Source organism: Xanthobacter pollutisoli (assembly GCF_040044995.1).
Taxonomy (GTDB): Bacteria; Pseudomonadota; Alphaproteobacteria; order Rhizobiales; family Xanthobacteraceae; genus Xanthobacter.
This window is the reverse complement of the sequence record NZ_JBDZDP010000008.1, coordinates 169,182-222,296: the sequence shown is the minus strand read 5'-3', so window position 1 is coordinate 222,296 and position 53,115 is coordinate 169,182. Positions and strand designations below refer to the sequence as shown.

48 protein-coding genes, 1 tRNA gene and 2 pseudogenes (1 of these 51 cut by a window edge) are annotated in these 53,115 nt (G+C 69.9%); 21 read left to right on the top strand and 30 right to left on the bottom strand.

All coding sequences use genetic code 11. The features are described from left to right. Positions 1-81 (bottom strand): transposase (locus ABLE93_RS16970; RefSeq protein ID WP_348841031.1); only part of this gene is annotated, 81 nt, incomplete at its 3' end. Positions 82-469: 388 nt separating this feature from the next. On the opposite strand from ABLE93_RS16970, the gene ABLE93_RS16965 reads away from it, so the two are divergent. Beyond that, positions 470-592 carry a hypothetical protein gene (locus ABLE93_RS16965; RefSeq protein ID WP_348841032.1) on the top strand — a complete coding sequence of 41 codons (123 nt, stop codon included), beginning with the start codon at positions 470-472 and terminating at the stop codon, positions 590-592. On the opposite strand, the pseudogene ABLE93_RS16960 reads toward ABLE93_RS16965, so the two are convergent. Further along, a pseudogene (locus ABLE93_RS16960) lies at positions 558-907 on the bottom strand (EutQ-related cupin domain-containing protein). The gene ABLE93_RS16965 and the pseudogene ABLE93_RS16960 sit on opposite strands and share 35 nt — an antisense overlap. Positions 908-1,021: 114 nt before the next feature. On the opposite strand from ABLE93_RS16960, the pseudogene ABLE93_RS16955 reads away from it, so the two are divergent. Next, positions 1,022-1,790, top strand: a pseudogene (locus ABLE93_RS16955) (ATP-binding protein). Between the two features lie 148 nt (positions 1,791-1,938). On the opposite strand, the gene ABLE93_RS16950 reads toward ABLE93_RS16955, so the two are convergent. Continuing rightward, positions 1,939-2,012, bottom strand: a tRNA-Gln gene (locus ABLE93_RS16950). Between the two features lie 217 nt (positions 2,013-2,229). On the opposite strand from ABLE93_RS16950, the gene ABLE93_RS16945 reads away from it, so the two are divergent. Beyond that, the gene (locus ABLE93_RS16945; protein ID WP_348841026.1) at positions 2,230-2,439 is read left to right on the top strand and encodes a YjiS-like domain-containing protein; all 210 of its coding nucleotides are present in this window, start codon (positions 2,230-2,232) and stop codon (positions 2,437-2,439) included. 125 nt (positions 2,440-2,564) lie between these two features. Here ABLE93_RS16945 and pbpC read toward each other — a convergent pair whose 3' ends face one another. The 15 genes from pbpC to ABLE93_RS16870 form a co-directional block, all read right to left on the bottom strand. Further along, positions 2,565-4,661, bottom strand: a complete 2,097-nt coding sequence (pbpC, locus tag ABLE93_RS16940; RefSeq protein WP_348841025.1) for a penicillin-binding protein 1C — start codon at positions 4,659-4,661, stop codon at positions 2,565-2,567. Next, positions 4,658-9,961 carry an alpha-2-macroglobulin gene (locus tag ABLE93_RS16935; RefSeq protein WP_348841024.1) on the bottom strand — a complete coding sequence of 1,768 codons (5,304 nt, stop codon included), beginning with the start codon at positions 9,959-9,961 and terminating at the stop codon, positions 4,658-4,660. Before ABLE93_RS16935 ends, pbpC begins: the two co-directional genes overlap by 4 nt. A gap of 295 nt (positions 9,962-10,256) precedes the next feature. Continuing rightward, positions 10,257-10,847, bottom strand: a complete 591-nt coding sequence (locus ABLE93_RS16930; protein WP_348841023.1) for a glycosyltransferase — start codon at positions 10,845-10,847, stop codon at positions 10,257-10,259. A 168-nt stretch (positions 10,848-11,015) separates the two neighbouring features. Beyond that, positions 11,016-11,204, bottom strand: coding sequence for a hypothetical protein (locus tag ABLE93_RS16925; RefSeq protein WP_348841022.1), 189 nt, complete (start codon positions 11,202-11,204; stop codon positions 11,016-11,018). Between the two features lie 104 nt (positions 11,205-11,308). Further along, positions 11,309-13,597, bottom strand: a complete 2,289-nt coding sequence (locus ABLE93_RS16920) for a DUF3141 domain-containing protein (RefSeq protein WP_348841021.1) — start codon at positions 13,595-13,597, stop codon at positions 11,309-11,311. A gap of 11 nt (positions 13,598-13,608) precedes the next feature. Next, a complete protein-coding gene (locus ABLE93_RS16915) occupies positions 13,609-14,808 on the bottom strand; it encodes an acetate/propionate family kinase (RefSeq protein WP_348841020.1) in 1,200 nt (399 codons plus the stop codon). Positions 14,809-14,825: 17 nt separating this feature from the next. Continuing rightward, on the bottom strand, positions 14,826-15,794 hold the full coding sequence (locus ABLE93_RS16910; RefSeq protein WP_348841019.1) for a phosphate acetyltransferase: 969 nt from the start codon (positions 15,792-15,794) through the stop codon (positions 14,826-14,828). 384 nt (positions 15,795-16,178) lie between these two features. Then, positions 16,179-16,892 (bottom strand): glutathione transferase, Atu5508 family, encoded by a 714-nt coding sequence (gst, locus tag ABLE93_RS16905; RefSeq protein ID WP_348841018.1) that lies wholly within the window; start codon positions 16,890-16,892, stop codon positions 16,179-16,181. A gap of 98 nt (positions 16,893-16,990) precedes the next feature. After that, positions 16,991-18,025, bottom strand: coding sequence for an HAD family hydrolase (locus ABLE93_RS16900; protein ID WP_348841017.1), 1,035 nt, complete (start codon positions 18,023-18,025; stop codon positions 16,991-16,993). A gap of 93 nt (positions 18,026-18,118) precedes the next feature. Beyond that, on the bottom strand, positions 18,119-19,084 hold the full coding sequence (locus ABLE93_RS16895; RefSeq protein WP_348841016.1) for a cupin domain-containing protein: 966 nt from the start codon (positions 19,082-19,084) through the stop codon (positions 18,119-18,121). Then, positions 19,081-20,328 carry a hydantoinase/carbamoylase family amidase gene (locus tag ABLE93_RS16890; RefSeq protein WP_348841015.1) on the bottom strand — a complete coding sequence of 416 codons (1,248 nt, stop codon included), beginning with the start codon at positions 20,326-20,328 and terminating at the stop codon, positions 19,081-19,083. The genes ABLE93_RS16895 and ABLE93_RS16890 overlap by 4 nt, the downstream gene beginning before the upstream one ends. A 7-nt stretch (positions 20,329-20,335) precedes the next feature. Further along, positions 20,336-21,241 carry an alpha/beta fold hydrolase gene (locus ABLE93_RS16885; protein WP_348841014.1) on the bottom strand — a complete coding sequence of 302 codons (906 nt, stop codon included), beginning with the start codon at positions 21,239-21,241 and terminating at the stop codon, positions 20,336-20,338. A gap of 10 nt (positions 21,242-21,251) precedes the next feature. Continuing rightward, positions 21,252-22,385 carry a pyridoxal phosphate-dependent aminotransferase gene (locus ABLE93_RS16880; protein WP_348841013.1) on the bottom strand — a complete coding sequence of 378 codons (1,134 nt, stop codon included), beginning with the start codon at positions 22,383-22,385 and terminating at the stop codon, positions 21,252-21,254. A 61-nt stretch (positions 22,386-22,446) separates the two neighbouring features. Further along, positions 22,447-23,226 (bottom strand): SDR family oxidoreductase, encoded by a 780-nt coding sequence (locus ABLE93_RS16875; protein WP_348841012.1) that lies wholly within the window; start codon positions 23,224-23,226, stop codon positions 22,447-22,449. Positions 23,227-23,331: 105 nt separating this feature from the next. Further along, on the bottom strand, positions 23,332-24,045 hold the full coding sequence (locus ABLE93_RS16870; protein ID WP_348841011.1) for a GntR family transcriptional regulator: 714 nt from the start codon (positions 24,043-24,045) through the stop codon (positions 23,332-23,334). 239 nt (positions 24,046-24,284) lie between these two features. Between ABLE93_RS16870 and ABLE93_RS16865 the strand changes: the two genes are divergently transcribed. The 7 genes from ABLE93_RS16865 to ABLE93_RS16835 all read left to right on the top strand — a co-directional run bounded on the left by ABLE93_RS16865 (position 24,285) and on the right by ABLE93_RS16835 (position 30,321). Further along, the gene (locus ABLE93_RS16865) at positions 24,285-25,091 is read left to right on the top strand and encodes an ABC transporter ATP-binding protein (RefSeq protein WP_348841010.1); all 807 of its coding nucleotides are present in this window, start codon (positions 24,285-24,287) and stop codon (positions 25,089-25,091) included. Further along, positions 25,091-25,900 (top strand): class II aldolase/adducin family protein, encoded by an 810-nt coding sequence (locus ABLE93_RS16860; protein ID WP_348841009.1) that lies wholly within the window; start codon positions 25,091-25,093, stop codon positions 25,898-25,900. The genes ABLE93_RS16865 and ABLE93_RS16860 overlap by 1 nt, the downstream gene beginning before the upstream one ends. Before the next feature lie 29 nt (positions 25,901-25,929). Then, positions 25,930-26,952 carry an ABC transporter substrate-binding protein gene (locus ABLE93_RS16855; protein ID WP_348841008.1) on the top strand — a complete coding sequence of 341 codons (1,023 nt, stop codon included), beginning with the start codon at positions 25,930-25,932 and terminating at the stop codon, positions 26,950-26,952. After that, a complete protein-coding gene (locus ABLE93_RS16850; RefSeq protein ID WP_348841007.1) occupies positions 26,949-27,755 on the top strand; it encodes an ABC transporter permease in 807 nt (268 codons plus the stop codon). The genes ABLE93_RS16855 and ABLE93_RS16850 overlap by 4 nt, the downstream gene beginning before the upstream one ends. Continuing rightward, positions 27,752-28,537, top strand: coding sequence for an ABC transporter permease (locus ABLE93_RS16845; RefSeq protein ID WP_348841006.1), 786 nt, complete (start codon positions 27,752-27,754; stop codon positions 28,535-28,537). The genes ABLE93_RS16850 and ABLE93_RS16845 overlap by 4 nt, the downstream gene beginning before the upstream one ends. A gap of 6 nt (positions 28,538-28,543) precedes the next feature. Further along, on the top strand, positions 28,544-29,842 hold the full coding sequence (locus tag ABLE93_RS16840; protein WP_348841005.1) for an LLM class flavin-dependent oxidoreductase: 1,299 nt from the start codon (positions 28,544-28,546) through the stop codon (positions 29,840-29,842). A gap of 74 nt (positions 29,843-29,916) precedes the next feature. Beyond that, complete coding sequence (locus tag ABLE93_RS16835; RefSeq protein ID WP_348841004.1) at positions 29,917-30,321, top strand: VanZ family protein; 405 nt, start codon at positions 29,917-29,919, stop codon at positions 30,319-30,321. An 18-nt stretch (positions 30,322-30,339) separates the two neighbouring features. On the opposite strand, the gene ABLE93_RS16830 is transcribed toward ABLE93_RS16835, so the two are convergent. The 3 genes from ABLE93_RS16830 to ABLE93_RS16820 all read right to left on the bottom strand — a co-directional run bounded on the left by ABLE93_RS16830 (position 30,340) and on the right by ABLE93_RS16820 (position 33,103). Beyond that, positions 30,340-30,894, bottom strand: a complete 555-nt coding sequence (locus tag ABLE93_RS16830; RefSeq protein ID WP_348841003.1) for a copper chaperone PCu(A)C — start codon at positions 30,892-30,894, stop codon at positions 30,340-30,342. A 124-nt stretch (positions 30,895-31,018) separates the two neighbouring features. Next, on the bottom strand, positions 31,019-31,384 hold the full coding sequence (locus tag ABLE93_RS16825) for a hypothetical protein (protein ID WP_348841002.1): 366 nt from the start codon (positions 31,382-31,384) through the stop codon (positions 31,019-31,021). Between the two features lie 219 nt (positions 31,385-31,603). Continuing rightward, a complete protein-coding gene (locus ABLE93_RS16820; protein WP_348841001.1) occupies positions 31,604-33,103 on the bottom strand; it encodes a CoA-acylating methylmalonate-semialdehyde dehydrogenase in 1,500 nt (499 codons plus the stop codon). 96 nt (positions 33,104-33,199) lie between these two features. Between ABLE93_RS16820 and ABLE93_RS16815 the strand changes: the two genes are divergently transcribed. After that, positions 33,200-34,102 (top strand): LysR family transcriptional regulator, encoded by a 903-nt coding sequence (locus tag ABLE93_RS16815; protein ID WP_348841000.1) that lies wholly within the window; start codon positions 33,200-33,202, stop codon positions 34,100-34,102. Here ABLE93_RS16815 and ABLE93_RS16810 read toward each other — a convergent pair. Continuing rightward, the gene (locus ABLE93_RS16810) at positions 34,089-34,982 is read right to left on the bottom strand and encodes a LysR family transcriptional regulator (protein ID WP_348840999.1); all 894 of its coding nucleotides are present in this window, start codon (positions 34,980-34,982) and stop codon (positions 34,089-34,091) included. The genes ABLE93_RS16815 and ABLE93_RS16810 overlap by 14 nt on opposite strands. Positions 34,983-35,170: 188 nt before the next feature. Between ABLE93_RS16810 and ABLE93_RS16805 the strand changes: the two genes are divergently transcribed. Further along, complete coding sequence (locus tag ABLE93_RS16805) at positions 35,171-36,811, top strand: GMC family oxidoreductase (RefSeq protein WP_348840998.1); 1,641 nt, start codon at positions 35,171-35,173, stop codon at positions 36,809-36,811. A gap of 67 nt (positions 36,812-36,878) precedes the next feature. On the opposite strand, the gene ABLE93_RS16800 is transcribed toward ABLE93_RS16805, so the two are convergent. Then, positions 36,879-38,423, bottom strand: coding sequence for a class I adenylate-forming enzyme family protein (locus ABLE93_RS16800; protein ID WP_348840997.1), 1,545 nt, complete (start codon positions 38,421-38,423; stop codon positions 36,879-36,881). A 275-nt stretch (positions 38,424-38,698) separates the two neighbouring features. On the opposite strand from ABLE93_RS16800, the gene ABLE93_RS16795 reads away from it, so the two are divergent. Continuing rightward, entirely contained in the window at positions 38,699-40,615 is a 1,917-nt protein-coding gene (locus ABLE93_RS16795) for a propionyl-CoA synthetase (protein WP_348840996.1), read from the top strand. Between the two features lie 63 nt (positions 40,616-40,678). On the opposite strand, the gene ABLE93_RS16790 is transcribed toward ABLE93_RS16795, so the two are convergent. Beyond that, a complete protein-coding gene (locus tag ABLE93_RS16790) occupies positions 40,679-40,999 on the bottom strand; it encodes a hypothetical protein (protein ID WP_348840995.1) in 321 nt (106 codons plus the stop codon). Positions 41,000-41,100: 101 nt separating this feature from the next. After that, a complete protein-coding gene (locus ABLE93_RS16785; protein ID WP_348840994.1) occupies positions 41,101-41,421 on the bottom strand; it encodes a hypothetical protein in 321 nt (106 codons plus the stop codon). A 337-nt stretch (positions 41,422-41,758) separates the two neighbouring features. Between ABLE93_RS16785 and ABLE93_RS16780 the strand changes: the two genes are divergently transcribed. The 3 genes from ABLE93_RS16780 (at position 41,759) to ABLE93_RS16770 (ending at position 44,235) form a co-directional block, all read left to right on the top strand. Further along, positions 41,759-42,466: an outer membrane protein gene (locus ABLE93_RS16780; RefSeq protein ID WP_348840993.1), complete on the top strand. Its 708-nt coding sequence runs from the start codon at positions 41,759-41,761 to the stop codon at positions 42,464-42,466. 140 nt (positions 42,467-42,606) lie between these two features. Beyond that, positions 42,607-43,521: an MBL fold metallo-hydrolase gene (locus tag ABLE93_RS16775; RefSeq protein ID WP_348840992.1), complete on the top strand. Its 915-nt coding sequence runs from the start codon at positions 42,607-42,609 to the stop codon at positions 43,519-43,521. Between the two features lie 12 nt (positions 43,522-43,533). Then, positions 43,534-44,235, top strand: coding sequence for an SOS response-associated peptidase (locus tag ABLE93_RS16770; RefSeq protein ID WP_348840991.1), 702 nt, complete (start codon positions 43,534-43,536; stop codon positions 44,233-44,235). A gap of 18 nt (positions 44,236-44,253) precedes the next feature. On the opposite strand, the gene ABLE93_RS16765 is transcribed toward ABLE93_RS16770, so the two are convergent. Then, complete coding sequence (locus ABLE93_RS16765) at positions 44,254-44,964, bottom strand: DUF1499 domain-containing protein (RefSeq protein ID WP_348840990.1); 711 nt, start codon at positions 44,962-44,964, stop codon at positions 44,254-44,256. A gap of 100 nt (positions 44,965-45,064) precedes the next feature. Then, positions 45,065-45,802, bottom strand: a complete 738-nt coding sequence (locus tag ABLE93_RS16760) for an HAD family hydrolase (protein WP_348840989.1) — start codon at positions 45,800-45,802, stop codon at positions 45,065-45,067. Between the two features lie 324 nt (positions 45,803-46,126). On the opposite strand from ABLE93_RS16760, the gene ABLE93_RS16755 reads away from it, so the two are divergent. Next, positions 46,127-47,569, top strand: a complete 1,443-nt coding sequence (locus ABLE93_RS16755) for an extensin family protein (protein WP_348840988.1) — start codon at positions 46,127-46,129, stop codon at positions 47,567-47,569. Between the two features lie 245 nt (positions 47,570-47,814). Here the strand turns inward: ABLE93_RS16755 and ABLE93_RS16750 are convergent, their stop codons facing one another. Beyond that, the gene (locus ABLE93_RS16750) at positions 47,815-48,417 is read right to left on the bottom strand and encodes a L,D-transpeptidase (protein WP_348840987.1); all 603 of its coding nucleotides are present in this window, start codon (positions 48,415-48,417) and stop codon (positions 47,815-47,817) included. Between the two features lie 316 nt (positions 48,418-48,733). On the opposite strand from ABLE93_RS16750, the gene ABLE93_RS16745 reads away from it, so the two are divergent. Next, complete coding sequence (locus tag ABLE93_RS16745) at positions 48,734-48,940, top strand: hypothetical protein (protein ID WP_348840986.1); 207 nt, start codon at positions 48,734-48,736, stop codon at positions 48,938-48,940. A gap of 121 nt (positions 48,941-49,061) precedes the next feature. Continuing rightward, entirely contained in the window at positions 49,062-50,036 is a 975-nt protein-coding gene (locus ABLE93_RS16740) for a magnesium transporter CorA family protein (RefSeq protein WP_348840985.1), read from the top strand. A 12-nt stretch (positions 50,037-50,048) separates the two neighbouring features. On the opposite strand, the gene ABLE93_RS16735 is transcribed toward ABLE93_RS16740, so the two are convergent. After that, complete coding sequence (locus tag ABLE93_RS16735) at positions 50,049-50,765, bottom strand: SDR family NAD(P)-dependent oxidoreductase (RefSeq protein WP_510183046.1); 717 nt, start codon at positions 50,763-50,765, stop codon at positions 50,049-50,051. Between the two features lie 213 nt (positions 50,766-50,978). Next, positions 50,979-51,620, bottom strand: a complete 642-nt coding sequence (gene pdxH / locus ABLE93_RS16730) for a pyridoxamine 5'-phosphate oxidase (RefSeq protein ID WP_348840983.1) — start codon at positions 51,618-51,620, stop codon at positions 50,979-50,981. A gap of 124 nt (positions 51,621-51,744) precedes the next feature. Here pdxH and ABLE93_RS16725 point away from each other — a divergent pair, with 124 nt between their 5' ends. After that, complete coding sequence (locus tag ABLE93_RS16725; protein WP_348840982.1) at positions 51,745-52,146, top strand: RT0821/Lpp0805 family surface protein; 402 nt, start codon at positions 51,745-51,747, stop codon at positions 52,144-52,146. Between the two features lie 127 nt (positions 52,147-52,273). Beyond that, positions 52,274-53,115: the 5' portion of a DnaJ C-terminal domain-containing protein gene (locus ABLE93_RS16720; protein ID WP_348840981.1), read on the top strand. The gene runs 106 nt beyond the window's last position; only the first 842 of its 948 coding nucleotides appear in the window; the start codon lies at positions 52,274-52,276; its stop codon lies off the right edge, out of view.

The following is a 53,115-nucleotide window of genomic DNA, read 5'->3' as shown; positions in this document are numbered from 1 at the left end:
CAGCTCAGCCACCGGGATCCCGGCCTCATGCTCCTTCAGGATCCCGATAATCTGCTCTTCTGAAAAACGGCTGCGCTTCATGTCCTGGTCCTCAAGTCGGGCCAGAACGAACTTCAAGCTGGATTAGACATGAGGGGCAACGTCAAAGACAAGCTCAACGCTACCCCCAATTCCCACTTTGGCCCGTGAGAGTTGTGAGTGCCTCCTAACAGAAGGCCTGCATCTGCCCGCTCGTAAGCCCGCCCACGTCGAGAACCACCCCAACAGGGTTTCGGCGCAGGCGGGTCTCGGTGAACACGGCGGCAACCGCGAAGCGACGTCGCACTATTGCTATTCTAGCTCGCACCGAACTTGCTCGCCGGAGCAAAGGCCTTTTCTTGAATCGCACGTCCGCGCGCGTCGTACGATCAACGCGCAATTCTGTCGCAATATCGTTGATGCGGCAAACCTCTCGTGCCGAGGAATTGACATGGTCGGTGACGATACGCTCGCGTGCTTCGTGCTGGATCCGATGGGGCGCGCCTACGGTCCGCATATCGTCGGCCGGCTAGAGCGAATTACGCATGCGCTGGTCGCCAATGGGGATGGGTGACATAAGCGGTCAACGCACCCTCCTCGTGCAAGCGAATGATGAACGCTTCACCCTTGGGCATGTATACGATATCACCCGGGCCTGCTGTTACCGTTCCAGCATCCGTAGAGACCGAGAGACGTCCCTCCAGAACGATCATCACATCGTCGACAGCCATCGTCTCGGCAAGGTTCTGGCCGGGCGCGTAGCTCCATAACCAACGGTGATCGCGCCGCCTTGGCGCTCGTCGACCAAATTGCCGACGAACACGTCCGCTTCCTGACCTGGCGAGCGCTCCAGCGATACCTCGGCAATCGAGAACTTGCGGATCTTCATTCGTCACTCTCCTTATTGAGCACGGAGGTAGCGTCCAAGCCCAGAGCGCTAGGGTGGGTGGAAGACTTTTCCGCCTGATCCAGGATGGCGCAGGCTTGACTGCGCGGCGACCTTATGTCCGCAGAGATATCAAAGAAGCAGGCCCAGTCCATCAAGTATCAAATCACCGTCGCCAAGCTTCCCCTGGCCAAGGACATCGACGACTTGGTGTTCGACGACAATCTCATCAACGAGAGGCTAGTGCGCGACCTCGCCAGCGGCAACTTCGTCACGCACCACCGCGACGATGTGCTGGTCGGCGGGACCGGACCCGGCAAGACCCATCGCCATCGCGCGTGCCGTCGTCCGACACGGCGCAAGAGGCGTCTCTTCCAACGAGGTTGACCTCGTCAACAAACGCAGACCGAGGCCCGGTCGGCCGCCAGGGCCACTGAGGACGCACCCAATGGCCGACTATCTCTTCCGCAAGGCCTTCGTCGTCCTCGACGAGCTCTGCTACGTGCCCTTCACCCAGTCCGGCGCTAGCCCCTGTTCGACCTCGTCAGCCGGCTCTACGAGCAGACGTCGGGTTATCGTGACCACGTATCTCGCCTTTGGCGAGTGGCCGAGCGTTACCGCCCCCAAGATGAACCCGCGCCCCGCGAGAGTCTCATCGACCCCTGCGACATCGTCGAGACGGGAAACGAGATCTTGCGCTCCCAGCGACGCGCTGACCTCCGCCACAATTGACCCCACTGCCGGAGCGTCACACCAACGCTCCGCCATAGGGTCAATGCTCCAGATAGGTGTTAAAATCCGGCGACAATCGGGTTCTGGTTTCCAGCCCGATGGACAGATACGGCGGGTAGCGGCCGTGTTGACGTCATCAGGGTCGACCGCCTGACCCTCTCGCTGCCAACTTCGCCCAGCTGTCTGCTTTGTCTCGGTGACGCAGGACTTAACCACAACCAGCTGGGTCGTCTCACGCTCAGCGTGCTGCCTCGTTCGCCCAGTTCAGCGGCAGGTATCGGCGAAGGGTGCGAGGGTGGGTGTGGCTGGGGGACCTGGATTCGAACCAGGATTAACGGAGTCAGAGTCCGCGGTTCTACCGTTGAACTATCCCCCAACGGACCCGTCGCGCCGCGAGTGCGGCTGAGGATGTGGCCCGGAGGCAGGTGGGCTCTATACGCAATTCACCCGACCTATTCAACAGCGTTTCGTGCCCATTCACAGCGGCATGTCGAAGCACTTGGTATACCACATACGCAATGGTGCCATGCACAATCTGCTATGTTGCGCTGCACTCGGATCACCTATCTTACGGTCATCGAATGGAGAGCAACATGACCACGATCACTGCAAACGCTACCCGCGAGACCGGCCTGTTCGGGCGCACCGGCGCTGCGGTGTCCGACTTCTTCGCCGCCATCGCCGATGCCCGCCGCATGGCGGACCGCTACGAGCGGCTGAGCCGCATGTCCGACAGCGAGCTCGCTGATCTCGGCTTCTCCCGCGAGCAGATCCCCCAGCTGGTGGTCGCTCGCGGCCGCTGAGGCCTTAAGGTTTCCTGCGCGACGGCGCCTTCGGGTGTCGTCGCCCCGCTTTCGAGTGCTTCCTCCCAGTGCCTCCCCCGCCCGCCGCAAGGCTGGCGGGATTTTTTTCGCCCGACGTCGAGCCGTCATTCCACCCGCACGGTGACGCTGTCGCTCAGCCCTTCGGAATCGATCACCGTCAGGCGGGCGAAGCCGCGGCCTTCCGGGGTCCAGAAGAGCGTCCCGCGGTCCTCCACCCGCGCCACCGGGCGCCCGTCCATCAGCAGGGTCAGCGGAAAGGTGCCCCCGTCCACCTTGAGCGCGAGAGCCTGCGCATCGGCCGCCGACACGCGCGCGCCGTCGGGCGGATAGACCACCTCCAGCACGGCGTCACGCCGGGCGCGGCCGAAGTGGCGCTGGGGCGGCGGCAGCCGAGGGTTGGCGGCGGCGAGGGCGCCGCGCGGCGCCGGGCCGAGGGCGGCAGGGGTGCGGACGATGCGGGCGAAGGCGTCGAACAGCAGCGGTGCCGCCGCCGCCCGTCCGGTCAGCTCCGCCACCGGCTGGCCGTCCGGCCGGCCCACCCACACGCCCACGGTGCGCCGCCCGTCGAAGCCCACCGCCCAGCTGTCGCGATAGCCATAGGACGTGCCGGTCTTGAAGGCGATGCGCCCGCCGAGCGCGTTCTGCGGGGCGGGCGTGCCCAGCAGGCACTGGCCGACGTACCAGGCCGCCACCTCGTCCACCAGCCGGGCGCGCCGGGGCGCGGCGACGGCGCCGCCCTCGCGGCGGAACACCGGCGCGCGGGCTTCCCCGCCGCGGGCCAGCGCGGCATAGAGCGCGGTGAGATCGACGAGGCGCACGCCGACGCCCCCGAGCCCCATGGGCAGGGCCGGTGCGGCGCCGGCGGGCAGCTCCAGCCGTCCGCCCGCCTGCTGCAAGCGGCTCGCGAGGCGCTGCGGCCCCACTGCCTCCAGCAGCCGTACCGCCGGCACGTTCAGTGACAGCTGCAGCGCCTTGCGCACCGAGAGGGTGCCCTGGAAGCTGCGATCGAAATTCTCAGGCCGCCACGCGCCGAAGCGGGCGGGGCGATCCTCGATCAATGTCTCGGGATGGGCGATGCCGTCCTCGAAGGCCAGGGCATAGATGAAGGGCTTCAGCGTCGAGCCCGGCGAGCGCACGGCGCGGGCAAGATCCACCGCCCCGGCCCGCTCGCGGTCGAAATAGTCCGGCGCCGCCACATAGGCGCGCACCTCGGCGCTCTCATTGTCCATCACCACGATGGCCGCGGACAATCCCCGTCCCAGCGCACGGGTGCGCTCGCGTACCAGATCCTCCAGCCGCTCCTGCAGCGGCGCGTCGAGGGCGGAGAGGTGGCGGGCGAGGTCCGGCCGCTCCGCCGCCATCTCCTCCGCCAGATGCGGCGCGAGCTGCGGCATGGGCCGGCGGACGGTGGGCACCGCCTCCTGCTTGGCGATGCGCACCTCGTCGGCGGCGAGCACCCCCTGCGCCAGCAGGCGGTCGAGCACGCGGTCGCGCGCCGCCTTCGCCCGCGCCGGCGCGCGGTCGGGGCGGCGCGCCTCCGGAGATTGCGGAAGCGCCACCAGCAACGCCGCCTCGCCGAGGGTCAGGCGGCGCGGCTCCTTGCCGAACCAGGTGAGGGCGGCGGCGCGGACCCCCTCGATGTTGCCGCCATAGGGCGCCAGCGTGAGATAGAGGCCGAGGATCTCGGCCTTGGAAAGCCGCGCCTCCAGCTCGATGGCGCGCCGCATCTGGGCCATCTTGGCGCCCAGCGTGCGGGCACGGGGCGGCAGGGTGAGGCGGGCCACCTGCATGGTCAGGGTAGAGCCGCCGGACACCACGCGCAGTGTCCCGGCCGCCTGTGCCGCGGCGCGCAGCAGCGCCAGCGGATCGACCCCGCCATGCTGCGCGAAGCGCCGGTCCTCATAGCCAAGGATCATCGCCAGCAGCCGCGGGTCCACGTCCTCCACCCGCGCGGCGAGGCGCCAGCGGCCATCGGGCAGCGCGAAGGGCCGCAACAGCCGGCCCTCCCGGTCCACCACCTCGGCCGAGACCTTCGGCTCCGGGGCGGGCGGCGCATGGGCGCGGATTTGGGCGAGGCCCAGGATACCGGCGCCGGCCAGCAGCGCCAGGGCGAGCACCAGGGCGCCCGCCGCCAGTGCGAGGCGGCGGGGAAGACGGGAGACGCCGGGCGGGTTGGCGCCCGATGGCCCGGTCGCGTTCATCGGGCGGGCGCCACCTCCATGGTGCCGGCGGCGGTGCGGGCGAAGCGGTCGGGCCGGTACATGTCCTCCACCAGCGCGGGCGGGTGGGCGTAGCGGCCGGGGGAGACGGCGCGCACCGTGTAGGCGACGACGAACGGCCCGTCGCCCTCCTCGCGGGTGACGGAGGCGACGAAGCGGTCGTCACGGAATTCCACGTGCCCCGCCTCGCTCGTCTCGTCGAGCCAGGCAAAGCCGCCGTCGCCGCCCTCGATGAGGTTGGGATTTTCGATCTCGAAGCCGGCGGGCAGGAAGTCCACCAGCAGCACGTCGGCGAGCGCGCTCTGCGCCTCGGCGAAGGTGAGCACCACCGCGAAACGCTGGTTCTGCACCGCCTTGGTCGGGTCCGCCGGCTTGCCGTCCAGGGTGAAATACTTGCGCTCCAGGGTGAATCCCTTGGCCACGGCGGGCTCGGGCGCCTCGGGCGCGCCGTGCACCCCCAGCACCACCTTCACCGGCTCGGTGCCGGCGTTGCGCAGCATCATCGGGCCGCGGTCGAGATCGGCGCGGCTCAACTTGCGGCCGAACGGGCCGCGGCTCAAGGCGCCGTCCACCTCCAGCACCATGCCCGCCGCGCTGGCCGCGAGGGAACGGGCGGCGAGGAGCAGCCAGGCATTCTCCTGGGTGGAGGTGCGCTCGGTGCGCAGGCGCGCCGCATCCACTCGCGCCAGCGCCGCGTCGGCGAGGCGGTCGAGCCCGGCCTCGCGGGCGAGCACGGTGAGCGCCGCCGCGTCGCGCAGAACCGAGCCGAAATCGGCCCGGCCCACCGGCGGGGCGGAGGCGGCGGTGGGGATGCCCTCCAGCGCCACGTTGAACGCCCGTTCCGCCCGGCTGCGGTCGCCCAGCAGGGCGAGGGCGGCCCCCACCTGTCCCCGCGCCAGCGGGCTGGTCAGCTCCTTGAGTCGGGTGTCGGCGAGATAGCGCAGGTCGCCCAGCGGCGCGCGACCGTTGCGGGCGAGCACGTACAGGGCGTAGGCGAGGCCCTCGCTGGCCGATCGCATGTCGGCGCCGGCGAGGTTCACCACGTTGCGGAGGCGGTCGAGGGCGAGGCTGAAGGCCTGCTCCGGCACCGCAAAGCCCTTCTCCTTCGCGCGGGTGAGGAAGTCCACCACATAGGCGTCGAGCCAGGTATCCGAGCCGCCCGCCGACCACAGGCCGAAGGAGCCGTCCGAGCCCTGCCGCGCGAACACCCGCACGATGGCATCGCGGATGCGCTGCTCGGCCTCCGGGTCGGTGGCGCGGCCGACGAGGACGGACAGCTCGTTGTAGGAGAGCAGGGGCAGCGCGCGGCTGGTGATCTGCTCGGTGCAGCCGTAGGGATAGCGGTCGAGGGCGGCGAGCAGCGCCGGCACGTCGATGGTGCTCGCGGGGGAGACGCTCACCGCCACGCTGCCGGTACCGGCCACGAGGTCGGCGAGAAGGTCGCGCGAGACGGTGATGCTCTCGCCCGGGGCGAGGTTGCGCACCGTGCGGCGCTCGATGTCGGGATAGGCCGGGCGCACCTGCATCTGGAAGCTGCGGGTGATGTCGAGCCCCTGCCCGGTAAGCCGCGCGGTGAGCGTGGCCGGGCCGACGCCCCGTCCCTCCAGCACCACGCGCACGCTCTGGCGCTGCTTCTGCGCCAGCGTCAGCGACGGCGGCGCGCCGCTCACCATGGCGGCGCCCGTGGCGCTCACGTCGAGACGATAGTCGCCGGCCGCACCTTCCACATTGGTGAGGTCAAGGGTGAGGCTGGAGCGGTCGCCCGCGGCGAGGAAGCGCGGCAGGGTGGCGAGCATCACCACCTTGTCGCGCACCACCACGTCGGCGGAGGCGTGGCCGAGCTTGGTGCGGGTCCAGGCCATGGCCATGACCCGCAGCGTGCCGTCGAATGCCGGCACGGGGAAGGAGACCGCGGCGGTGCCGTCGGCGCCCACCTCCACGAGGCCCGAGAACAGCGCCACCGGCGGGCCCTGGGGCGGGCTCGCCATCATCGCGTCCTCGCCGCCGTCACCACCGGAGCGCAGGCGCCCGGCCTGGCCCTGCATGCCGTCGATGAGGGCGCCGTAGAAATCGCGGATGTCGGCGGCAAGCCGCCTCTGGCCGAACACGACGGCGTCGGGCGCCGGCGGCTTGTAGCCGGTGAGGTTCAGGATGCCCACGTCCACCGCCGCCACCGTCACATAGGCCTTCTCGCCGGCGGCGAGCCCGCCGACGCGCACCGGCACGGTGAGGGTGGTGTTGGGCCGCATCTCGGCCGGGGGGGAGAGCGCCACGTCGAGGGTGCGCGCCGCCTTGTCCACCGAGAACCAGGCGAGCCCCACGGCGCGGCCGGCCATGCGGCTCGCGGCGACGTCCAGGGGGCGGTGCAGGAAGGCCACCACATAGGCTCCGGGACCCCAGCCCTCGGCCACCTTGAAGCTGACCTTGCTGGCGCCGGGTTCCACCTTGAGCATCTTCTGCTCGCGCACGCCGTCATTCACCACCAGCACGGTGGCGGTGCCGGCGGTGCGGGCGGTGATGGTGGCCTCCAGCGTGTCGCCGGCGGCATAGGCCGGCCGGTCGAGGGTCAATTCCAGCCGGTCCGGCGTGTCGGCATTGCCCTCGCCGCCGTAGCCGGCCTCGAAGGCGACCGTGGTGAGGGGCAGGCCGTCGCCACTGATGTCGAGGCGGTAGCGGCCGTATTCGGTGGGCACCGTCAGGCGGGCGGGACCGTCCGCCGTGGCGTCGAGGCGGCCCTCGCCCACGCGGGTGACGATCTTCACCGGCTCGTAATCCCACGAGCCGCTCACCCGGTACCACTGATAGCGGGTCTCGATGCGCGACAGCTTCCAGCTCAGGCCGGGTGCGGCAAGGAGCTTGTCGTCGGTGCCCGCCACCACCACGTCGAAGCCCGCGGTCTCGCCCTCGCGCACCCGTTCGGTGAACAGGGGCTTCACGCCGATCTGGCTGCCGGCCGGCGCCACCGGCAATACGATGGTGCGCTGGACGGCGCGCCCTCCGGCCTCCACCAGGCGCACGAAGGCTTCCATCTCCAGCGGCCGGGCGGTGCGCGGCAGGTCGCTCGCGACAAGGCGCAGGCCGGCGCGGCCACGGGCATCCGTGGCGGGGGCGTCGGCCACCGGCTGGCGCTCCGACAGAACCTCGTCCTGGGCATCGCCGAAGCGATAGCCGGCAAAGCCGGGGCGCTCGGCGGCGGCGCGCAGCTCGGTCTCCGCCTCCACGTCGAGGCCCGAGGCGGGCGCGCCGAACAGGAAGCGCCCGTCCACCAGCACCTCGACCGGCCGGTTGCGCGGCAGGCGGGTTTCGCGGGCGGTGAGGTCGAACTCCACCCGGTCGGGCACGTAGTCCTCCACCAGGAAGGTGGTCTCGCCCACCGCCGGGGCCTTGGGATCGGTCAGCGCCTTCACCCGCCAGGTGCCGGTCATGGCGCCCGTGAGCAGGGGAAGGTCGACGGTGCGCCCGCCTGCCCCCTGGTCCTGCACCACCACGCGGCGGTCGGCGACGCCGTCCGGCCGCACCAGCTGGAGGGTCAGAGGCACGCCTTCGGCGGCATTGCCGAGCGGGTCACGCAGCAGGACGGTGAGGTGCACGGTCTCGCCGGAGCGGTAGACGCCGCGTTCGGTGGCGAGGAAAGCATCCAGCGCTTCGGGCGCGTCACGGCCGGCCACGCCCCGGTCGGTGAGGTCGAAGCCGCTCTCCTTGAGCGAGAGGAAGGCGTAGTCGCCGTTCTCCGCGCGCGCCGTCACCACCTCCGGGCCGAGGCCGGCCGGGCCGCGGGAGAGGCCGGCATCGAAGCGGGCATAGCCCGAGGCATCGGTCTTAACCATGCCCAGCACCTCGTTGGACCGGGCGACGAGCCGCACCTCGGCCCCGGCCACCGGCTCGGCGCTGCCGAGGGACCGCACCAGCACGTGCACCCCGTCCTGCCCCGACACGGCGGTGAGGCCGAGGTCGGAGACGATGAACCACTGGGTGGCGGCGGTGGCATATTCGTCCTCGTCGCCCTCCCGCGGCTGGGCGGTCATCACATAGACCCCGGCGTCGAGCCGGCCCACCGCCTCGGTGACGGGGATGGCGGTGGTGACGTCGGCGTTGAGCGGGCTGTCCACCTCCAGTTCGCCGCTGAACACCGCGATGGCGGCGCCCTCCGCGAGACGGTCCCGCACGTAGCCGTCGAGGCCCTGGCGGAACTCGCCCTGGATGGCGGTGGGCACGAGGCCCCGGTCTCCGATGCGCAGGATTTTCAGCTTCACCGCCCGCGTGTTCACCGAGGTGACGGGAATGCCCTTCTGCCCGGTGCGCGGCAGCACGTAATTGCGGCCGGAGAAATGCACCGAGGGCTGGCGGTCGCGCACATAGATGGAGAGCTCCGTGGCCTTCTTCAGCCGTTCGCCGGACACCGAGGGAATCCCGGGGCGCACGGCCAGCGTGTAACGCGCGCCGTGCTTCAGCCCTTCCACGCAGATCTGCCGCGCCTCGCCGGTGATGGCCGGCTTGTCCATGCGGCCCCCCTCCCCGCCGACCTGCACGAAGGCGGCGAAATCGGTGCCGGGCGCGAGGTCCTCGGAAAACTGCACGCAGGCGCGCGGCGCGGCGGCGTCCGATTCCACCGTGTAGTCCACGAGGCGGAAGCCATGCTCGTCCTTCAGCTTGTCGTAGAAGGTCCGGTCCGCCGCGTTGTCGCGCAGGTCGAGGGCGGTCTTCATGGTGTCGATGGCGGCCTGCCACATGTGCCGGTCGGCATAGATGCGGCCGATGAAGGCCAGAGCCTCGCCCTCCTCCGCCCGGGTGGCGGCGCGGCGGTAGGAGATGAAGGCCGCGGCCAGCGCATTGTCGATGAAGGTGGAGGCGTCCTCGTCCTCCCCCGGCTTGATGGCGGCAAGGGCGCGGGCCAGCCGCAGCCAGGTGGGGGAATCCTGAGCCTGCGCCAGAGCGAGGCTGGCGTAGAGCTCGGCGGCGGCACGGGCGTCGTTGCGCTGCATCGCCTGGGCGGCGTCACGGCGCACCTTGTCCAGAGGCTGGGTCGGCGCCGTCGCCTCGCGGCGCAGCAGGCGCTCGTAGCGGCGCGCACCGGCGATGAGGTCGGACCGCTGGAACGTCTTCTGGCTCGCCGCCCGCGGCGGCAGCGGGGTGGCGGGCGCGGGTGCGGGGAGCGGGACCGCCTGCGCGGGCTGGGGGCGCTGCTGCTGGCCGAGGGCCTGCGTGCCGGCCGCCGTGACAGCGAGCGCCAAGGCGATGGCGGCAAAGCGGCTGAGGTTCTGGAAACGACGGCGAAGGTCCATGGACCGCTCCCTCGGTGCGCTGCACCGTTGCGGGAGGCGGGACGCGCGACGCAGGACGGCCGGGATCGGCTCCACCCCGCAGATCGTTCGACCGGCCTCCTCGCGAGAAATGACCGACCGGTGCCCGCCGCTCCCGTCCAGGAACGTCGTGGCCCGACCCCGCTCCGCCATCTATGCGCAAGCCGGTGCCCGCGCCAAGGGGGGAGTTTGACCGATTGCGCGTTTTGCCGGGCGCCCGCGCCCACGTCCGTCGCAGCCGCGCGGTAGCTCCGTCCCGGCGCAACGGCCGCGCGGCTCAAGCCCCCTTTTCGGGCAGAAGCACGTGGGGCCGCAGCTGGTGGATGCGGCGGCGGCCGATGCGGGCGACCAGCCGGCGCTCAGCCTTGGGTCCCGGAGGATGGCCGCCGAGCCGCTCGTATTGCTTGCGGGATACGAGGAGGCCCTGCCCCGGCGAGGGCAGCCCGAACAGAGCGAGGCGCGCCACCGCCATGGCCTCGCCCAGGCGCGGGCGCAGCCCATAGCCATCGACGGCGAGGCGGAAGGTGCCGGCGATCCGCTCGGCCTGGCCCCGCCGCTCCACGGTCTCGACGAAGGTGATCACATCCCGCGCCCACCCCTCCTCCAGGATCGAGCAGGGTGTGAGGAACAGCAGCCAGCGGCCGCGCGATTGGGCGGCGCCCTGGCGCAGCCTCAGCCCGAGATCATGGACGCCGTGAAGAAGATGGCAGCCCGCCGCATCGGCGATGGTGGCGGTGCCGTCGGTGGAGCCGGAATCCGCCAGCGTCACATCGCGCAGCACCCCGGCCGTCACGCCCTGCACAAGCGCGGACAGCACCGGAACAAGCTGGCGCTCGGAATTGTGCGTTGCGATGACGACAGACAGCACGGGAAACGTTCTCTGGAGCGTTTCTACAGCTATACCGTCACGCGCGAGCGTCGTCGATGCGGCAGCGCAACATTCCTCCGCAAGACCTGAGTTCTCGGGAGCTCCGCCTTCAAGGCGCTCGCCCGCAGGCCGCGTCTGGCGCGCCTACGGTGGAGCCGGCCGCCGCCCCTATTTCGGGCAGGGCACTTCCTTGTAGACCGCATCGGCGAACTGCTTCACGCCCACGTTCACGCGCAAGGGCGACGTCCAGGTCTGGTAGGTGACGATGCCGCGCGTCATGGAGAGCACCTTATAGTTCTCGATGCCCTTCGTCTTGTAGCACTTGCCCGGCTGAATATCTTCTTCCCTCAAAGGCATGGCAAAAATCCCACGGCTGAAAACCGCTCCAGTATGAAAGCGGCGCCGCAGGGAATCAAGAATGCGCGCTGCACCGCACCCCGGCAGTCTGGCGCGCTCGCCGCTCACCCTGCAACCGACGAGGGGAACGCCAGAACCTGCGCGCCGCCATTGCGGGCAGATGCGGGCGGCGCATCGGCGCCCGCGAGCACGGCGCGGACCTCCCCGACCAGGGCCGACACCTCCGGCGCGACGGCGATGTGCGTCAGGAGCCGGTCCAGCAGGGTGAGGATGTGGCTGCGCTCCTGCGGCGTCTTCAGCAGCAGGGGCAAGGTCGCCAGGGCCTCGGCGCTGGCGTGCTCGACGATGATGGACTGGCGCCGGATGATGGCCTGCGCGGCGTCGGAGGGGAGCGCGAGGAGACCCACCTCCTGTCCCACAAGCTCGCGGATCTGCTTGAGCGTGGAGAGCTTGCGGGTGCCGCCGTTGCGTTTGGAGGCGAGGAGCGAGATGCGCACCGCCGCGTCGGTGAAGCCGCCCTCGCCCATGGCGGCCAGCGCCGCCGCCACCTCCGCCGGCGCCTGCTCCACCAGAGCGGGGGCGGGGGCCGTGAGGTCGGGATCGAGCATGGCGAGGGTGCCGTACAGGCGGAAGAATTCGGTCTCCACCGTGGCGTCGCGCAAGCGACGGAACAGGTCCCAGCCGGAGGTGATGGCGGTGGCGGCGAAAGCTTCGGCCGCAACGTGCGGCCCGGCCGGATCGCGCTCCGTGCGCTGGCTGCGGGCGAAATCGGCCAGCGGCGCCATCGCCCTGAGCCACGGGTTGAGGTCGGAAAGGCCCCACCGCGCCATGCGCAGCGGATGCACGGCCCGCATGGCGCGCCCCATCTCTGGCGTCACCACGGCCGACAGCAGGGGATGGACGAAGGTTTCGTAGAGGTTGGTGTTGGTCTGCGAGACGTTGGCCACCACCTCGAAGGGAATCTCGTCGCGCCGGTCGTATTTCTGCAGAGCGGCGAGGTCCTCCACCCGCCGCTCCGTGAGGGTAACGTCGTATTTCACTTCAGGACCGGAATGGTCCTCCTCGATGGTCATGCCGTAGAGGCCCGGCGGCAGCGCCTCCACATAGTCGATGAGGTCGACGATCTGGGCATGCTCGCGCCGCGCGATGGCACCGGACACGAAGATGCCGAGATGGCCGATGGACTGGTGCATGAGGCCCACCACCACCTGCCCGGCATCCTTCAGCGCCTGCGTGGTGGGGTAGAGGTCCGCCACCCAGTTGATGGCCTGCTGGGGCGGAGTGATGTTGTCGCCCAGCGAGGCGAAGACGATGATGGGCGAGCGCACGGCCTTCAGGTCGAACGTGCGTCCCGGCGCCCATTCCGCCTTGCCGGCGGCGAGCCTGTTGCCGACGAAGAGATTCTCGACGATCCACTTGATCTCGTCGCGGTTCATCAGGAAATAGCCGCCCCACCAGCGCTCGAACTCCAGGAAGCGGGCGGGCTCGGTGTCTATCTTCGAGTAGAGCGTGTAGTATTTGGTGAAATAGGTGTTGGCGGGATTGAGATACTCGAAATTGTCGACGAGATAGGCACCGTCGAACACCCCGCCCCCGAGGTCCGCCGCCAGCGAGGCCGTCCACGCGCCGCCCAGCACGCCGCCGGCATAGCGCATTGGATTTTCGGCGTCATTGCCCGCCCAGTAGGACATGGGCGCACCGTTCACCACGATGGGGCCGACCGCGTCGGGATCGAGCGCCGCCACCAGCATGGCCGCCCAGCCGCCCTGGCAATTGCCCATCACCACCGGCTTGCCGCGGGTGGGATGGCGCTCGCGCACCAGGCGCACGAACGCCGCCTCGGCCAGCGAGACGTCCGCCAGCGTCTGGCCCGGCACCGGCTCGGGGAAGAAGATGACCATGTAGACCGCGTGCCCCGCCTTGAGGGCGAAGCCGACCTCGGACTCCTTCTTGAAGCCGCCGATGCCCGGCCCGTGGCCGGCGCGCGGATCGATGATGAGGAAGGGGCGCTTGTCGGGATCGAGTTCGACGCCATCGGGCGGCAGGATGCGCACCAGCGCGTAGTTGCACGGGCGCTCGAAGGTGCGGGCGTCCGCCACCATCTCATAGTCGAAGGCGAGCAGCGGCGGCTTGCCGGCCTTTTCGTGGGCGATCCAGTTGTTGCCGCGCTGGCGCAGCGTGTCCCAGAAGATCAGCGAGCGCTGGGCGGCGTCGAAGGCATAGGAGACGCTGTCGCGCCACGCCTCCGCGGGGGTCTGCATCCGCCCCGCGGCGGCGAAGGCGACACCGGCCTCGCGCATGGCGGCACCATAGGCGGAGACCGCCTCACCGAGGCGCAGGCGGTAGATTTCGGCGACCCGGCCGTACACCTTCATCATGTCCATCGGGTCCATGATCCACCTCCTCAGTGCGCCGTTTCCGCCCCCAGCACCGCGCGCATCTCGCGCACGATGGTCCATTCCTCGTCGGTCGCAATCACATAGGCCTGCGGGCCCTCTCCGCGGGTGATGCGGGTGGCGCCGGCGCGGTTCGCCTCGGCATCGAGCTCGAAGCCGGCCCAGCGCAGGGCGCCGATCACCTCGGCCCGGGTCTCCGCGTCATTCTCGCCGATGCCGGCAGTGAAGACGAGGGCATCGATGCCGCCCAGCGCCGCCATCAGCGATCCGGTCTCTCGGGCGATGCGATAGACGAAAAGGTCGATGGCCCGGCGCGCGCCGGGATCGGCGTCGGCCGCCTCCCGCAGCACCCGCATGTCGTTGGAGAGGCCCGAGACGCCAAGCAGCCCGCATTGGGTGTAGAGAAAATGCTCCGCCTCGTCCGCGCTCATGCCCAGCTCGCGCTGGAGGTAGAAGACGACGCCCGCGTCGATGGCGCCGCTCCGCGTGCCCATCACCAGCCCGTCCAGCGCCGAGAAGCCCATGGTGGTGGCGATGGAGCGTCCGGCATCGTAGCCGCACAGGCTCGCCCCGTTGCCGAGGTGGGCCGCCACCACCCGCCCATGGGCGAGCCGTGGGTCGACCTTGGGGAATTGGCTCGCCAGATAGGCATAGGACAGGCCGTGGAAGCCGTAGCGCCGCACGCCCGCATCGGTGAGCGACTGGGGAATGGCGAACAACCGCGCCATCTCCGGCTGTGTGTGGTGGAAAGCGGTGTCGAATGCCGCCACCTGCGGCAGGCCCGGCACCCGGCGGGCGATGATGCGGATGGGCTCCAGGCTGCGCGGCTGGTGCAGCGGCGCCAGCGGGGAGAGGGTGTCGAGCTCGGCGATGATCTCCGGCGTCAGGCGCACCGCATGGGCGAAATGCGGGCCCCCATGCACCACCCGATGCCCCACGGCGGCCAGCTGGTGCCCGCCGCGGTGCGCGCCGAGCCAGTCGGACAGGTGGGCGAGCGCCTCCTCGAAGCCGAACGCCCCCTGCCCCGGCCAGCGCTCTTCCCCGGCCGGCGCGCCGTCGTGGTCCGTCACCCTGAAATGGGGATCGGTGCCGAGCCCCTCGAACAGCCCGCGATAGAGGCGGTTGGGCACGTCCGCCCCGTCGTCCAGGAACACCTGGAACTTCAGGCTCGAGGAGCCGGCATTGAGGACGAGATGCACACGCGACATGGCTGGACCTCCACCACCTAGACCTCCACAGCCTTGGCCGCCGCGCGCTGGGCTTCCGCCAGCAGGGCGGCGACGGCGCACGAGGCGAGGCGCGTGGTCTTGGTGTCGGCGCGGCTGGTGAGGATGATGGGCACGCGGGCGCCGAGCACGATGCCCGCGGCATCCGCCTCGGCGAGGAAGGTGAGACTCTTCGCCAGCATGTTGCCGGCCTCGAGGTCCGGCACCACCAGCACGTTGGCCCGCCCCGCCACCGGCGACTTGATGTGCTTGATGGCGGCGGAGCCGAGGTCGATGGCGTTGTCGAGGGCAAGCGGCCCGTCCACGATACCGCCGGTGATCTGGCCGCGATCGGCCATCTTGCACAGCGCCGCCGCCTCGATGGTGGACGGCACGCTCGGATTGACCGTCTCCATGGCCGAGAGGATCGCCACCCGCGCCTCGGGAAAGCTCAGGGCGTGGGCCAGATCGATGGCGTTCTGGACGATGTGCGCCTTGTCTTCCAGCGTGGGCGCGATGTTGATGGCCGCGTCGGTGATGATGAGCGGGTCGGGATGGCTCGGCACGTCCATGATGAAGCAGTGGCTGATGCGCCGCGCGGTGCGCAGGCCGGTGTCGCGGGCGACCACCGCGCTCATCAGTTCGTCGGTGTGCAGGCTCCCCTTCATGAGCGCGTCGGCCTCGCCGCAGCGCACCAGCGCGACCGCCTTGGCCGCCGCGTCATGGCTGTGCGCCGCCTCCACCTGCCGGAAGCCGGAAATATCGAGCCCCGTGGCCGCGGCCGCAGCGCGGATCTTGGCCGGCGGCCCCACCAGGATCGGCTCGATCAGCCCGAGCGCAGCCGCCTCGACGGCCGCGGCGAGGGAAACGTCATCGCAGGGATGGGCCACCGCCACCCGCAGCTTCGGCAGGGCCTGGGCCGCCACGATCAGCCGGTCGTATTTCGCATGCCGGCGGGGCTCGACGCGTGCGGCGGCGGAGACGGACATCGAGACTCTCCTTCTGGCGCCCGTGGCTCGACCCGCGAAGGCGTCCCGGCGCCGCGCGGTGAGGCGGGCGGGGCAAGGCTTCGGGCGGGGCGCGGACCCTCCCCTCTCTGGAACAGCACCGCTTCGGCTGCCATGAGGCAAATCAAGCCTGCGCGTTTGGCGGCTCAGCGGGGCACCGTGGGGGGATCCAGGAAAATCTTGGCCGAGAAAACCTTGGCCAGAAAAATCTTGGCGAGGAAAAGTCCGGCCGGACCGCGTGCGGGGATAAGCGGTCCGGCCGGCGCGGCCCGGGAGGTTTCGTGCAGCGCGTCATCATGGTCGGCCGGCGCGCGGTCCGCCGCATCCCCCGAATGAAGGACGGGGATTTGGAAACGCTCTGCGGTGTCAGGCGCGGTCGGCGCCGCCGATCACCTGGCGCAGCGACTTCTCGATCTGCCCCCCGCAATAGGCGTCGCCATACTGCTCGAAGGTCTTGTCCCGCAGCTTGGCGAGGGCGGGGATCTTCTGCATCCGGCGCGTCAAAGCGGCCGTGCGCGGCGCGGTGGTGTCCAGCTTGTCCTGGATCGCGGCAAAACGCTCGCCCATGGTCGACCACAGGGTGGCCGTGACGATATCGGCGACGCCGGGCTTGGCCGTGCCCAGCAGGTGGCCCTTGTCTTCCGCCAGGCCGTGACGCTCGCCCACCGCCTCGAAGATCGCCATCCACTGCTCGAGCCGCGGACCGAAGTCGCGCCAGCGCGCCTTGGTCCACATCTGCCGGCCGCCGTCGAGGGTCAATTCGTCGATGACGTCGTTGGCATCGGTGACCACCTTCACCGTCATGGCCCGCTGCACTGGATCGTCGGCGATGAGGCCGAGGCTCTCACCGAGATAAAGGGCGATGGCCGGCATCTGGGACAGGCTGACCTTGGCGGTGGTGTCGATGAGCACCGGCGGCCCCATGAAGGCGATGGGCTGGGCGCCGGGCGCCTGCTCCATGAGCCCGCCGATCTCGCCGGCGTCATGCTCGCTCCAGCTTTTGCGGGCGTAGGCCAGGATCGCGCGGATGAACTGTCCGCGGAACGGCACCGGCCAGTAATAGAGCTCATAGCGCGCCATGAAACCGCTCCGTCTTGCCGAGAAGGGGCCCTCGCAGGCCATCCGTGCCCAACGCCCGGACGGGCCGATGGTTCTCGCCGCGCCGCAGCTGGCAGCCCTTAAGGCTCGAAAGCGAAGACGCGCTTCCAGTCGGATTTCATGCTGATGACGTGCCAGCCGCGCGCCTTCGCCTCGTCATAGAGCCCCTGGGTGAAGGTGCCCACGTCCGATGCCGGCAGGCCCTGGGCCGGGCCGTAGGCCACCTCGCGGGCGCCGTCGTCGTGCAGCACCAGGGCGGCGAAGCGCAGGCCCTTGCCCGCCTTGGTGTATTCCAGCATCTGCCGGTCGCCCGTGGAATTGCCGAAGGCGGCGTAGGGGCGCTTGCCGATGACGAGGTGGATGCCCACCGGCTTGCCGCCGAACACGTCGTCGAAGAGCACGCTCGGCTGGAGGCGCAGCACCGGGCGGCCGGCGGCGTCATAGCCGAAGGCGATCGCATCGGCCGTGCCCACCACCTGCTCGGGCGGCACGCCGTAGAGCCGCTCGGCGTAGGACCGCACGAAATCCTGTCCGCCACCGGTGACGATATAGGTGCGGAATCCGTTGGCGCGCAGCAGCGCCATCACCTCCGTCATGGGGGCGTAGACCAGATCGGTCCGCAGACGGCCGAAGAGCGGATTGCGCGCGGTGGCGATCCAGGCCGCCGCATCGTCGCGGAGCGTGTCCACCGGCAGATTGTCGAGGGTGACGAACGAGATCTTGTTCATGTCGGGATAGGAGAGGGCGGCAAGCGCCGCCGGATCGCCGCCGATGGCCGTCTTGAACGGCTCCTCGTCCGCCAGAGAGGGATTGATCTGCGCCAGGGCGCGCACCCGGTCGGCGGCGAACGCCACCTCGGCATAGACCGGCTTCTCCACCCACAGGGTGCCGTCCTGGTCGAAGGTGGCGATGCGGTCGGCGGGCGGCACGAAGTCCGGACTGCCGGCAGTGGTGGTGGCGCGCACGAAGGCAAGGATGGCCGCCTTGGTCGGCCCCTCATTCCAGGACGGCAGAGGATCCGCCCCCTGCGCCAGCGCGGGCGTCGCAAGGCCGAGGGCGAACAGGGCGAGAAGGAGAAGGCTCCGGGCGATCCCGGCGCGGCGGTTTGGCTGCATGGTTTCCCCCGGCATCCGGCCCGGGCTGATCTCGGCCCCGGCGCTTTGCTCCGGGGCCATGTTGCCTGATTCGGCCGGATGCGGGAGCCGCCCTCACTCCAGAAACGAGAAGCCCATGGTGCGGGCATGATAATGCAACCCGCCGTCCTGCACGATGAGGAACAGCGCACGCGACGCGCCGCCATTGTGATGGGAGTGGGGCGCGCCGGGCGGCGTGACCAGCGTGGCCCATGGCGACCAGGGGCAGCGCGTGCCGTCCACCATGGAATGGCAGTCGTCGCCCTTCACGACCAGGGTGATGGCTGCCGAATTGTGCCGGTGCGCCCGCTGGCTCTCGCCGCCCGGCAGGGTGTTCAGCGACAGGGTGAGACTCGGCAGGATGTTGCGCGCCGCCGCCTGCGGCTCGGACGAGAAGATGAGGGCGATGCCCGAGGTCTGCCCGTTCTGCGAATGGTCGTAGATGATGTCGATCTGCCGGGCGATCTCCGCCGCGGGATAATGCACGATGCCCACCGGCCGGCGGGCGTCGTCGGGCGGAAGGGCGCCGTCCAGGGCAAGCTGCGGCTCGTTGGAGACCACCCACAGCACCATGCGCTCGGCGCCGGCGGTGATGCGGGCCGGCACGCCGGGCAGGAGGAAGACGTCGCCGTCCGCGACAGCGAGGTGCTCGCGCGCGGCGTCCACTTGTCCGGCTCCGGCGATCACGTACCAGATGGAGCCGGTCGCCCTGAGGTCGACGGTGAATGAAGCGCCGGCCTCCACCACCGCATAGCGCGCCAGCATCAGCGGCGTGGTGGCGGGAAAGGCGCAGGCCATGGCCTGCGATTGGTCGCACGGGATGAAGCCGGTGGTCGCCCCTTCCGCCAGCGCCCGTGCCGGCTCGGCGGTGAAGAGGGCGCTCGGCACGGGCGGCAGCTTGATGTTGAAGGCGTTGCCGGAATTGAAATAGCGCGCCCGCGCCTCGGCCGGGCTGGCGGGCGCTGCCGGCAGCTGGGCCGGCAGATCGGCCATGTCCGGCTTGGCGCCGGCAGGGCTGGGCGGGGGTGCGATCCGGCTCATGGGGCGTCCTTCGATGCGAGCAGCGCCGCCAGCACGTCGGTGAGCACCTGCGCGCCGGCGGCGACGTGCTCCGGCTCGGCGTGCTCGTGCTCGGCGTGGGAGACGCCGTCGCGGCAGGGAATGAAGATCATGGCGCTGGGGCACACCTTGGCGAGGTGGCGCGCATCATGGCCGGCGGCCGACAGGATGGGCATGGCCGGGATGTTGCGACGGCCGGCCGCCTCGCTGATGCGGTCCATCAGGCCGGCGTCGAAGCCGTTGGGCGGTGCATCCACAAGCGGGGTGATGGCGACCGCGCAGGGCGCCGCCTCCGCCGCGCAGATCGCCTCGAACCGCGCGCCGAGGGCATCGAGAGCGGCGCCATCGGGATGGCGCAGGTCCACCCGGAAGGTGACGCGCGCGGGCACCACGGACGGGGCATTGGGCTCCACCTGAAGGCGCCCCACGGTGAACATCACCGCATCGTCGTAGCCGCCGATCTCGGGATAGAAGCGATGCGCCATGCGGGAGAAGGCGGCAAGGGCGTCGCGCCGCTCGGCCATGGCGAGGGCGCCGGCATGGCCCGGCGCGCCCTCGATCTCGACCTCCCAGGTCTTCTTGCCCTGGATGCCGGTGACGATGCCGATGGTCTTGCCCCGCGCCTCCAGCACCGGCCCCTGCTCAATGTGCAGTTCCACATAGGCGGCGGCGGTGAAGCCGAGGGGCCGGCGCGGCACCTCGGCGAAGGCGGCGTGGAGCTGGTCCAGCGCCGCGCCCACGCTGATGCCGGCGGCATCGCGCACGGCCCGGATCTCCGCCAGCGAACGGTCGCCGGCGAAGGCTTCCGAGCCCATCATGCCGGGGGCGAAGCGGGCCCCCTCCTCGTTCATCCAGGCGACGACCACGAGGTCCCGCGTCCGCGGCGCCCCGGCGGCCTTCAGCGCCTGCGCCGCCTCCAGTGCCGCCAGCACCCCGGCCGCGCCGTCGAACTTGCCGCCGGTGGGCTGGGTGTCGAGATGGCTGCCGGCGAGCACCGGCGGCGCGGTACGGTCTTCTCCCGGCAAGGCGAGGAAGAGGTTGCCGGCGGCATCGCAGGACGGCTCCAACCCCTCCGCCTCGGCCCAGCCGATGACGAGGCCCCAGGCGTCGAGTTCGCCCTGCGTCAGGGCCTGCCGGTCCACCCCGCCCTTCGGCAAGGCGCCGATGGCCGCAAGGGCCATGAGGCGCCGCCACAGGCGGTCGGGATCGACGAGGGGGGCGCTCATCTTTGCCTCACGACGTCCGCATGATCTGGCCGGGGATGGCGCGCGGGTCGCGCTGCAGCCACTTTCCGGCCTCCACCTGGGCGATGAACTCGGCGAGCTGGGCGTTGAACAGCGCTGGCTCTTCCAGGTTCAGCGTATGGCCGGCCTTGGGGAAGACCGAGAGCCCGCAGGCGGGGATCGTCTTCTTCAGAAAGATGCCGGGCTGCAGGCAATGGTCGTCCTCATCGCCCACCATGACAAGTGTCGGCACCATCATCTGCTTCAGCCCCTCCTCCAGATCCCAGAACGAGGGCCGGCGCGCCTGGACGCCGCGCATGGTCATCGCGGCGCCCACGTCCGAATGGGCGGCGAGGCGGTCGGCGAACGTGCGCCAGCCGCGCGGATCCTTCGTCTCGAACTGCACCCGGCTCGCGCCCAGCGCATAGATCTTGGAGAATTCCTTCGCGCCGAGCTTCTCGAAATTCTCCGCCACGGCGAGGGAGACGCCGCGGAAATACTCCTCATGCTCCTTCTCGCAGCCGTAGCCGGCGCCGGCCACGGTGAGGGAGAGCGCCCGCTCGGGCGTGCGCAGGCCGAAATGGACCGTGCAGAAGCCGCCCATGGAGAGGCCTACGATGTGCGCCTTGTCGATGCCGAGACCGTCCAGCACCGCGACCGCATCGTCCGCCGCGATGGCCTGCGAATAGGCCTCCACGTCGGTGGGGATGTCGGAGGGGGCATAGCCGCGCGCCGCGTAGGTGATGCAGCGGTGGCGGCGGGCGAAGAACCGCATCTGCGGCTCCCAGCTCATGTGGTTGCCGCCGAACTCATGGATGAAGAGGATCGGCGTGCCCTGCCCCGCCTCCTCCACATGGAGCTTCACGCCGTCCTTGGCGGAGATCTTGTGGGTGGCGGTGAGGTCTTGGTAGGTCATGGCGGGATCCTCAGAACTGCGCCGGCACGTCGTTCAGCGTGCGGGCCTCGGCCACGAGCGCCGGCAGCAGCTCCACGAAGCGGTCGGCCCACGCCTCCGGCACCGAGGTGGAGACCTTGACGAAGCGGTCGCCGAAGCGGGCGGTGTGGTAGGTGCCCTGGCGGATCATCAGGTCCTTGCGGCGGGCCGCCTCCACCAGCGCCTCGGGGCGGATGCCGGCCGCCTGCGTCTCGATCACGAGGAAATTGCCGTGGGAGGGATAGACCGGCACGCTCAGGCCTTCGATGGCGAGGGCCGCGTCATGGATCTTCGCCTTGTTGGCGCGGTCGATGCGGCGGACGCTCTCCATCCACTGCGGCTTCACCTTCAGCCCCGCCTCCGCCGCCCGCTGGGCGACCACGCTGGCGCCGAGGACGGAGGTGGTGCGGGTCGAGCAGGCGTCGAGCAGCTCCGGCGCGCCCACCAGAGCGCCGATGCGCATGCCGGCAAGGCCCAGCCACTTGGAGAAGGAGAGCGAGACCAGCGCGCGATCGGGCGCCGCCAGCAGCGCGGGATAATGGCCGTCGGCGAAGTCGCGATAGGTGCAGTCGTGCACCAGCAGCGCGCCGCAATCCCGGGCGATCTCGCAGAACGCCTCGATCTCCTCGCGGGTATAGCGGATGCCCAGCGGATTGTTGGGGTCCACCAGATAGATAATGGCGGTGCGCTCATCCACGTGGGCCTTCAGCGCCTCGGGGGTGAGGCGGTAGTTCACCGCGGGATCGTAGATGGGGATCTCGATCACCTCGGCGCCCATCTGGGTGGCGAACAGGCAGGGCCACTTCCAGGTGGGATCGGTGGTGACGAAGGTGGTGCCCGGCCGGCAATGGGCACGGCAGACGAGAGCCAGCGCATTCACCCCGCCCTCGGTGACGAGGGCTTCCGCGCCCGGCGTGCCAAGATCCTCCACGATGGCGGCGCGCAGCGCCTCGAAGCCCAGCGGGGGCGCATAGGCATTGTATTCCTGCGCGCGGATCGAGGCGATCATCGCCTCCTCCACCGCCGGATGGGCGGGGATGTGGTTGGTGTTCTGCCCCATCCACATGAGGCCGGGGGTGGAGAAAAGCTTATCGAAATAGCGGTTGCGCAGCCGGGCGGAGGACATGAAGTCGGTTTCCTCGAAAGGGGGGCCGGCGCCTGCGGAAGCGGCGCCGGCGAACAGTGCGTCAGATGACCGAGCCGCGGGCCGCGATGCCGCCGTCGATGGTGACGATGGTGCCGGTGATGTAGCCGGCGCGGGGCGAGGCGAGGAAGGCGACGAGGTCCGCCACCTCCTGCGTCGAGGCGGGGCGCTTGCCGGGATATTTGTCGAACAGCTCCTCCCAGCGATCCTCGGCGCCGAGCATGTCGATGGCCTTGCGCTTCATGATCTTGATCATGCGGTCCGTCGCGACCGGGCCGGGATTGACGCCCACCACGCGCACCCCGTCGTTGAGGCTCGCGCCGCCCAGCGCCTTGGTGAAGCTCATGAGCGCGGCATTGCCGGTGGAGCCGGCGATGTAGCTCGCATCCCAGTTCTCGCCGGAATTGCCGATGACGTTGACGATGACGCCATCCTTGCCGCGCATGCGCGTGTAATAGGCGCGCGACAGGGTAATGTAGCCGAACACTTTCAGGTCGAACCCGCGCCGCCAGGCGGCGTCGTCCACCACCTCGAGGGAGCCGGCGGGGATGTCGCCGGCGTTGTTCACGAGAATGTCCACGTCGCCCACGTCGGCGACAAGCTGCTCCATGGCCGCGGTGGAGGAGAGATCCACCGCATAGATCGCGACCTTGACCCCGTGGGCCGCCTCGATCTCCGCCTTGGCGGCAGCCAGCGCCTCGCCATTGCGGGCGGCGAGATGCAGATGGCAGCCCTCGGCGGCAAGAACGCGAGCGGTTTCAAGCCCGATCCCCTTTGAAGCGCCGGTGATGAGGGCGGTCTTGTCGTGCAGGTCGAGATTCAAGTTTGCATCTCCGCTGGGGCAGGTGGCGGCAGATTGAGCCGCCAGATTGGATATACAAATTCAAGCAATATGCATACCAAGAAATACGCGAGACCGCGGCCCACGTCACCCGTAGGCCGCCAGGAAGTCCAGAAGATCGTCTCCCAGAAGGTTCACATGGTCCCGCATGGCGCGATGGGCGGCCTCGTCGTCATGCGTGCGGATGGCCGCGATCACGTCGCCATGCTCCTTTAAAGTCTTGGGAATTCGGGACGGACGGTGGGTGACCCGGCGGCGATAGGCGGCCACCTGGTTGCGCAGGCGGCGGGTCTGGTCGGCCAGGAAGCCGTTGCACGAGGCCTCATAGATCGCCTCGTGGAAGTCCTGATTCACATCGTAGAAGAGATCGACATCGCCGGAGGAGGCAACCTCTTCAAGACGCTTGTGAATTTCGTCCATCCGCCGAAGCTGGGCGGGACTTGCGCGGCGGGCGGCGAGGCGGGCGCACAGGCCCTCCAGTTCCGCCATGACCTGAAACATCTCGACGAGGATCTGCGCGGATATGGTGCGCACCACGGCGCCCTGCCGGCCACGCAGCTCCACCAGATGGCTTGCCGCGAGCAGGCGGAAGGCCTCGCGCACGGGCGTGCGGGAAACGCCGAATTGCTCTGCGATTTCCTGCTCGTCGAGCTTGGATCCCGGCTCCAGCCGGCCGGCCGAAATATCCGCTTCAAGAGACCGGCGGATCCGGTCGGCGAGCGTTTCTCCCGGCACCGTGGCGCGCCCGTTCTGGTCAGTCGGCAGGCAGGTGCTGCCTTCTTGTGCACCCATGATAGCCATTTGCATTCCTGAAATTGCAGCTCAGTATACATATGGGTCGCATCCGACCTCGCGGGAAGATGCATGAACGCTGTCCGTTCCGTCACCTTCACCAGTTGAAGCCGTCGCCGCACCCGATAGAGTGTCCAAGCAAGAAGTGTGGCATGTCGATTGCTAGCAGGGAAGCCATGACCACCCTCGTTTCGCATGCGCCATGGGGCGCTCATTATACAAGCACGATTGAAGCAGGTGCTCCGGCTTTGCCATCATCCCCCAGCGACGATGCCCAGATCCTCGACCTGCGCGGCGTCACCAAGACCTTCGGAGCGACGCGCGCCCTCGACGGCTTCACCGCGACCATAGAGAAGGGCGAGTTCGTCACCGTGGTCGGCCCGTCCGGCTGCGGCAAGAGCACGCTTTTCAACATCGTCGCCGGCCTCGAGGAGCCGGACGCCGGCAGCGCGCTCAGATTCGAGGGCAAGAGCGTCCATGCGGCGGACCTGCTCGGCCGCGTCTCCTTCATGCCCCAGCGCGACCTGCTGCTGCCCTGGCGCACGGTGATCGACAACGCCATCCTCGCCCTGGAGGTAGAAGGCGCCCCGCGCCGGGAGGCCCGCGCGCTGGCCGAGAAGATGCTCCCCGAATTTGGCCTTGCCGGCTTCGGCCAGCAGTATCCGCACCAGCTGTCCGGCGGCATGCGCCAGCGGGTGGCGCTGATGCGCACCTTCCTGTTCAAGCGCGACCTGATGCTCCTCGACGAGCCCTTCGGCGCGCTGGACGCCCTGACCCGCACCATGATGCAGCGCTGGCTGCTGGACGTGTGGCAGAAGCACCAGCGCACCATCCTGTTCATCACCCACGATGTGGACGAGGCGCTGTTCCTGGGCGACCGGGTGGTGGTGATGAGCGCCCGTCCGGGCCGGGTCAAGCTGACCCAGAAGGTGGACCTGCCGCGCCCGCGCCCGGCGGAGATCGTCATCTCTCCCGAATTCATCCAGCTCAAGCGCACGCTGCTGGAGGCCATCGAGGAGGAAGCCATGAAATCCTTCACCTCGGAGGGCAAGTGATGGCCACTCAAGTGATGCCCACTCAAGTGATGGCCGCCGCGCTCGCGAAGATGCCTGCCGGGATGGATGCCGCCGAGTGGGAGGCGCGCGTCGCGCTCGCCGCCTGCTATCGCATGGTGGCGAAGCTCGGCCTCGACGACCTCATCTACAACCACATCTCCCTGCGCGTGCCCGGGCATGAGGGGCAGTTCTTGCTCAATCCCTACGGCCTGCTGTTCGACGAGATCACGGCGACGAGCCTGGTGAAGATCGACACCGAGGGCCGCAAGCTCGAGGACACCCCTTACGAGATCAACCTCGCCGCCTTCGTCATCCACGCCGCCATCCACAAGACCTCCCACGATGCCGCCTGCGTGCTGCACACCCATTCGGATGCCAGCGTCGCCGTCTCGGGGCAGGAGGAGGGGCTGCTGCCACTCAGCCAGTTCGCCATGCGCTTCTACCGGCGCCAGGCGTTCCACGACTATGAAGGCGTCGCCATCGACATGGACGAGCAGGCGCGCCTCGTCTCCGACCTCGGCCCCCACAAGGTGATGCTGATGCGCAACCACGGCATCCTCACCGTGGGCCGCACGCCGGGCGAGGCCTTCATGCTGCTCTATTATTTCGAGCGGGCGGCGCGCATCCAGCTCGCCATGCAGGCGGCCTGCGCCTCCGGCGTGAAGCTGGTGATGCCGCCCCACGAGGTGTGCGAGAAGGCGGCCCGCCAGTTCTGGGAGATGCAGGGCGACATCCTCGTCCCCGGCGAGCGCGAATGGCCGGCCCTGATGCGCCAGCTCGATCGCGCCGATCCCTCCTACCGCACCTGAACGACAAGCCTTCCAGCGGAGACCAAGACATGATCCCTCGCCGAACCTTCCTTTCCAGCCTTGCGGCCGGCGCCGCGCTCCTCTCCACCGCCGTCGGCGCCCTGCCGGCGCTCGCGGCTGACCCGGTGCCCGCCACGCTGCGCCTCAAGTGGCTGCCGCAGGCCCAGTTCGCCGGCTTCTACGTCGCGGTGGCCAAGGGCTACTACAAGGCGGAGGGCATCGACCTCACCATCAATCCGGGCGGCCCCAACATCCTGGCGGAAAACCTCGTCGCCACCGGCGCCGACACCTTCGGCCTCTCGGGCGGCCTCGACAGCGTGTTCGCCGCCCGCGACAAGGGCCTGCCGGTGGTGTGCGTGGGCATCGCCCACCAGCTCACCCCCTTCGTCTTCGTGGTGCGCACGGACGGCCCCATCAAGTCCATCCAGGACTTCAAGGGCAAGAAGGTGACGACCTGGTTCACCGGCGCCAACCATGTGCTGAAGGCGATGCTCACCAAGGCGGGCGTGGACCCGGCGCTGGTGGACATCCAGCCCCAGCAGGTCAGCGTGACGCCCTTCGTGGACGGGCAGATCGATGTGGTCACCGCCACCCGCTACAACGAGTACTACACGATCAAGACCCGCATGGGCGAAGAGAAGCTCCGCACCTTCGTGGCCGAGGATTCCGGCGTCACCTTCCCGCGTGACACGCTGATCGTCTCCGAGACCACCGCCAAGGAGAAGCCGGAGATGGTGAAGGGCTTCCTGCGCGCCACCATCAAGGGCTGGCAGGATGCCTTCAAGGATCCCAAGGGCGCCATCGACACGGTGATGAAGGTCGCCCCGACCCTTGATCGCGCCCATCAGGAATTCATGCTCACCGAGGTCCAGAAGCTGATGACCGCTGGCAAGGTGAAGGAGGACGGCCTGTTCTGGATCGACATGGACGCGGTGAAGATCACCCAGCAGCTCTTCCTCGACGCCAAGGTCATCGCCAAGCCCGTCGACCTCGACGCCACCTTCAACCGCTCCTTCCTCGAGGCGATCCCCGTGGCGGAACGCCGTCCGTGAGCGCAACCGCGTTCCAGTCCCCGGCCGCACGGCCGGGGACCTCCTCTTTCGTGCGGCCGCTGCTGCGTGGCGTGCGCTCCCTCGCCATCCTCCTCGCCGTGCTGCTGGCGGCCGAAGGGCTCATCGTGCTGTTCGGCGTGAAGCCGTGGTACGTGCCGCGCCCGAGCCTCGTGCTCAACGCCATCCTCGCGACGCCCGAGCCCTACGTGCAGGGCTTCCTGCGCACCCTCGCCGAAACCCTCATGGGCTTCGTCTCCGGCGCGCTCTTCGGCATCGCCATCGCCATCGTGTTCTTCCGGGCGCGGGTGCTGCGCGAACTGATCTTTCCGGTCTTCGTGGTGTCCCAGACCATTCCCGTCATCGCCTTCGGCGCCCTGGTGGTGCTGTGGTTCGGCAACACGCTCCTCGCCAAGGCGGCCATCTCCTTCTACCTCACCTTCTTCCCGGTCACGGTGAACGCCCTGCTGGGCCTTGAGAGCGTGGACACGCGACAGGAAGCGCTGATGCGCTCCTTCGGCGCGAGCCGCTTCCAGCTGCTCACCCGGCTGCAGCTGCCGGCGGCGTTGCCGCAGATCTTCGTGGCGTTGCGTCTCGCATCGGCCCTGTCGCTGGTGGGCGCCATCGTCGGCGAGTGGTTCGGCGACACGGTGGGCCTCGGCGTGCTTCTGCTGCAGGGCATGTACAACGAGAACGTGGTGGGCATCTGGGCGGCGATCGCCATGTGCGCGCTCTTGGGCACCGGCTTCTACGCCGTGGTCGCCGCCGCCGAGCGCGCCCTGGTGTTCTGGGGGGCCGAGCAATGAACCAGACCGTCGCTCCGGCCCGCTCCGGGCGTTTCGCCGCCGGCTTTTCCCGCGCCACCCTGCGCGGCGCGCTCGGCATGGTTCTGCTGGTCGCCCTGTGGGAGGGCCTTGCCCGCGGCCTCGCCCTGCCGGCCTATACGCTGCCGTCGGTCAGCGCCATCCTCTCCAGCATCTTCGAGCATCGCCAGTCGCTGTTGGCGGCCGGCGCCTACACCTTCGCCGAGGCGCTGATGGGCTATGCCATCGGTGCGCTGGTGGGCGTGGGGCTGGCCGTGGTCATCACCCTCGTGCCGGTGACGCGCAACGCCATCGTGCCGGTGGCGACCTCCATCAATTCGGTGCCGGTGGTGGCCTGGTCGCCGCTGATCCTGCTGTGGTTCGGCATCGGCATGCCGTCCAAGGTCGTGATGGTGGCGCTCGCCGTCTCCTTCACCGTCTTCCTGTCGGCGCTGGCCGGCCTCGACCGGGTGGACCGGCGCTCGGTGGACCTCATGCGCTCCTTCGGGGCGGGACGGCTCGCCATCCTGTTCCGCCTCCGGCTTCCCACCGCGCTGCCGCTGATCGCGGCGGGTCTGCGGGTCTCCACCGTGCGCGCCATCATCGTGGCCATCGTCACCGAGATGCTCGGCGCCTATGACGGCCTCGGCTGGGTGATCTACCAGGCGGTGCTCCAGGTGGATTTCGTGCGGGTCTGGTCGGCCATCTTCGTCGCCTCCGCCGCGAGCCTCGCCTTCTTCGGCCTGGTCGGCTTCGCCGAGCGGCGGCTGGTGTTCTGGAAGTAGAGAATCATGACCCGCAAGATGCATTTCGGCCTGTTCCTGCTGGGAACGGGAAGCCACATCGCCGGCTGGCGCACGCCGGGCGCCATCGACACCTTCCAGGACATCGCCAGGGTGAAGGAGATCGCGGCCATCGCCGAGCGCGGTCTGTTCGACCTCATCTTCATGGGCGACAACCTCAACGCCGACCCGGCCGCCCACCCCTCCTACACCGCGCGGCTCGAACCGCTGACGCTGCTTTCCGCCATCGCGGGAGCGACGACGCACATCGGCCTCGGCGGCACCGTCTCCACCACCTATTCCGATCCCTATACCGTCGCCCGCGCCTTCGCCTCGCTGGATCATATCTCGGGCGGGCGCGCCGTGTGGAACGCGGTCACCACCGCCGCCCCGGCGGCCGCGGCAAACTTCGGCACCGTCCACCCGGACCATTCCAAGCGCTACGAGATCGCCGGCGAGTTCCTCGACGTGGTGAAGGGCCTGTGGGACTGCTGGGCGGACGACGCCATCGTCGCCGACCGCAAGAGCGGCCTCTATATCGACCCCGCCAAGGTGAAGCCGCTCGACCATGACGGCCCGTTCTTCAAGGTGAAGGGGCCGCTCAACATCTCCCGCGCGCCGCAGGGCCACCCCATCATCTCGCAGGCCGGCGGCTCCGAGTCGGGCCAGATGCTCGCCGCGCGCACCGCCGACATCGTCTTCGCCGTGGTGCAGGACCTCGCCGAGGCGCAGGCCGGCTACAAGGCGCTCAAGGACCGCCTGCCCGCCTTCGGGCGCCGGCCGCAGGATGTCACCGTGCTGCCCGGCGTGATGCCGGTGGTGGGACGCACGGCGAAGGAGGCGCGCGAGAAGCTCGCCGACCTCATGCAGTTCGTCGATGCAAAGAACGCCCTCGGCATGCTCTCCGAGCGCTTCGGCACCGACATGAGCCGCTACGACCTCGACGGGCCCATCCCCGACCTGCCGGAGGCCGACACCTACAAGTCGTTCACCGGCGTCATGCTGGCCAAGGCGAAGCGCGAGGGCGGCACGCTGCGCGACGTCTACAACATGGTGGCGGCCGCCCGCGGCCACTGGGTGCTGGTGGGCTCGGCGGAGGAGGTCGCGGACACGCTTCAGCTCTGGTTCGAGAGCGGCGCTGCGGACGGCTTCAACGTGATGCCGCCCTATTTCCCCGGCGCCTTCGACGATTTCGTCGATCTGGTCATCCCCATCCTCCAGACGCGCGGCCTGTTCCGCACCGCCTATGAAGGCCCGACGCTGCGCGACCTGTTGGGGCTGTCCCGCCCGGCCAACCCCAACTTCTGACGCCGCACCACCGGAGCGCGCTTTCCTCCATCGGGCGGATGGGCCAAGAGGGACCCGACCGACCCAGGATGCCCATGCCCGCCAGCCCTGCCCCGCCGCCCGCCCCGAAGCCCCGCCTGCCCCTCGGCCGCTGGCTCATGGCGCTGTCCATCGGACTGTGGCTGGTCATTATCGTGCTTTCGCTGCTGCCGGGAGAGGAGCGGCCGCACACCGGCTTCTCCGGCAATGTGGAGCATTTCGTCGCCTATGCCGGCACGGCGGGCATCACCGCCCTCGGCTTCGCCGGGCCGGCGGTGTCCGCCATCGTGCTCGGCTTTTCCGCCGCGTCGGGGCTTTTCGAGATCGCGCAGCTGTTCATCCCCGGCCGCACGTCGGGGCTCGACAACTGGTTCGCCAGCACGCTCGGCGCCCTGGCCGGCGCCCTCGCCGCACGCCGGGTGGCGGCGCCGCTTCTCGCCTTGTGGTTCGCCCGGCGCTAGGCGCCGGGGCCCGCGCCCTTAGTGGGTCACCGGGTGGTGCATCTTGTCGCCGGCGGTGGCGCCGACGGATTCCACCTGGAACTGCACCGGCACTTTCCCCGCCTTGGCGAAGGTGAGGGTGGCGTCCACCATCATGCCTTCCTTCAGCGGCTGCTTGAGGCCGAAGAACATGAGGTGGAACGACGCCGGCTTCAGCACCAGCGCGTCGCCGGGGGGAATGGGAAGCCCCTCCTTCAGCGGCTGCATGCGCATCACGCCATTGGTCACGGTCATCTCGTGCAGCTCGACGCGGGTGGCGAAGGGGGCACTGGCGGACACCAGGCGGTCGGGCGCGGCGCCGGCGTTCTGGATCACCATGTAGCCCGCCGCCACGTCGGCGCCGAGGGGCGTCGCCCGCGCCCAGGGGTGGTCGATCAGCAGGTCGCCGACCTTGTATTCGTGCGCCAGCAGCCGCTGCGCCGAGAGCAGCAGGAGGCACAGAGCGAACAGCGTGGCGGCGAGCACCTCCTCGCGATAGAGGCGGGCGAGGATGCGGCGGGGGCGGATCGGGCGAGCGGGACGGGATCTGAGCATCTTCTTCTCCTTGCGCCTCTGGCCGTCGGCGGCTTGAGGCCGGACGGACGGGGCGATTTCCTGCGGTCTGTGGCCGCTCATGTCACGGAATGGATCGCCCGGCGGATCATGGCGATCAATGCCGTCAGCCGAGAGGCGATGCCCGGGCCCGGGGACCCGGCCGGTGCTCCCCCGCCCTTCCCGCTTCCAATGTGATGGCATGGTGCGCCGGCTGCGCGCGCAGCGCCGGCGGTGCGTAGCGGACATCGGGCGGTGGCGCGGCGGCCGCGAGGGCGCAGGCGTGCCGGCAGGAATCGGGAAAGTCCGGGGCATGGCCGCCCGGGTCGGCGGCGGCGTCCGTGGCGGCGCCCGCAGCGGGCAGGCAGAGGTCGGACGGCACCGACGCGGCGAGAGCAGCGCTCGCCAGCGCGGACAGCATCAACTGCGCCACCAGCACATAGGCCAGCAGGATCGAAACCGTCAGCCGAGAGGCGGAGCGGGCGGCAACCATGATGGACGCCCCAGTCAGCGCAACCGCGCGCGGTGGAGATAGTGCCACCGCGCGCCCGCGCCGCAAGGGCCGGGCGATGCGGCAAGAGGCAGCGCCGGGGCCGTACGGAGAGGCGGATCTTCGTCCGTCCTCGCCCGTCCCGGCGCCTCTTCAGCCCCCTTCCCGCACCGTTTCGCAGCCTGGACCGGCGCCGCCCCCGCGCGGCGCCGGTCCAGGATCTCACTTCATGGTGGGCATCACGAAGTCGGCACCCGCGCGGATGCCGGTGGGCCAGCGGGTGGTGATGGTCTTCAGCCGCGTGTAGAAGCGCACGCCCTCCGGCCCATGCATGTGATGGTCGCCGAACAGCGAGGCCTTCCAGCCGCCGAAGGAGTGGAACGCCATGGGCACCGGGATCGGCACGTTGATGCCCACCATGCCCACCTTGATGCGGTGCGCGAACTCGCGGGCGGCATCGCCGTCGCGGGTGAAGATGGCGGTGCCGTTGCCGAACTCGTGGGTGTTGATGAGATCGGCGGCGGTGTCGTAGCTGTCGGCGCGCACCACGGAGAGGACGGGTCCGAAGATCTCCTCCTTGTAGATGCGCATGTCCGGCGTCACGTGATCGAACAGGGTGCCGCCGATGAAATAGCCGTCCTCATAGCCCTGAAGCTTGAGGCCGCGGCCGTCCACCACCAGCTTGGCGCCTTCCGCGACGCCCTCGTCGACGTAGCCCGACACCTTGTCGAGGTGCTGCTTGGTCACGAGCGGGCCCATCTCCGCCTCCGGATCGGTGCCGGGGCCGACCTTGAGCGCGCGCACCCGCGGCTCGAGCTTCGCCATCAGCGCCTCGGCGGTGGCTTCGCCCACCGGCACGGCGACGGAGATCGCCATGCAGCGCTCGCCGGCCGAGCCGTAGGCGGCGCCCATGAGGGCGTCCACGGCCTGGTCCATGTCCGCGTCGGGCATGACGATCATGTGGTTCTTGGCGCCGCCCAGCGCCTGGCAGCGCTTTCCGGTACGCGCAGCGGTCTCATAGATGTAGCGGGCGATGGGGGTGGAGCCGACGAAGCTGATGGCCTGGATGTCCGGGTCGTTCAGCAGCGCGTCCACTGCGGTCTTGTCGCCGTGGATGACGGTGAACACGCCGTCCGGCAGGCCGGCTTCCTTCAGCCACTGGGCGAGCAGCAGCGAGGCGGAGGGATCGCGCTCGGACGGCTTCAGGATGAAGCAGTTGCCGCAGGCGAGCGCCACCGGGAACATCCACATGGGCACCATGGCCGGGAAGTTGAACGGCGTGATGCCGGCGACGACGCCGAGCGGCTGGCGCACCGCGTGGCTGTCGATGCGGGTACCTACATCCTCGGTGATCTCGCCCTTCAGCAGCTGGGGGGCGGCGGTGGCGAACTCGACCACTTCCATGCCGCGCTGCACCTCGCCCTTGGCGTCGGAGAACACCTTGCCGTGCTCGGCGCTCACCACCTCGGCGATCTCGTCCACCCGCTCTTCCAGGATGCGCAGGAAGGCGTTGAGGATGCGCGCGCGGCGCAGCGGCGTGGTGGCGGCCCAGCCGGGGGCGGCCTTGCTGGCGATCTCCACCGCCGCGCGCACCTCGGCGGCGGAGGCAAGCGGAACCTCGCCGGTCTGGGCGCCGGTGGCGGGATTATAGACTGGAGCGGTGCGGCCGCTGGTGCCGGCGACGAGCTTGCCGCCGATGAAATGAGAAATCTCGTTGGGCATGATGCGCCTCCCGTTGGTGTTGTCTCCGTGATGGCGCTTCAAATGGTGCGCAGCAATGCTATTGTCCGAGCATCTGTTGTGCGGAAATTATAGCTCGTGGACCTCGCCCTCGATTGGGATCACCTGCGCGTCTTCCTCGCCGTGGCCCGCCATGGCCAGCTGCTGGCGGCGGCGCGGCAGCTCTCCCTCAACCACGCCACCATCGCCCGCCGGCTCGACGCGTTGGAGGCCTCCCTCGGCAGTCCCCTGTTCGACCGCCGTCCCACCGGCTGCGTCCTCACCCAGGCGGGCGAGCGGCTGCTGCCGGCGGCGGAGCGGGTGGAGGCGGAGATGCTGGGCATCGCCGAGCGCTTCCGAAAGGAAGAAGCGGAGGTGTCCGGCACCGTGCGCATCGGCGCGCCGGACGGGCTCGGTAACTATTTCCTCGCCGCGGAGCTGGGGCGCCTCGCCCTGCTCCATCCCCATCTGGTGGTGGAGCTGGTGCCGCTGCCGCGCACCTTCTCCCTCTCCCGGCGCGAGGCGGACCTCGCCATCGTGCTCGACCGGCCCACCGAAGGCCGGCTCACCGTGGCGCGCCTCACCGATTACACGCTGGGGGCCTATGCCGCGGCGAGCTACATCGCCGCCCATGGCGCGCCGGAGAGCGCGGCGGACCTTGCCGGCCGGCGGGTGGTGACGGGGGTGGAAGACCTCGCCTATGCCTCGGCGCTGGATTATTCCGGCGTGCTGGAGAAGCACGGCGGCCAGCCCTTCCGCTGCGCCAGCGTCACCGGCCAGATGGAAGCGGTGCGCGCGGGCGCCGGCATCGGCGTCCTGCACGATTTCGCCGCCGCTTATTATGGGGATGCGCTGGTGCGCATCCTGCCGCGCATCGCCTTCCGGCGGAGCTATTTCCTGCTCGCCCATCCCGACACGGTGGAGGTACGCCGCATCGCCACCGTCCGCGCCTTCCTCGCCCGCCGCTTCCGCGAGGAGCGCGCCCGCTTCATCTGCGAATGAACCGGCCACGGTCCGCCCGCACGGCGGCGGTGATGGCATCGAGCACCGCCCGCACGCGGGCGAGATGGCTGAGATCGTCGTGCACGGACAGCCAATAGCTGCGGGTCAGGCGCACGTCCTCCTCCAGCAGCGCCACTAGCGTGTCCTGCGACGCGGCGAGGAAGGCGGGGAGCACGCCCAGCGCCGCCCCGCTCAGCACCGCATTCACCTGGGCGATGACGCTGGTGGAACGGATCACCGGCTTCAGCTCCACCCCCGGCCCGAGCTGGGAGAAATCGAGGGCCCGGGTGAAGAGGAGCTCGGGAATATAGCCGGCCAGCACGTGGTCCCTCAGCGCGTCCACCGCCTGCGGCCGGCCGCGCCGGCTGAAATAGGCTTCGGTGCCATAGAGCATCAGGGAATAGTCGGTGAGCTTCCGCACCCGCACCTGCCCGGCGATGGGCCGATCCAGCGTGATGGCAATGTCCACCTCCCGGCTCGCCAGCGAATAGGAGCGCGGCAGGGCCACCAGCTCCGTCTCCAGCCTCGGATTGTCGGCGGAGAGCGCGGCGAGCCGCGCCGCCAGATAGCCCACCCCCAGCCCCTCCGGCGCGCCCACGCGCACCCGCCCGGTGGGCTGGCGCTCGCCCTCGCCGAGGCCGGTGATCTTGCGCAGCACGAGGGATTCCATCTCCTCCGCCGCCTGCGCCAGCTTCTGCCCCTCTTCGGTGATGAGGGTGCGCCGCCCGGCACGGGTCACGAGGGGGGCGCCCACCTCCCGCTCCAGCCGCGCGACGCGCCGGCCCACCGTGGTATCGTCCAGCCCCAGAGCGCGCCCGGCGCCCGCCATGCGCCCGGTGCGCGCCAGCTGGAGGAAGATGCGCAGGTCGTCCCAATCCATGGCAAAGCGATGTCCCTGATCGCGCTGAGGGCATTCCTGCAAATTTGCAGGACAGATCGGAGATTATCGTCCTTGCATGCAGAAATCCAAGCTGGGATGACCGCACAACAGGCCGAACGGCCACACTGAGCACGCGGGCGATCCGCCGGTCGCATTCCGGCCCGGTCGCGCGCGTGAGGGAGGAAGCGATGGAGCGGCTCGAAGGGGATTACGACTACATCGTCGTCGGCGCCGGCACGGCCGGCTGCATCGTCGCCAACCGCCTGTCGGCGGACCCGCGCAACCGCGTGCTGCTGCTGGAAGCGGGCGGGCGGGACAACTGGATCTGGTTCCACATCCCCGTCGGCTATCTCTTCGCCATCGGCAATCCGCGCGCCGACTGGATGTTCAAGACCGATCCCGAGCCGGGCCTGAACGGCCGCGCGCTCAACTATCCCCGCGGCAAGGTCATCGGCGGCTGCTCCGCCATCAACGCCATGATCTCCATGCGCGGGCAGGCGGCGGACTATGACCACTGGCGCCAGCTGGGTCTGGCCGGCTGGGGCTGGGACGACGTGCTGCCGGCCTTCAAGGCGCTGGAAGACCATTTCCTCGGCGCGAGCGACCTCCACGGGGCGGGCGGCGGCTGGCGCATCGAGGCGCCGCGCATCGCCTGGGACGTGCTCAACGCGGTGGCCGACGCCGCCGGCGAACTGGGCATCCGCCGGGTGCCGGACTTCAACACCGGCGACAACGAGGGCGTCGGCTATTTCCACGTGAACCAGAAAGCCGGCCGCCGCTGGTCGTCCGCCCGCGGCTTCCTCAAACCCGCCCTCTCCCGCCCGAACCTCAGGCTGGAGACGGACGTTTTGGCGGACCGCCTCCTCATCGAGAACGGCCGCGCCGTGGGCGTGCGCTACCGCCAGAACGGGCGCTGGATCGAGGCGCGCACCCGCGGCGAGGTGATCCTCACCGCCGGCTCCATCGGCTCGGTTCAGATCCTCCACCGCTCCGGCGTCGGCCCCGGCGACTGGCTCGCCGAGCGCGGGGTCGCGACAGTGCTGGACCGGCAGGGGGTGGGTCGGAACCTGCAGGACCACCTCCAGCTGCGCGCCATCTACAAGGTCGCCGGCATCCGCACCCTGAACGAAACCTACTATTCCCTGCCCCGCCGCGCCCTGATGGGGGTGGACTATGCCCTGCGCCGGCGCGGCCCGCTCACCATGGCGCCCTCCCAGCTCGGCATCTTCACCCGGTCCGATCCGCACCAGGAGCGGGCCAACATCCAGTTCCATGTGCAGCCGCTCTCGCTCGACAAGTTCGGCGAGCCGCTGCACCGCTTCCCGGCCATCACCGTGGCGGCCTGCAACCTGCGCCCGACCTCGCGGGGCATCGTGCGCATCACCGGTGCCGACCCCGAGGCCGCGCCGCAGATCGCGCCGCATTACCTCACCACCGAGGAGGACCGGCAGGTGGCGGCCGACGCCATCCGCGTCACCCGCCGCCTGATGCGCCAGAAGGCGCTCGCCCCCTACCGGCCGGAGGAATATCTGCCCGGCCCGTCCGTGGGCGACGACGACGCATCGCTCGCCAAGGCGGCGGGCGACATCGGCACCACCATCTTCCACCCCGTCGGCACGGCGAAGATGGGCCGCGTGGACGATCCCATGGCGGTGGTGGACGAGCGCCTGCGCTTCATCGGCCTCGGCGGCCTGCGCGTGATCGACGCCTCCGTCATGCCCACCATCACCTCGGGCAACACAAATACGCCCACGGCGATGATCGCGGAAAAGGGCGCCCGCCTCGCGATCGAGGACGCACGGGCCGGAGCCACTTCGGCAGCGGCCTGAGGGGCGCGTCGCTTCCCCTCATCTCCCGGACAGGCCCGGGCGATGTCGGCCCGGCGCGATGCGCGCCCTACGCCTGCCGCAGGGCGCGGCGCATGATCTTGCCGGAGCCGGTGCGGGGCAGTTCGTCCAGGAAGACATAGGCGCGGGGCCGCTTGTATTCGGCGAGATGCGCGGCGGCGAAAGCCGCGAGCGCCGCCGCGTCCGCCAGGGCCCCGGCCTGCATCACCACGAAGGCGGTCACGACCGAGACCTCGCCCGATTGCGTCTCCGCCACCGCCACCTCGGCGACGTCCGGATGGGCGGCAAGCGCGCGTTCCACCTCTTCCGGCGCCACGCGATAGCCGAACGCGTTCATCTGGTCGTCGGCCCGGCCTTCGTACCAGAGATAGCCGTCCGCATCGAAGCGGGCGAGGTCGCCGGTGACGAACCAGTCGCCACGCTGCGCCGCCTTGGTCTCCGCCGGCAGGCCCCAATAGCCCAGCATCAGGCCGGGATCGGAGCGATGCACGGCGAGAACGCCGGTCTCCCCCGTCGGCAGGGGCCATTCGGCATCGGGCACGCCGGCTTCCGGCGGCAGCACCGCCACGCGCCGGCCCGCCTGCGGCTTGCCGGGGCTGCCCGGGCGCGTCGGCACGCGCGGGCTGGAGGAGACGTAGGTGGAGATCTCGCTCATTCCCAACGCCTCGTAGAGCGGCCGGCCGGTGGCCTCCACCCATTCGGCGTGAAGCGCCGCCTTCAGCGCCTCGCCGGCGGTGAGGCCGTGGCGCAAGGCGGGGAAGCGGTCCTGAGTCACGCGGCCGTACTTCAGGATGCGCCGGTAGAGGCCGGGCACCGCCGCGAACACCGTGGCGCCCGATGCCTCCAGAAGGTTCGGCCACGCCTCCGGCGGCCGCTCGCCCAGATGCACGATGCTGGTGGCGCCCGCCGCCCACGGGTCCATGAGGCCGACCCCGAGCGTGTAGGTCCAGTTGAACGCCCCGGCGTGGAACAGCAGGTCCTCCCCGGTCAGATCGTGCCAGCCGTCCCGCATGGGGCGCCGGCCGAGCGCCGCCCGCTGGGCGTGGGCGACGCCCTTGGGCCGCCCGCTGGTGCCCGAGGTGTAGACGAGGAAGGCGAGATCATCCGCCGTCGTCTCGGCGAAGTCGGCGGCCGAGGCCGCGGCGAGCCGCTCCATGCCCGCCGCGTCGATCGCCTCCACGCCGTCCCGTGCCGCGGGCATGACGCCGGAGCCGTCACCGACCACCAGCGCCGCCCCCGAATCGTCGAGGATCATCTCCACCTCGCGGGCGGTGAGCATGGTGGAGGTAGGGATCGGGGCGAGGCCGGCGGCGATGGCGCCGAAGAACATCAGCGGAAACTGCGAGGTGTTCCCCACCCGCAGCAGCACCCGCGCGCCCGGCGGCAGGCCAAAGGCGGCAAGCCCGCCGGCGACCCGCAGCACCGCCTCGCGCAGCGCGCCGTAGCTCCAGGTCTCGACGATCCGCCCCGCCGGCCCCTCGGCCACGAGCAGCGCCGGCTTGGCGGGATCGGCAGCGGCCGCCGTGAGGCAATAGCGGGCAAGATTGAAGGGCCGCGGCGCGGGGACAAGGCGGTCGGATGGGGCGTCGCTCATGGCGCGATCATGGCCCGCGCGGACCCATGCGCGCCAGTGCTTCCGATGGCGCCGTCAGCGCCGTCCGAAGCCGGGGGCGCATCGCACATGCGGCCGCGCCGTCGCGCCGACTTGACTGGACCTTGGCGCGCCGCGCGGCGACCCTGCCCGCCGGATGCCGGCCCGACCCGACACCCGGCCCGCGCCCGACAAATGTCTTACGCAAATGTGCGAGCTTGCGCCGTAAATTGGCTCCCGGCACACCGAAGCCAAGAAAAGCCATGAGGGAGACGTCCATGTCCGATGGGGGCAAGAGCCGCTATGCGCAGGCCTATGCCAGCTGGAGAGCCGACCCGTCCGCCTTCTGGGGGGAGGCCGCCGGCGGGCTGGACTGGTCGAAGGCGCCCACAAAGGTCTTCGATGCCGAGGCCGGCGTCTATGGCCGCTGGTTTCCCGACGCGGTCGGCAACATCTGCCACAACGCCCTCGACCGCCACGTGGCGTCGGGCCGGGGCGATCAGGCGGCGCTGATCTATGACAGCCCCGTCACCGGCGCCAAGCGCACCCTGACCTATGCCCAGATGCTGAAGGAGACGGCGACGCTGGCCGCCGTGCTCCGGGACATGGGCGTCGCCAAGGGCGACCGCGTTCTCATCTACATGCCCATGGTGCCGGAGGCGATCTGCGCCATGCTGGCGTGCGCCCGCATCGGCGCCATCCATTCCGTGGTGTTCGGCGGCTTCGCGGCGAAGGAGCTGGCGACCCGCATCGAGGACGCCGAGCCCAAGGTCATCCTCGCCGCCTCCTGCGGCGTGGAGCCGAACCGGGTGGTGCCCTACAAGCCTTTGCTCGATCTCGCCATCTCCATGTCGGCGGTGAAGCCCGAAGCCTGCCTCGTGCTGCAGCGGCCCGAGGGGCCCGGTGCCCTCGTGGAGGGCCGCGACCGCGACTGGGCGCAGGCGGTGGACGACGCCGTGGCGGCGGGCAAGACGGCCGAGTGCGTGGACGTTCTCGCCACCGATCCGCTCTACATCCTCTACACCTCCGGCACCACGGGGAAGCCCAAGGGCGTCGTGCGCGACACCGGCGGCTACATGGTGGCGCTCGACTGGAGCATGAAGAACCTCTACGGCATCGCGCCCGGCGAGGTGTTCTGGACAGCCTCGGACATCGGCTGGGTGGTGGGGCATTCCTACATCGTCTACGCCCCGCTGATCCGCGGCGCGACCACCCTCGTCTATGAGGGGAAGCCGGTGGGCACGCCCGATGCGGGCGCCTTCTGGCGCGTCATCGAGGAGCACAAGGTGGTGGCGCTGTTCACCGCCCCCACCGCCCTGCGCGCCATCAAGAAGGAGGACCCCGAGGGCACCCTGAAGCAGGGCCGCGACCTCTCGCGCTTCCGCACCCTGTTCCTGGCCGGCGAGCGGGCCGACCCCGACACGGTGGTGTGGGCGCAGCAGCAGCTGAAGGTTCCGGTGGTGGACCATTGGTGGCAGACCGAGACCGGCTGGGCCATCGCCGCCAATCCGGTGGGGCTCGGCCTCCTGCCGGTGAAGCTCGGCTCGCCCACGGTGCCCATGCCCGGTTATGACGTGCAGATCGTCGACGAGGCGGCCCGCCCGGTGGCGGCGGGCACCATGGGCTCCATCGTGGTCAAGCTGCCCCTGCCTCCGGGCTGCCTGCCCACCCTGTGGCAGCAGGACGAGCGCTTCGCGGAGAGCTACCTCGCCGAGTTCCCCGGCTACTACAAGACCGCCGACGCCGGCTTTCTCGACGATGACGGCTATGTCTTCGTCATGGGCCGCACCGACGACATCATCAACGTGGCCGGCCACCGCCTCTCCACCGGCGGCATGGAGGAAGTCCTGGCCTCCCACCCGGACGTGGCGGAATGCGCCGTCATCGGCGTCAAGGACCAGCTGAAGGGCGAGGTGCCCTGCGGCTTCGTGGTGCTGAAGGCCGGCGAGCGCCGCGCGCCCGACGTGATCGAGAAGGAATTGGTGGGGCTGGTGCGCGACCGCATCGGGCCCGTGGCCGCCTTCAAGCTGGCGGTGACGGTCAATCGCCTGCCCAAGACACGCTCGGGCAAGATCTTGCGCGGCACCATGAAGAAGATCGCCGATCACGATCCCTGGACCATCCCGGCCACCATCGACGACCCGGTGGTGCTGGAGGAGATCGAGGACGTGCTGAAGGAACGCGGCATCGCCTGACGCTACGTCATGAACGATGAAGAGAAGGCCGGGCCCGCGCCCGGCCTTCTGCGTTTCAGGGCCTCAGGGGACGCGGCCGCCGCCGCGCGAGGGGTCGAAGCAGGTGTAGCCGATGAAGCACTGCGGGTTGTCCCGCGTAGGCACCCATTCCGGCTTGGTGTCCTGCTCGTAGTAGCAGAACCTGCGGTCGCGGACGTAGCGGTCGTAGAGCGTGCGCGAGGTGGCGAGCACCGCCACCCCCCGCGCCTGGATGAGGCCCGCCGCCTCGGCGCAGGTGAGCGACAGGCTGGAGGTCTGCGCCACGGCGGCGCCGCTGGTGCAGAGCAGCCCGGCGAGCACCGCTGCTGCAAAGGCTGGGGCGGAAGCCGTGAAAATCCTCGGCATTCTGAAGTTCCTCTTCGTGTGCGCTCCGGCGCGCATGCCCCGCGGGGTTGAGCTGGGGTCCGCGCCGGGCAGGTGCAAGGGGCGCCTTTGGACCGCCGGCGTCATCGCTCGCCGAAATTGTCCCGCGTCGGCACGAAGCAGGTGTAGCCGATGAAGCACTGGGGATTGTCCCTCGTCTTCACCCATTCGGGCTTCAGCTGCTCCGCCCCGGAGCAGAACGCCAGCGAGCTCACGTAGCGGTCGTAGATGTTGGGCCCGGTGCCGATGACGACGCCGCCTTGCTGCGCCACCAGGCTCGCGGTCTGACGGCACGTCATGGCGAGGCTGTCGGGGCGCGCCGAGGCCGCTCCGGTGGATGCGGTGACCAGCGCGAGGGCGAGCGCGGCCGGGGCGGCGCGGCGCGGGAATCGGTAAAGTTGCATTTCACCCTCCTCGGGGACGAATCCCCCGCTTGACACGCTGCGCCCCGGCGGCTGAACGGCAGCTGAAGAGCCTTGTTTTAACGTCGTATTTACCTCTCCGGCACCGCTGGACGCGGCGCCTGGCGGGTCCCGCCCGAAAAACCGGCTATGTGGCGGTAGCATGCTGGGAAATGGGCCATTGGTTGTGGCGATTTGGGGTAAGTGTGGCAAGAATGTTACGGCATTCGGACGTGACCCCTGCTAGATAGAACCCACTGGACGAACGACTCGTACCTGGCGTCTGCGTTTCGAACGAATTCGCCCATCGCGTTAAGTTACCCAAGCAAGGGGGTTGGTCATGAAGCGGTTCCTTCTCGCCACTGTCGCGCTGGCGGCGCTCTCGGCTCCGGCCGCGGCTGCTGACCTGGCGACGAAGTATCCTGTCAAGGCTGTTGCGGTTCCGGTGTTCTCCTGGACCGGTTTCTACATCGGCGCCAACGTCGGCTACGGCGGTGACAAGTTCACCTACGACGCCAACTTCCTCGGCGGCCCCGCTCTCGCCTCTGCCAGCATCACCTCGTCCGGCTTCTTCGTCGGCGGCCAGATCGGCTACAACTATCAGTTCGCCAACAACGTCGTGCTCGGCATCGAGACCGACCTGCAGTGGTCGGACATCTCCGGCACCGTCGACGCTTCGATCGTCGGTCTCCCGGTCCTGAGCGTCGGCTCCTCGATCGACTACTTCGGCACGATCCGCGCCCGCCTTGGCTACGCGATCGACCGGTTCCTGCCCTACATCACCGGTGGTGTGGCGTACGGCAAGACCGCGACCGACGTGAGCTTCCTCGGTGTTCCGCTGTTCTCCGACTCCGCCACCTCCTGGGGCTGGACCATCGGCGCCGGCGGCGAGTTCGCCATCACCAACAACTGGACGTTCAAGGCCGAATACCTCTACGTCGACCTGGGCAACAGCGACGTGGAAGCCACCGTCGTGGCCCCCGGCCTCGTGATCGGCAACGACTCCAAGTTCCACACCTTCAAGGCGGGTGTGAACTACAAGTTCTGATCGAAGCCTCGCTTCATCGGGAAGAAGCCCGCTGCCTTGGCAGCGGGCTTTTTCTTTGCCCGAACGCCACCGTGCCTACCCCTCCGAACGGGTCGGCGAAGGCGTTGTTACCGCCCGCGAAGCTGGTCTAACCTGCGCCCATGACCGACGACATCGCCTTCGACCGCAAGTTCGACGTGCCGGCCGGCCGCGTCGACCGGGTGACGCCCCGCGTCCGCCGTATCGTGGCACCGAACCCCTCGCCCTTCACCTTCACCGGCACCTGCAGCTACATCATCGGCGAAGGCCGCGTCGCCATCCTTGACCCCGGGCCGGACGACCCGGCCCACGTGGCGGCGCTGCTCGACGCCGTGCGCGGGGAGGAGGTCACCCACATCGTCGTCACCCACACCCATCGCGATCATTCCCCCGCAGCGGCTGCGGTGAAGGCGGCCACTGGCGCCCCAACTGTGGCTGAAGGGCCACACCGCGCCGCCCGCCCGCTCGCCATCGGCGAGGTCAATCCCCTCGACGCGAGCGCCGACACCGACTTCCGCCCCGACATCCGCATGGCCGATGGCGAGACACTCGCCGGCGATGGCTGGACCCTGTCGGCCATCGCCACGCCCGGGCACACCGCCAATCATTTCGCCTTCGCCTTGGCGGAGGATGGGCTGATCTTCTCCGGCGACCATGTCATGGCCTGGGCCACCTCCATCGTGGCGCCGCCCGACGGCTCCATGGGCGACTACATCCATTCGCTGGAGCGCCTCGCGGCGCGGCCCGAGACCGTCTACCTGCCGGGGCACGGCGGCCCGGTGCGGGATGCGCCGGCCTTCGTCGCCGACTACCTCGCCCACCGCTTGGCGCGGGAAGCGGCCATCCTGCGGGCGCTCGACCGGGAGGTGGAGACGGTGCCGGATCTGGTGCGCGGCATCTATATCGGCCTCGATCCGCGCCTCGTCGGCGCCGCATCCCTCACCGTGCTTGCCCATCTGGAACATCTGGTGGCGAGCGGGCGCGTCGTCACCGACGGCGCAGCGGCCATCAGCGGCCGCTTCCGCCCGGCGGCCTGAGGCGCGCGTCCCGTGTGCGGCCGCTTCGTCCAGCTGACGCCGCCCGCCGCCGTCGCCGCGCTGTTCTGCATCGACGGGGCGACGGGACTGCCCAACGTGCCGCCGCGCTACAATGCGGCGCCGACGCAGGATTTGATGGTCATCCGCCGCCATCCCGACTCCGGCGCCCGTCATCTCGACCTGATGCGCTGGGGACTGGTGCCGTCCTTCGCCCCCGACATGTCGGGCGGCGCCAAGCTGATCAATGCGCGGGCCGAGACCGCGCCGTCCAAGCCGACCTTCCGCGCCGCCTGGAAGGCCCGCCGCTGCATCGTGCCGGCGGACTTCTTTTATGAGTGGAAGGCGGTGGAAGGCCGCCGCCAGCCCTTCCTCATCGCACGGGCGGACGGGCGGCCCATGGCCTTCGCCGGCCTGTGGGAGGGGTGGAGGGATCCGGCCACCGGCCTGTGGCAGCGCACCTTCACCATCCTCACCTGCGCGGCGGATCCGGCGCTGGTGCCGCTGCACGAGCGCATGCCGGTGATTCTCGGCGAGGAGGATATTGCGGCATTCCTCGAGGCCCCGGACCCGCGCGACCTGATGCGGCCGTTCCCCGGGCTGGTGCTGCGGCCCGTGTCGGCCCGTGTCAACGCCGTGCGCAACGACGATGCCGACCTCCTGGCGCCCCTGCCGCCGGCCGAGGCCGAGGCGGCGCTGGCGCAGCTTTCCGCCTGAAGTGATCGGCTCCCGAGGTCAGCGGCGGCGGCGCTCGGCGGTGAGGTCGGCCATCAGCGCCTCTATGCGCTGGGCATTGGTGCCGAGATCGTGGATGCCGTAGCGGGCCGACGAGCGCATATCCACCCGCGCGCCTTTCGACGTGGGGCGGATGCGGATGGAAACGTCGCTGCGGAAGCCCATGAGGGGCGACACCGCCACCGCCTCGATCTGCCCGTCACGCCGCGTGCCGCGGGGTGGGACGGCATCGAGGATTCGCCACTTGCGCTTCTGCACCAGCGCCAGGACCGTGTTGAACGCCTCTTCCGGCGTTGCGGTGAGGTCCACCGGCTTGATGCCCGGATAGGCGATGCGCTGGGCTGCCGCCGCCTCGGCGCCGCCAAAGACGAGGGAGTTGGCCTCCCGCGGGTGGGCGAGCGCCAGCCCCCGGAAGCGCGGCGGATCCGCAGCGTCGGTGGCGATGTCGGTGAGCTTGGGCAGCATCATCCCACGCGCCAGCACGGCAGCCGGCCCGGCCAGCACCAGCACCGCGATGGCCACCGCGGCGATGGCGCGCCCGATGCCGAGCCACCCCGTCTCCCAGGTGACGAAGAAGGCCACCGTTCCGAGGACGCCGGCGACGAGCGCGAGCACCAGCCCGGCCCCGAGGGTGGCGATGGCCGGCTGGAAGTCGAGCAGGCCGGCGCGATAGAGCAGCGCCGCCAGCGCCACCACCGGAAGGGAGAACAAGGCTAGCCGGAAGCTCCACCGCGCGAGCGGCGAAAAGCGTTCCTCGGAATAAAGCCGCCGTCTGATCATCGTCTCGAACCGCTCGCGGGCGCCTGCCCCGTTAGACCGCGTTTTCCCCGGTGAGGGAAGAGGCCCGCCCGCCGGCGAGGGCTGCGGGGAGGTCTTCCACGCTGTCCACCACGAGGTCGGAACCGGCGATGAGGTCGTCCACCGGCGCCGGGCCGCTGCGCACCAGGATGAAGCGGGCCCCGGCGCCATGGGCGGCGGCCATGTCGTGGGCGCTGTCGCCGATCACCGCCATGGTCCGCGGCGCGAGGCCGAACCGCTCGGCGAACGCCGTGACCATGCCCGGCCCGGGCTTGGACCCGAAGCCGGAATCATAGCCGTGGATGGCGGCGAGGAGCGGCAGCAGCCCCAGCGCGCCGGCCTGCTGGCGGGCGTTCTCCTCGGCGTCGTTGGTGACGATCCCCAGGAGGAAGCCGGCGGATTTCAGCTGCTCCAGCGCATGCCTCGGGTGGCCGATGGGGGTGAGGTTCATGAGGCCCTCGGCGGCAAACAGCCGGTCGATCTCACTGAGGAACGCTGCATCCGCGGGGCGGCCGAGGGCGTGGGCCCAGAGCGGCCCGTAATGGGCGGAGGAGCCCGATACGAGGGGCGACGAGGGCAGGAAGCGCTCCTCCTCGGCGATGTAGTGGCTGACGGCCTCCAGCCGCGCCACCCCATGGGGGTCGTCGCCCGCCAGGGCGCGCATGACCGCGCCGGCCGCCCGGCCCCAGGTGCGGTCGAAATGCACCAGCGTGCCGTCCTTGTCGAAGAGCAGAGCGGTGAGGTCGTGCATGGCGGCTCGGTGGGAGAGGAAGGGGCAGCGAAGCGGCTTTGCCGCGCGCGGGCCCGCCGATCCGGGGACCCGATGGCCCGGCGGCTGCGGCGGGTTCACTAGAGCATTTCCGGGGGGCAGCGGAAATCGCAAATGCGGCCGGATGGCCCGCCGCGGCGTTGGATCGAGTGAAGTGCTGTCCGCCCGGCCCAAAAACGCTTTAGGATCATGCCCATGATTACCAAGCAACGATCCGCGCCGCGGCGCCCTGGTCCTGCCGCCGTCCCCGGGGTGGGGCCCCTTCTCTCGTTGCCGGGCGGTGTAAGGCTGCTGAGCTGGGCCCTGATGCTCGCCTCAGGCTCGGCGCTGGCCGCGCCCGCCCCGCTGCCGCCACAGAAGCCGAAGGCCATGCAGGCGCTCGCCGCGACCCGCATGGCGCCCTTGCGCAGCGCGCCGTTGCCGCCGCGCCGGCCGGCCGAGCTCGACGGGCAGGAGGAGACCGAAGAGGCGACCCAGCCGGAGACGGAGCGTGCGGAAGAGGCTACAGGATCGCCGGACCGCCCCTCCCATGAGCCCGCGGCGCCGCGTCCCCGCCTCGCGGCGCGCACCCCTCTGCCCGAGGCGGTGGAGCGCGCCGCTCCCCCGCCGACGCCGCCGGAGCGGCCCGATCCGGCCGCGACCGCGCCGCCAGCCCCGGGGCCGGCCGAGATGCCGGCCGCCTGCGCCGCCCTCATGGGCGAGGGGGTGATGGCCGCGAGCCTGGAGCCGGGCATTGCGGCCACCGGCGCGTGCGGCCTACCCCAGCCGGTGCGGCTGACCGGTGTGCGGCTGGAGAGCGGGCGGATGGTGGCGCTCAAGCCGGCGGCGGTGTTTCGCTGCGAGGTGGCGGTGGCCTTCACCGCGTGGCTGCGGGAGACGCTGGCGCCCGCGGTCGCCGAGCTTGGCTCGGAAATGAGCGCGGTGCGCATCGCCGCGTCCTATGACTGCCGGCCCCGCAACCGGGTCGCGGGCGCTAAGATGAGCGAGCACGGCATCGGCAATGCGGTGGACGTGGGCGGGTTCGAGATGGTCGACGGCCGCGCCATCCTGGTGGAGAAGGGCGGCCTGCCCCAGCCTTTCCGCACGACCATGCGGGAGAGCGCGTGCAGCCGCTTCACCACGGTGCTCGGTCCCGGCTCGGACGGCTATCACGAGGACCATATCCATGTGGACCTCGCCCAGCGCCGGGGCGGCTACCGGATGTGCCAATGGAACCTCGACGCCGGCTCCGCCGTCGCTGCGCGCAAGGACGCGGTGCCTGACGACCGGAAGGCGCGGGACGGGACGGCGGAGGGAGGCAAGGGTCAGGACGGCAAGGCTTCGGCGGCCCGCTCCTCGCCCGACGGCAAGGCGGGCGGAGCCAGCCGGCGGTCGGGTGACGCCAAATCCCCAGGAGACAGCAAGACTTCAGGTGACGCGAAGTCATCGGGGAACGCAACGGCGTCTGATAGCGGCAAGTCTTCAGAGGGCGCCCGATCTTCAGAGGGCGCGAAGTCTTCGCGCGACGCCAGAACTTCGCGGGATGTCCCGACCTCCAGCGAGGCAAAGCCGTCCGCCAGAAGTTCGGCCAAGCCGTCCGCAGGCGACAAGGCCGACGGCAGGCCTTCGCCGCCCGCCGCTGCCGCGTCGAGGGCCAAGCCCAAGTCCGATCCCAAGGCTGGAAGCGCTCAGGCCCCGGCCGGAGGGACACCGAACGGCGAAAGCGCGGGCAAAGACGGCGCCGGCACGGACAAGCCGGCCGCGCGATAGGAGCGCGGCCCCGCGCTCCCGTTACCCAGATCGCCGTGATCGGGTGGCTTTGACCGGAGCGTCTGTCCGGGAGGCGCCGGGATGGCGGCATGCATGCGCCATGGGTCGGCCTCGAGGTGCTGAGCATCCCGCCGCGATCCCGCCGGCGCGCCCGGCGCCACAAGCGAGCGGCCTCTCATGCAGGTCCCAACGCAAAAGGGGCGCGGCCAGGCCGCGCCCCTTTCGATAACTGGAGGAAACCGGGCTCAGAGCACCACGACTTCCGCGCCGGTGGGCACCCGGCTGTAGAGGTCGATCACGTCCTCGTTCAGCATGCGGATGCAGCCGGAGGAGATGGCCTGGCCGATATATTCCGGCTGGTTGGTGCCGTGGATGCGGAACAGCGTGTCGCGGCTGCCCTGGTAGAGGTACAGCGCCCGCGCGCCCATGGGATTGTGCGGGCCGGGAGCCACGTAGGACGGCAGGCCGGCGATGCGCTGGTGGATTTCCGGGGTGGGGGTCCAGCTCGGCCACTCGGCCTTGCGGCCCACCTTCGCCTGCCCACGGAACGCGAGGCTCTCCTCGCCGACGGTGACGCCGTACCGGATGGCCTTGCCGTTCGCTTCCACATAGTAAAGGAACTTGTTCGGCGTATCCACGACTATGGTACCGGGCTTCTGCCGGGTCGGATACTCAACGATATGCCGGGCATACTCGCCCGAGGGCTTCACATTGGGGTACGGCTTATTTGCCAGAAGCTGCTTGTCCCGCGAGGTCATCGCAGCTTCGGGTGCCGGCGCATAAGTACCTGAGACGCAGCCGCTGAGCATCAGACCCGCCAGCAGTGCTCCGAACGCCCGCCACATCATGTTCGCCTCATTAAACTTCACCCCTTGTCGTGCAAGGAGGATTCGATCCCGCTCAGTCTGAATTAGCTCAATGTCCGGCCCGCTTGAAGAGACGACCGGCCGTCGAGGTCTGCTTGTGCGAAAGCGTTGCAGAAATGCCGCACACATTGACCTTTCGGCACCCTCTTTGGAGTTTTGCAAGCTTTGGGGCGCCTACTCTCCGTATGACCTCGGAGAAGACGCACCGATTGCACAGTTTCGACGCAGTCGGTGGCCATCTCTGGTGGGGTCACGAACAGGTGCCGCTACGTAACGGCGCACCACACAGGAGTTGAACATGTCTACCGGACAGCAAGGGCTCAGCCCCCGGGCCGAGTCGGATCTGAAGCGTACCGCGCAGAGCCAGCAGTGGCGCGACATCGGCATCTCGGCGGTTGCCGCTGCCGCCCATCAGGCGAGCGAGAAGCGCGCCGCGGATGTGAAGGCATCCGGCGAGCCGAACCGGATCGTGACACTCAAGGACATCGACTTCCTCGCCGCGTGAGGCGAGGGTTCGCACCTCGGGCCCGGCGCGGGGGCCGGGCCAGGCGGCAGTGTCCGGTATGAGGCTGCTTTCCCTGCGGGGCCGGGCGGGCTAGAAGAGCCTGCCGATCCGAGGACAGCCCATGCTCATCGCCTATGTCATGAACGGGGGAAGCCTCGAGGCCATCCCGGTCACGGAGGGTCCGATCCCCGAGGCCGCCGTCTGGATCGACCTGGCGACCCCCACAGAGACAGACGACGCCCGCGCGGAAGCCTTCGCGGGAATATCGGTGCCCACCCGCGAGGAGATGGGCGAGATCGAGCAGTCGAGCCGCCTCTATGTGGAGGACGAGGCCCGATACATGACGGCCTCGATCCTGTGCGGCGCCGATACCGAGACGCCGGTGATGCTGGCCGTCACCTTCATCCTCACGCGCAGCCGCCTCATCACGGTCCGCTACGGTGAGCCGCGCGCCTTCCCCACCGTCTCCAGCCGGCTCGGCAAGTCCTGCCCCTCATCCATCACCGGCGAGGACGTGCTCATCGACCTGCTCGAAGCCGTCGTGGACCGCTCGGCCGACGTGCTGGAGCAGATCGGCGCCGATGTGGAGCGCATCTCGAAGCGCATCTTCACCCGCTCCGCCGCCGGCGAGAACGCCAACCAGCGCTATCGCGCCATTCTCTCCCATATCGGCCGCAAGGAAGGCCTCGTCTCCTACGCGCGGGAGAGCCTCGCCTCGCTGCAGCGGCTCATCTCCTTCCTCGGGGCGGAGACCAACGGCTCCACCATCGCCAAGGATTCGAAGGCCTCCATCAAGTCCATGAGCCGCGACGTGGCCGGCCTCTCGGACTATGCCAACTTCCTCGGCGACAAGCTCCAGTTCCTGCTGGACGCCACCATCGGCATGGTGAGCCTGGAGCAGAATAACATCATCAAGATCTTCGCGGTGCTCTCGGTGGTGCTGATGCCGCCGACGCTGATCGCCTCCATCTACGGCATGAACTTCCAGCACATGCCCGAGCTGGACTGGACCTATGCCTATCCCACCGCGCTCGTGGCGATGGTGATCTCGGGCATCCTGCCCTACGTCTTCTTCAAGTGGCGCGGCTGGCTGTAGGCGCGTTCGCGCTCACACGTGCTGGCCGCCGTTGATGAGGATTTCCGCGCCGTTGAGGTAGGACGAGGTCTCCGTGCACAGCACGTAGACGATCTTCGCCACCTCGTCGGGGGTGCCGAGGCGCTGCATGGGGATCTGCGCCACGATCTTCTCCGTGCCCGGCGAGAGGATGGCGGTGTCGATTTCCCCCGGCGCGATGGCGTTCACGCGAATGCCGCGGCGCCCGAAGTCCGAGGCCATCTCCCGCGTCAGCGCAGCAAGCGCGGCCTTGGAGGTGGCATAGGCGGCCCCGGCGAAAGGGTGCACCCGCGAGCCGGCGATGGAGGTGACGTTCACCACCGAGCCCTGCGCCCTCTCCAGCTCGGCCGCGAGCCCCCGCGCCAGGATGATGGGGGCGAAGAAGTTGACCTGAAACACGTCCACCCATGTCTCGAGGTCGGTGTCGAGGGTGCCGAGGCGCGCGCCGCCCTCGCCCTTGGGGGAGATGGCGGCGTTGTTGACCAAAGCGTCGAGCTTGCCTTCAGGCAGGCGGCGCTTCACCTCCGCGATCGCCGCCTTGGTGCTGGCGGGGCTCGCGAGGTCCACCTGCAGGTGGTCCTCCGGCCCGGCGCCCCACGGGCATTGCTCGGGAAAAGGATGGCGCGAGCAGGAGATGACCCGCCACCCCGCAGCCGAGAAGCGCTTCACCGTCGCATGGCCGATGCCGCGCGAGGCGCCGGTGAGGAGCATGGTGCGCGGCCTGTCGTCGGAATCTGCGGTCATTCTCCGGCCCTCCAGGCCAAAAGCGGGGCGCGACACAGGCAGCACCGCCGCGCGTCCCGGGTCAAGGCCGGTGGCCGCGCCGGCGGGCCGGATCGCAAGCCGATCGGATAGCGCCGTCTGGCGACGGGGTGGTTCAGCGGGCGGATGATCCCATCCGCCCGTATCGCGCCGACGTCCCGCTCAGGGATAGAGGCGGGTCTTGCCCCAAGGGCCGCCCGCCGCATCGCGCTCGAACCGCACGCGGTCGTGCAGGCGGAACGGGCGGTCGTGCCAGAATTCCATGGCCACGGGCAGGATGCGGAAGCCGGTCCAATGGGGCGGCCGCGGCACGCTGCCGAGGGCATATCTCGCCGTCGCCGTGGCCACCGCCGCCTCCAGCGCGAAACGCCCCTCCAGCGGCTGGGACTGGTCGGACGCCCAGGCGCCGATCTGGGAGAGGCGGGGACGGGTGGCGAAATAGGCGTCGGCCTCCGCATCGCTCACCCGCTCCACCGGACCGCGCACCCGCACCTGCCGGCGCAGGCTTTTCCAATGGAAGACCAGAGCCGCCTTCGGCACGGCCGCCAGCTCGCGCCCCTTGGCGCTGCCGGTGTTGGTGTAGAAGACGAAGCCCCGGTCATCGAGCCCCTTGAGCAGGACCATCCGCGCGTCCGGCAGGCCGTCCGTATCCACGGTCGCGAGGGTCATGGCGTTCGGATCGTTGGGCTCGGAACGCTCCGCCTCCTTCAGCCATTCGGCAAAAAGCCGGAACGGCTCGGAAGATTGCGTGAAATCACCGGATGTTAAGGTGTCGTGGGCTTCCATGGTCGTGCTCGATGTCATCTGGGAGCCCCTCGTGCCAGGCCGTTTGTGCGCCGCCTCTTCGGACCGCCGTACCCTCTTATATAGAAGCGCCGAGCGCCTGCGCGAAGGCCTTCCCCGAACGGCGGCGGCGGCGCTCGTGGGGATGGCGATCTTGGGGCTGGCGCTCGCCGGCTGCGCCAGCGTGCCGGCGCCCGACGACGATGCGCTGGTCACCGGCTCGATCCGGCCGACCCCCGCCGCCTTGCGGGTGCCGGAGGGCGCACCGCCCAAGGGCGTGCTGGCGCGCGACTGGGACGCGGCCAAGCTCGCCCTCGATCAGGCGCTCGCCTCCCGCGAGAAGGACGTCTCCATTCCCTGGGACAATCCCGAGACCGGCGCCCGCGGCACGGCGACGCCGGTGGGCCCGGCGCGGGCCGGCGGCTGCCGCGACTTCATGATCTCGCTGGTGGACGCCAAGGCCACCGACCGCTGGATTCAGGGCGAGGCCTGCCGGGCCGGCACCGGCACCACCCTCTCGCAGGTGCGGGTGCTCGGCCGCGCCTGACGGGCGGGGCGCGCGGCCGCACGAAAAGCCGGCCGTCGCGGGAGCGCGGCCGTTGCATTTTCCGCGCCGCGAACCACATGTTTCCTGCGGCCGGCCGCCTGAGCGCCGGCCGGCGAGGTGACTATTCATGCGTGATCCCTACGACGTCCTCGGTGTTTCCAAGACCGCCGACGAGGCAGAGATCAAGCGCGCCTACCGGAAGCTGGCGAAGAAGCTGCATCCCGACGCGAACGCGTCCGATCCCAAGGCCCAGGATCGGTTCGCGGAACTCAACACGGCGCACGAGATCCTGTCCGACAAGGAAAAGCGGGGCCAGTTCGACCGCGGCGAGATCGACGCCGAGGGCAAGCCGCGCGCGCCCGAATTCTCCGGCTTCGGCGGCGGGCCGCGGCGTGGCCCCGGCGGCTTCTCAGGCTTTGACGGCGACACCATCTTCGAGAGCTTCTCCTTCGGGCCCGAAGGGGCGCGGCGCACGTCGTCGCGCGGCGGGCCGGGGTTCGAGGACCTCGGCGACATCTTCGGCTTCGGCCGGCAGCGGCGCTCCGCCGGCGGCGGCTTCGCTCCGCAGCCCGGCGCCGACATGGAGATCACCCTCCCCGTCTCCTTCGAGGAGGCGACACAGGGCGCATCCAAGCGGGTTGGCCTGCCCAACGGCAAGCAGATCGACATCAAGATCGCCGCCGGCACCCGCGAAGGCCACCGCATGCGCCTCAAGGGCCATGGCGAGCCGAGCCCCATGGGCGGGCCGGCGGGCGATGCCTATGTGACCATCTCCTATGCCGCCCATCCCCTGTTCGAGCGCGACGGGGACGATCTGCGCCAATCCCTCGACGTGGCCCTGGCGGACGCGGTGCTCGGCGCCAAGGTGCGGGTGCCCACCCTGACCGGTGCGGTGGAACTGGCGATCCCCGCCTGGACCTCGGGCGGGCGCACCTTCCGCCTGCGCGGCAAGGGCCTGCCCAATGCCAC

Coding starts and splice junctions, on each gene's coding strand:
- ABLE93_RS16965 (WP_348841032.1), top strand. CDS start 470: ATGGTCGGTGACGATACGCTCGCGTGCTTCGTGCTGGATCCGATGGGG.
- ABLE93_RS16945 (WP_348841026.1), top strand. CDS start 2,230: ATGACCACGATCACTGCAAACGCTACCCGCGAGACCGGCCTGTTCGGG.
- pbpC (WP_348841025.1), bottom strand. CDS start 4,661: ATGAACGCGACCGGGCCATCGGGCGCCAACCCGCCCGGCGTCTCCCGT.
- ABLE93_RS16935 (WP_348841024.1), bottom strand. CDS start 9,961: ATGGACCTTCGCCGTCGTTTCCAGAACCTCAGCCGCTTTGCCGCCATC.
- ABLE93_RS16925 (WP_348841022.1), bottom strand. CDS start 11,204: ATGCCTTTGAGGGAAGAAGATATTCAGCCGGGCAAGTGCTACAAGACG.
- ABLE93_RS16920 (WP_348841021.1), bottom strand. CDS start 13,597: ATGGACCCGATGGACATGATGAAGGTGTACGGCCGGGTCGCCGAAATC.
- ABLE93_RS16915 (WP_348841020.1), bottom strand. CDS start 14,808: ATGTCGCGTGTGCATCTCGTCCTCAATGCCGGCTCCTCGAGCCTGAAG.
- ABLE93_RS16910 (WP_348841019.1), bottom strand. CDS start 15,794: ATGTCCGTCTCCGCCGCCGCACGCGTCGAGCCCCGCCGGCATGCGAAA.
- gst (WP_348841018.1), bottom strand. CDS start 16,892: ATGGCGCGCTATGAGCTCTATTACTGGCCGGTGCCGTTCCGCGGACAG.
- ABLE93_RS16900 (WP_348841017.1), bottom strand. CDS start 18,025: ATGCAGCCAAACCGCCGCGCCGGGATCGCCCGGAGCCTTCTCCTTCTC.
- ABLE93_RS16895 (WP_348841016.1), bottom strand. CDS start 19,084: ATGAGCCGGATCGCACCCCCGCCCAGCCCTGCCGGCGCCAAGCCGGAC.
- ABLE93_RS16890 (WP_348841015.1), bottom strand. CDS start 20,328: ATGAGCGCCCCCCTCGTCGATCCCGACCGCCTGTGGCGGCGCCTCATG.
- ABLE93_RS16885 (WP_348841014.1), bottom strand. CDS start 21,241: ATGACCTACCAAGACCTCACCGCCACCCACAAGATCTCCGCCAAGGAC.
- ABLE93_RS16880 (WP_348841013.1), bottom strand. CDS start 22,385: ATGTCCTCCGCCCGGCTGCGCAACCGCTATTTCGATAAGCTTTTCTCC.
- ABLE93_RS16870 (WP_348841011.1), bottom strand. CDS start 24,045: ATGGCTATCATGGGTGCACAAGAAGGCAGCACCTGCCTGCCGACTGAC.
- ABLE93_RS16860 (WP_348841009.1), top strand. CDS start 25,091: ATGGCCACTCAAGTGATGCCCACTCAAGTGATGGCCGCCGCGCTCGCG.
- ABLE93_RS16855 (WP_348841008.1), top strand. CDS start 25,930: ATGATCCCTCGCCGAACCTTCCTTTCCAGCCTTGCGGCCGGCGCCGCG.
- ABLE93_RS16845 (WP_348841006.1), top strand. CDS start 27,752: ATGAACCAGACCGTCGCTCCGGCCCGCTCCGGGCGTTTCGCCGCCGGC.
- ABLE93_RS16840 (WP_348841005.1), top strand. CDS start 28,544: ATGACCCGCAAGATGCATTTCGGCCTGTTCCTGCTGGGAACGGGAAGC.
- ABLE93_RS16835 (WP_348841004.1), top strand. CDS start 29,917: ATGCCCGCCAGCCCTGCCCCGCCGCCCGCCCCGAAGCCCCGCCTGCCC.
- ABLE93_RS16830 (WP_348841003.1), bottom strand. CDS start 30,894: ATGCTCAGATCCCGTCCCGCTCGCCCGATCCGCCCCCGCCGCATCCTC.
- ABLE93_RS16825 (WP_348841002.1), bottom strand. CDS start 31,384: ATGGTTGCCGCCCGCTCCGCCTCTCGGCTGACGGTTTCGATCCTGCTG.
- ABLE93_RS16820 (WP_348841001.1), bottom strand. CDS start 33,103: ATGCCCAACGAGATTTCTCATTTCATCGGCGGCAAGCTCGTCGCCGGC.
- ABLE93_RS16810 (WP_348840999.1), bottom strand. CDS start 34,982: ATGGATTGGGACGACCTGCGCATCTTCCTCCAGCTGGCGCGCACCGGG.
- ABLE93_RS16805 (WP_348840998.1), top strand. CDS start 35,171: ATGGAGCGGCTCGAAGGGGATTACGACTACATCGTCGTCGGCGCCGGC.
- ABLE93_RS16800 (WP_348840997.1), bottom strand. CDS start 38,423: ATGAGCGACGCCCCATCCGACCGCCTTGTCCCCGCGCCGCGGCCCTTC.
- ABLE93_RS16795 (WP_348840996.1), top strand. CDS start 38,699: ATGTCCGATGGGGGCAAGAGCCGCTATGCGCAGGCCTATGCCAGCTGG.
- ABLE93_RS16790 (WP_348840995.1), bottom strand. CDS start 40,999: ATGCCGAGGATTTTCACGGCTTCCGCCCCAGCCTTTGCAGCAGCGGTG.
- ABLE93_RS16785 (WP_348840994.1), bottom strand. CDS start 41,421: ATGCAACTTTACCGATTCCCGCGCCGCGCCGCCCCGGCCGCGCTCGCC.
- ABLE93_RS16780 (WP_348840993.1), top strand. CDS start 41,759: ATGAAGCGGTTCCTTCTCGCCACTGTCGCGCTGGCGGCGCTCTCGGCT.
- ABLE93_RS16775 (WP_348840992.1), top strand. CDS start 42,607: ATGACCGACGACATCGCCTTCGACCGCAAGTTCGACGTGCCGGCCGGC.
- ABLE93_RS16760 (WP_348840989.1), bottom strand. CDS start 45,802: ATGCACGACCTCACCGCTCTGCTCTTCGACAAGGACGGCACGCTGGTG.
- ABLE93_RS16755 (WP_348840988.1), top strand. CDS start 46,127: ATGCTCGCCTCAGGCTCGGCGCTGGCCGCGCCCGCCCCGCTGCCGCCA.
- ABLE93_RS16750 (WP_348840987.1), bottom strand. CDS start 48,417: ATGATGTGGCGGGCGTTCGGAGCACTGCTGGCGGGTCTGATGCTCAGC.
- ABLE93_RS16745 (WP_348840986.1), top strand. CDS start 48,734: ATGTCTACCGGACAGCAAGGGCTCAGCCCCCGGGCCGAGTCGGATCTG.
- ABLE93_RS16740 (WP_348840985.1), top strand. CDS start 49,062: ATGCTCATCGCCTATGTCATGAACGGGGGAAGCCTCGAGGCCATCCCG.
- ABLE93_RS16735 (WP_510183046.1), bottom strand. CDS start 50,765: ATGCTCCTCACCGGCGCCTCGCGCGGCATCGGCCATGCGACGGTGAAG.
- pdxH (WP_348840983.1), bottom strand. CDS start 51,620: ATGACATCGAGCACGACCATGGAAGCCCACGACACCTTAACATCCGGT.
- ABLE93_RS16725 (WP_348840982.1), top strand. CDS start 51,745: ATGGCGATCTTGGGGCTGGCGCTCGCCGGCTGCGCCAGCGTGCCGGCG.